This window comes from Paenibacillus sp. Soil787 (assembly GCF_001429545.1).
In the GTDB taxonomy this organism is placed as follows: Bacteria; Bacillota; Bacilli; order Paenibacillales; family NBRC-103111; genus Paenibacillus_E.
In genome coordinates this window covers 1-57,671 of the sequence record NZ_LMSP01000019.1, presented here as the reverse complement: position 1 = coordinate 57,671, position 57,671 = coordinate 1, and the positions used below count along the sequence as shown (strand labels likewise).

The window sequence follows — 57,671 nt, the reverse complement described above, 5'->3', positions numbered from 1 at the left end:
TATGGCGATGCAGATCGCAAAAACGACCAGAATGGGACCGATTTGAATGGAGGCATCGGCCATCCAGGCTAAAGGACGGAGCCATTCCGAAAGCAGCAGGAAGAGCAGCAGTGAGATTAGACTGTCTCGGAAAAAGGTGTTGGTGATTGGCGATGATGTCTGCGCGTTAGTGATGGCGCTTGAATGGAAGATTGGACTTGATGGGATAGCGGAATTAGCTCCCGTAAGTGATGACGAATTAGAAGAAAGAGACTTCAAGCGCGACGAGTCTGCGTTTGTGCGTAAAGTGCGAGACTTCAAGCGCGACGAGTTTGCGCTTGTGAATAAAGGGCGTGAAAGAGCACGCGGTGCGTGGCGAGGTTCAAGCGGTTGCATCCGCGACACCTCCTTGCTTTGGCCACTGGCCCCGCGGATGCGGCACTTCCGTGAAGCTGCAGCCTACGGCCTGCAGCTGAGAAGCCCCCTCTCGCTCCGCGACCGAGAGGGAGGGCCGCGCGTGCACGTAGATCACGTGCACGGACCGGCGCTTGGTGCGCGCATCCGCGATCGCGCGCACCAGCGCTAGGTCCAACGTCGATGTGATGCACAGCATCGACGCATCCAGCGGCAAGGCCGCCGCCTCTTTCCTGACGAGGTCAGGAAAGGAAAGGGCGGGCTTGCCGCCCACGCTCGCGAGTACTTCGTACGCGAGCGTGAGATCAGGGCGAATCGTCGGCGCGATTCGCCTTGCACCCGAGCTGCTGGCGAAGCCGCAGCTCTCGCGCCCGCCAGCGGCGGCTTCGAAGAAGCCCGCCGCGAGGGCGACGCCCTTCTCCAGCAGCGGCTGCGCCGCCTCCGCTGGACCCGCCGCAGGCGCCGCGTCGAGCAACAGCATCCGCTTCGCGGAGGATGCTTGCTCGGGGTCCTTGGTCATCAGCCGGCTCAGCCTGGCTGTGGATTTCCAATGAATGCGGTGGTAGGGATCACCGCTGACATAATCGCGAACACCGCTGATCAGCGGTGTGTCGGCTTTTGGGCCACGGATGGCAGACACATCTCCATCCTCCGATTGAAATGTCATGCCAGATCCTGTCAAGGAATCTGGTCTCGGATAGACAACACACCGATGAAGATCATCGCGGTAAGCTTTTCGAACAGCAAAGCCAAATAAATCACCGGTCACCGCCTCAAAGCCTGCGAACCGATAAACACCTCGCATAAGATCCGTCATTTTATAATGGAGGATGAAGGCTGATCGAAACCCCGGGAAAAGCAGCTTGTTGTAGCGCAGCTTCACTCCGCTTCCTTCATGAATCCATGTTTCCTTAATAATCATCCAAGGCAATGGTAAAAACGTACGATGCCCAACCTGCAAAGTGATGGCAACGTCATCACCAGATACGAAAACTTCGCCTGACAACTGCCGGCTAACGGTTAGTCCTTTTAATGCGAATACATAAAATAATCCAGCTTGAATCCAAATTAATGTCAAACAAATCCCTAAATACCAAGCGGCAAATCCACCTTGCCAATACGCCAAAACGATTGACAGCACACATCCCACAACCAACAGCGACGTTTTACCCCAGCTTCTCATCACAGGCCTACTTCCCCGAGACGTAACGAAGAACAGGAGTTTGTAGGGAGGCTAGTAAGTCTGTCAAAATCGACTCTGCGGACTTGCCCGTCATTCGTGCTTCGGAAGTCAGAATAAGCCGGTGTGTCCAGATCGGCAGCGCCAAATCCTTAATGTCATCCGGTACCACGAAACTTCTGCCCTTCATATAGGCATACGTTTGCGAAGCGCGCATCAAGGCGTAGGACGCTCTTGGACTTGCACCCAAGTACAAATCAGCATGCTCCCTAGTTGCCAAGGCCAGACGAACAATGAAATCTTTTAACGTATTATCGACATGAATCATAGCTGCTTCCCGTTGCAATTGCACAAACTCATCCTGTACGATAACAGGCTTCAAGTGATCCAGTGGCTGGCGATCTTGCAGGCGATCCAGCATCAGAATTTCTTGCTCAGGCGTCGGATAACCAAGTGACAACTTCATCATAAAACGATCCATCTGCGCCTCCGGCAGCGCATACGTACCTTCATAGTCCACAGGATTTTGCGTAGCTAATAAGACGAAGGGTTTAGGCAACTCATAACTCACCCCGTCAATCGTAACCCGCTTCTCTTCCATTGCCTCTAAGAAAGCAGATTGTGTCTTCGGTGAGGTACGGTTGACTTCGTCTGCCAACACGATTGGAGTCATTAAAGGTCCAGGGCGAAACTCAAAATCATTCGTCTTCACATTAAATACAGAGACGCCGGTTACATCAGACGGCAATAAATCAGGCGTGCACTGAATTCTCTTAAACTCACAACCAATCGTCCTAGCCAAGGCACGTACAAGCATCGTCTTCCCAACACCGGGTACGTCTTCTAGCAAAAGATGGCCGCCGCTCAGCATAGCAACGAACGCTTTCTCTATCGTCTCTCTCTTTCCAACTATCACTTTCTCTACGTTCATGATCATCCGTTCCACGAGAGGCTGCGGCTGATCGAATATTCGTGTTTTCGACTGCATAGACAAGAAGCCTCCTTTATAAGGGTATGCTTCTAGTTTTTCCAGCCCTCTACTATTTTAGACATTACCCTCCCATGGCAAATAGAGAGTTTTTCAGAAGACTATCATTCTCTTTAAATATATAAAAAGGCCGTAATGCCACAGACACCTCTCGCTTATTAGATTCTATGACCGTATCTGTAATTCGCCCGCCTAGTAAATCTATGGTTTTTCTTAAAGGAACGATGATACTACCGTCTTTGAAATCCATATCCGCTAATGAATAGGTAGCTACGCTATTACCTAGGGTATAAAGCCTGATGCTTCTAGTGGACAAATCATATTCCAAATCATAAACACCAAAATGTGCATTCGCCGTCTTCTTATCAGCCAGCCATTCTACTTGTCCGCCCATTTTCTCTACGAGAAAGCGCATAGGCAGTTCAATCCGGTTAGCACGCAGCTGGTACTTTGCAGGTTCAATTGTAAAACTGCTGCCTCCGGCCACATGTACTTGCAGCGGCAACACCGCTTGCGCCGATAGAATTTGTGCCGTTTCTTCTCTGGCTACTATCGTTTGCTGGGCAAAATGCTGTTCAGCATCCTTCTGATCTGGATCCGTCTGAATATGCGCTAAAGCATATTGCTGAGTTTCTTTCATTAGCTCTTGGAAATGGGCCAAACTCATGTTTCTCGACCACTTCGATTTACCCACTGGGAATTGTTTGGGCTTAACCTGAGTCGTAAGGGGAGCGAACGCGTAACCTAATTTTTTGTAATAGCTGATGACTTGGGGCAATACCTCTACCGTTGACTCATGCCCGCTGCCATCATGAAACAGGATGTTGATCTCGTGTTCGAGCGGTGATTCCTTAATCGTTTGCCAAATTTCATTCACAGGTACATGCGCTCTTTTGGAATCACCGCTGTCAACATTCCAGTCAGTAACGATATAACCTGCTTGATCCATCAAATAGTAGTAGTACGAATCAAAATTTGTATATGTACCTCCAGGGGCACGCACCAATTGCGGTCTGGTATCAGCCAAACTGGCGAATATGTCCTCACTACGTTGGATTTGGTCCCAAAAGGTTTGGAAATCGCTATACAGCTCTTTATATACATGATTATAGGAATGATTGCCTAATGTATGCCCGTCTTGCACGATTCTTTTCACCAATTCAGGGTGTGCCTGAGCTTGCTCGCCAAGTGCGAAAAAAGTAGCTTTCACATTCTCTTTATCTAAAATATCCAGCACTTGACTCGTCAGCTTGCTAGGACCGTCATCAAAGGTTAAGTAAACGGTTGGCTGTTCCGGTGTTTCATACGTCTTCACGCTCTGCGGGCGCTTGCCTGTTTTGAGTTTTTGATAAAGGTCTTGTCCTGCTTGTGCTTCTGCTTGTGCTTGTGCGGAGTTTCCATCGCTCTCTGTTGCCTTGGCCGGAACGCACAAGAAAAATAGAGAAACTAGTAAAAGGACTACTACTGAAAATTGAACTCTTTTCTGTCTGTTGGTCGCACGTTGTACCCGAAAGCGCATCCGATGATCCCTCCGCTTGTTCTATCATTTTGCTAACTGATAGATTATATGGGAGAACCCTCAAGAGTATGTCTCTATGACAAAAACTACCCCTCTCGGAGTGAGAAGGATAGTTTTTAGTGGAAGGACCTAAGTTGCTTTGGTTCAAATTATTGCTAAATTTCTTGCGGTACAGCCTCATTTTTCGCTTGTGTTGTCACGTTAAACAAGGGCCTGCTGCCAATAAGACCAATGAAACTAACAACTAATAAGACTCCGAGCAAAAGAATGGCCGTCCTAGCGCCTTGAAAAGAAACAATTTGCGTACAGACGCCAATGAGCAGAACTCGCATCCCCATCCCTACGGTGTTGAAAAAGCTATTTACACGACCGATCAAATGATTTGGAACCATTTCCATCAAAATCGTATTGCGCGCTACGCGACTCCCTGCATTTCCCCATCCGTTCAACGTTTTGAATAGGAGAAAAATAGAGACTAGTGGGAATACGTAAAAGAAGACAATCGACAGACTAAAAATGACAAACGAAAGAATCGTCGTATAGTAAGAGCCCAAACGCTGCATGAGCAGCGGGACCGTTAAACCGGCCAAGACAGCTCCGATGGCGAAAATCATATCGGCTGCCCCGAGCACACTGGCCCCTCCATGGAGGACACTTGTAATATAGACGGGGTAAAGATAATTACCAACCATAACAAACAGAAACGGCATCAGCGCGCAAAGGAAAAACATGACCAACAGCGGTCTCGTTTTCAAATAGGCGAAGCCTTCTCTGATATTTGACCACATGGAAACGGCGCCGTTTGCCGCGACAGACCTGTTCTTGATATAGGGAATAAGCAAAAATAGACCAAAGCCTAAGAAGTAAGTCATCGCGTCCGCTAATAGAATCCAGGCAAAATCGATATGATCAATCAGTAGACTCGCCAAGCCTCCCGCGATCATCGATGTGGATTGATTTTGGACCTCGAGGATGGAATTTAGCGTCTTGTACTGTTCCTTCGAGAAGATCTCCTGTGTAAAAGCGAACTGGGTTGGAAAGTGAACGTTATAATACAGAGAACCGCTAAAATAAATGACGATCAGCTGCCATGTTTCGAAGTGACCGGTACTTAGTCCCCAAAGAGCAAACAGCAGTGTGACCGATCCTCCGATCACTTCACTGCCCAGCAGCATTTTCTTTCGGGAAATGCGGTCAATATATACGCCGATGTGCGGCGATAGGAAGAAAAGTATGATGGTTGATGCTAGTGTTGCATAACCAAAGATCTCACTCCCCCCTGCTCGATTCACTAACAGCCACGGCACGCCGATCATCGTTATTCCTGAGCCGATCGAGGATAAGATGTTGGCTATCATGAGAAACGTCATTCTTCGGTCTTTGAGCATCGTCCACATGTGAGAAAGTCCTTTCAAGAACAATGAATATATTTTTATTACAGCATAATTTTAACACAAAATTAGTATCAGAAATGATTCAGAAGAAAAAACCACAAGCGAGATTAGCTTCTCGGTTTGTGGTTTTCATAATTGATATTTTTAGGGTTACTTCTGTCTTTTATCAATTACACTCTGATGTTGATGCTTTAGAGCCTCAATGTAGCATGTATGCTTATCTGGCGATAATGAATAGTAGATCTTGTACTTATCATGTCTCGCAAGCTTTTCCTTGCGGTCGATATCACCTAATTTACCCTATAGCAGCTTCAATCTCCCCAAGGACCATGATTTTACCCGTTCTGGCATCAATATACACAACCATTTTGTTCCCTGCCGGATAGACCGCTTCTACGACCCACCCGTCATAGATGATCCTGTTCGTGTTGTCATGAAGCACCAGCCCCTTCTTGAAGGTTGCTTTCCATTCGGCTTCAGAATCAGGGTCCTTTTCTTTGGCTATTTGCAATGCCGTCTTCTCATCAATTAGCAAAGGGGTATCGTTCAATGTCTCCCTTAAGCTTGCACGGATAGCAAGAGCAGCCGCCTCAGCATAGGTTAGGTAACCGTGGACGCCGAAGCTTTGACCGTTCCGTCCCTCCAAAAGGCCATCTCCGTAAGCAACAGCGATTTTATCGGAGTCAAAAGCATCGCGATAATCTGCAAACGCTTCTTCTGCTTTCATTTTTTCCTCCGCCGTTGCGCTTCTTGGATTTTTCCCCAGCTTAGTTATTCCGACTACCGCTCTGTCCCGTAGTATTCCACCATCCTTGTCATAGGCAAGCGTATACATAAACGCTTTCTCCTTCAAATAAGCAGGCACCGGCAGCCCTGAAATGAGCATTTCATGCCACAAACCAACAGGAATATTGCGTTCGGCGTTCATCGGATCTTGAAAAGCACGACGCAGTACCTTAAGCATCGGCTTAGGAAGCTTGCTGTTTTGGTAGGCAGTCCCCAGCTCTTCGCTGAGCCAATGGTTTGCCGGCAGATCCGGCTTGGCATACGCCAATTCCCCCATTACCTTAAACATCATAGAAATGGCCTCGGCATTCGTCAGCTTATCGTTCGGCCTAAACTTTTCTTTCACCGAATCATCCAAAATGCCATGTACATACGCGATCTCAATCAGACCTCGCTGCTTATCGCTAATATCCTGGAGATCCAGCAGCGCTTTTGCTGACTTTACTTCTTCCGCAGACCAGCTTCCCTTAAAGTAAGAACCGATTAACAGCTTTACCATCCCACCGACAGCATTTTCACGGGTAATCTCCGTCCCTTGCCCCAGCCCGTGAACATACATGCTGATCCAGGCATCACGATTTTTTGCCGGCAAATCCGCCGCCATTTTAAGAGCCGTCGCCCAATCATCGAGCAGTATGGGTTTATCCAGCTTGCCAGAGTCCAGCACATTTCGCTGAAATGAATCCCACTCTTTCTGCGTGATCGTACCTTGTGTCGAAGCGTTGTCCCTATAAGGCACGATATATTGCTTGTAATCCTTGAGCTCCTTTATCACCCAATGGGTTTCCTCCACAGCCCCGTACGCGGTACTTCCGTAAGCCACGAAAATAGATAATATCGAAACAATCAGCTTCTTTTTCATCGCTATCCCCTTTTCACAAATTTTCTCCCCTGCAATGGATTAGACGAATAATTTGTAAAAAAGTTCCATCGTTCTTTGCTGCATATTAGCAACTATCGTTTAATTTTTATGTATTTGTATTCAATGCCATTACAGCATCCAAAACCGACTGAACGTGATTCTTAACCCTCACTTTACTCCATTCCTTGACGATATATCCCTCTTCATCTATCAGGAAAGTGGAACGAATTATTCCCATATACTCACGGCCGTACAGCTTCTTGAGTGCCCATACACCAAACTTTTCAGCTACCTGATGATCAGGGTCTGAGAGCAATAGAAACGGCAGTTCATACTTCTCAATGAACTTATCGTGGGCTTTCAGCTCATCTGGGCTAATTCCGATCACTTTTACACCGAGCTTTGCAAACTTACCATTATAGTCGCGAAAATCACACGATTGCTGGGTACAGGTTGGCGTGTTGTCTTGTGGGTAAAAGTAAATGACCAGCTTCTTCCCTTTGAAATCCTTTAAGGATACTTTTTTCCCGTTGGATGCAGGAAGTGTAAATGCTGGTGCCAAACGCTTGGCTGTCTCTGTCTCTATCTGTATCTTTTTGCTCATCTATGTTCTCTCCTCTATTTAACACTCTTAGGTATATCCATTATGCGCCATTTGAGGTTGGAACATCAAACCTCCATTTCCAAAACTCCGGTTGAAGAGTTCATTGCCCTTAAACCTGATTTAGTTATCATTGATATTCAACTGCCCAAATTTGACGGGTTTCAAATAAAAAGGTGATCCGAAAAGCGCTTTGAGAAAGAAAAAAGCTGCTACGAGTCCTGAAGACTTCGTAAGCAGATTTATATCACTGTATGCCACCTAAGAGATTTGGAATACTTGCTCTTCCAAGTGCTACGATGTAGTCATTTAGTTCGGTTGTGACTGCATTTTGTTTATATTTAATGTTATCAAACCTTAGACTAGTGCCATACTGAAACTTGTTATCCCCAATGGTTAGTTCCATCTCGTACAGAAACCCAATCCAGGTTCGTTGATCATTGGCTCGGACAAGCTCAATTCTTTTCAATTTTGATGAAATATCCTCCAGAGACTTTGAATCTGTAATGGCCAGCTTATTACCATCGCCGAATCTGACATCAATTTGTTTAATGCCATTAAAATCTGTCTTCATTAATGCTGAAAGTGCAACTGGTGTCTCATCCTCAGGCTCCACCACCTCAATATCAAGTGCTGTGTATTGCACAGGATAGCTTTGCAATATGGCTCCTGTCGTCCATACGTGCAGCCAATCTCCTAGTTTTAGATCCTCAAACTTACTTGAAGCGTTACTGTCATTCGTTACGATGATGGCATCTTTTTCGAGACTCACCCAAAACTTCTCTTTTTTCTTGCATTCTTTATCAGAACAGGCTTCAGGATTGACAAGGAGCATCTTTTGTCCCTCCTTATCCAATTCGGATATATACCCAACCAACTCCTCTTCTTTCGATATAACCAAAGTTGTAATATCAAGCGAGAAACGTGATCCTATGGCCTTATAGATGGCATCTTTAATCTGACTTTTCTCCTGCAAGCTCAATTCCTCACGGTGATTTCCTAGCTTAAGAAGCTGAAGATGAAAGGCACCATTGGGGTTTTCACCCTCAGACTTATAAATACTCATTGGCTTAACAGAAAATTGCTTATACACATTTTCTAAATGATATATTCGATCCTGCAAGTTTTCAGGTAGCGGAGCTGTAGGATTAGGGGATGGGAGCTCATAAACCCTTTTCACCTCAGCTGGGGGAACAGCAACTTCTTCTTGGTTCCCGACATTAGACAAACCAAATGCAATAAGAGTATGGACTTCATTGGTCTACTGCACCTCAATCTTTAGATTCTTTACAAGTTAGACGCGATAAATTTCCAATTGTTGCATAAAAAACCTTTTTACTCAAAATCCATGAGGTATTCCTTACAGAGGCTTGGTGCTTGGCGTAACTGAAAGTTGGTGCCACTGAATTTCAAGGAGCCAACTCTAGAGGTATGGGAGCACACTTTCTGCATTAAATGTATTTCGTACAGTTAATTATCGCCATAACGACCTATTGGAGAGATTTAGCTGCATTTTGTGCAGGTAATCTTACGTGAATGGGTCCAAACCCTCATTCCAGACACAATTAGATGTAGGAAATGCAGCAACTGCGCTCAAAAATGCGGATGTTGTGAAATTTGATGTATTTTTTGCAGCTAATGTTATTCCCCCTGGAACTGTTTGGCGCTAGATAAGATTGGCACAGCCAATTTAGGAGTAATAAATCCGTTAGAGAGTGCACAAAAAACCTTCCTCCGCATAATCCCTGAGAGATCACGTGAAAGAAGGTTCGGCAGGAGCTATTTTATAAATGCCTCAACTTGTCAGGATTAACTACGAGATAGACAGCAGCAATCTGACCATTAACAACATGGAAGGAAGTCACATTATACGGTTGGTCATCATCGTAAGCCACAATGCCCAATTCTCCATTCACAGTTGTTAATGAATACCTGAAGCCAGGCGGCACTTTGGAGAGAACCCCAGAAAAGAACATGGCGATACGTTCCGCCCCCATTATAGGCCTAACAGCGGCTTTCACCTTACCTCCACCGTCAGAGTAAAGGACAGCATCCGCTTTGACGATGTTCAATAACTGACCCATATTGCCAGATACTAATGCCTGCACGAATTGTTCCACGACGGCTGAATTTTGTTCCATTACAGGCTGCTTATGCTGTTCCTTAGGATCATCTTCGCGATCCGGAAAGCTGCTAATGGCGCTTTTGGCCCTACGGAAAATTTGCCGGCAATTCGTGCTGCTTTTCCCAGCAATCTCGGCAATTTCGTCGTACTCGTATTGGAGTACCTCTCTCAATAAGAATACCGCCCTCTCTACCCACGACAACTGCTGCAGCAGCAATAGGTATGCGGTTGAAAGGGACTCTTTTTGCGAGTAATAGAGATCAGGTTCTGTCTGATTGTCACCACTCGTTATAAGCGGCTCCGGCAGCCACGGACCTACGTAGACCTCGCGCTTTTTGCTGGCGGAACGCAGCTTATCGATACACCGATTGGTCACGATTTTGCATAAATACGCTTTAGGATTGTGGACATGCGCCGGATTCGTCTCATTCACATACAGAAATGCCTCCTGCACGACATCCTCCGCATCCATGACACTCCCAAGCATTCGATAAGCTAATGAGAACAAGAGCGGTTTATACGATGTATACACCTGCTCAGAAGATCCGGCTAACTCCATACCGCACAGCTCCTTACTATATTTAGATGATATGGCAATTTTACGCTAGGTGGCTTACTTTTAAAATAGCCTCTGCCGCTCGTTTGGCGCTTGCCGCTGATGCGTCTGCGAGCATTTCACCATGACTGACCCAGTCCCCAGCCACATAGAGGCCGCGAATTCCCTGAACAGACGGACCTGTAAACCTATCTGACTTACCTATATGCATATAGTCGTGGACAACCGTAATATCAGGCAGGAACTGTCTTGCGACAACCTCATGTTCCCAGCCTGGATGAAGTGCATTCATGGCAGCGGTTAGCACTTGCTCGTCTGTCTTTGGATCACTTTCTCCAGGTCCGTTATACTTCACCATATGCACAACTAAGGTACCATTATCGCTTAGTTTGGCATGAACGGTGTGATGGGAGAAAAAAATGGGCTGATCCAGCGCAATAGCAACATCCCGTCCACGGACGGGCAGCTTCTTCAATCCTAAATCAAGGCATGCCGCTTTCGATGGACGGGCCTCATCCTTCCACCGTTTCAGTACCGTGAGATCGGCATCACGAACAAGCTTGTAGGTCTCAGAAGCGGAAGCGGTGCTGATCACGTTTGAGATTTCTAAATATTCCTCATCAGCAAGCTTAAGCTTTTGAACTTTGCCATCCTCATGTATGATCTCCTTCACATCTTTGCCTCTAATGATATGCACCCCCGCTTGAACTGCTTTATCATGCAGCTGATCCACGATCGTTTGCCAGCCGCCATGGAGGTATAGAACTCCCTTAAGTGAACGCTGTACTTGTGCCAGTACGGGACCCGCCAGCTGGTAATCTGGATCGTGCGTATATGTGGCGGTTCTGCACAGCGCATAGAAAATATGACGCACCATCGGATCAGGAATCTCACCTTCAGCCCAATCCCTCAAGGTTGCATCTCTTAATGTGGTTGTATCGAATTTGTTTAATTTCATAACCAGTCGCAGGAGAGTCATTTTACCAGACCAAGATAGAAGCTTAGATGTTAACATACTGATCGGACTCGCTGGCATCGGAAGAATTTGATTGTTCCAGATGGCGTTCACTTTGGATGAAGGCGTTCCCCCCTCTATACGAACTCCAAGCTCTTGTAAAATCGAATACGCCTTCCCAGCGCGGTATAACGCATGCCCGCCTAAGTTAAAGAAAACACCATTTTTCTTATTCGTAATGGCTCTGCCGCCTAAGCGCCCCGATTTCTCCAAAATCACCACTTTATTTCCACCCTTAGCTAATTCGATGGCCGCAATTAATCCGGCTAAGCCTCCGCCAATAATTGCTGTGTCGTATTTGTTCATGTTTATCACCCTCCGTTTTCGCTTTTCATTTATAAGGCGAAATAGGACGGTGTTTTGTGACAGATACGGTTTCAAAATTAAAATTTACTTGTGGATATCTCGATCTGTGGATATGTTGACACTATGCATGAAAGTTATACACAATGGGACTTTTCACCCTGTGGAATTGTGGATAAGAATGTGGATAGAATGATCAAGTTGTACTTCGTACATCAGGCAAACTAATCCACGTTTTCCACGCCAATGTTGCAAGTGATGTAACATTTCCAGCCAAAAGTAGCTCCATAGCCATATAATAGCTTAAATTGTTGCACAACCTAGACTGCCGAAATTTAGTTCTACATCGTCTTATAGGCTCGTATGAGGTGCCAGATGAATGAAGTCTCTTCTCTGTCGAATGATGTTGTAAAAAGTGCAACATTTCCAGCCCAGATCCCGCCAATATCCCCTCGTTGTTGCATAATGTACAACAATTTGGCCCTAATCTGGCCTTTTCGTAAGAAATGGGCCCAAAATGTTGTACACTGCAACTTCAAGCTGCAAAACAGCCTTTGGGCTTGTGAATTGTTGTAGAACATACAACATTAGCTGCCGAATGGCTCATAAATCGAATCTTGGAGTTATACCTGCCAGTTGTGAGAATGAATCTACGGTCTCCAACATACAGAATTTTGGGCTCGTCCCGAAGAAATCAAGGAGATTGCTCCTCGCTTTGCAACTCGCCTTCCCAATTCCCACTTTGTGTGTGTGTGTGTATGGGTGGGTGTGCCCCCCTTTCAAAAGAGTAACAAATAGTCACAAATTTTCATTCATCAATGGTACCGCAACGCGGCATGGAAGTCTTATCTACCAAGGATTCAACGAAGCGCAAATCAGCTTTTTAGAATGGCTGCATTTATACATCCTTTTTACCTCTTATTTAGTTCGGTAAATAAAATGCCTGCAAAAATACACTTTTTTGCAGCTACTTCTCAGGTACAAGCAGAAACGCTGCAATAATACTGTATATTTGCAGGAATTCCTCCCTAATCGTCGGATTCGATTGAAAAGCCTGCACTTATGCAGGCTTTTTCAGTAGATAAAGAAGTATAACCTCTTTTATACTTTCTACTAATAAAAAAGCCCAGCTCCTGCTTTTAAGCAAGAACTAGGCTTTTCTGTTTACTATTAAGATCCCGCGCCGCGGTACCGTTTCACACCTATATTCCAAACCGTAATCCCAAAAATGCTGAAACCAATACCAACAACCGGTGTCAGTAAGGCGAACCACTTCCAATTCTCTGGATCGATGAAATAAGCAGCCGGATAGAAACCGACGAATGCGAAAGGCAGAATCCACGTCAAGATCGTTCGGAGCAATTTATTGTAAATCGTAGCTGGGTATCGCCCATAGTTCTGGATGTTCCAAATCAGCGGCAGAATCCCTGTCGGCGCATCAGAGAAAAAGGCCAGCGATGTCAGCGAGATGTATACTCCTGCATAAATGAGAATCGATCCAATCACCAGTACGATAAAGACCAGTGGATCATGCCAATGAAATGGGATACCGAGCTTAGCCCAAGAATAAATCATAACAATTAAACCTGCTAATGCGCTAAAGAGTGAAGATGGACTCAGGTTTTCGAGCATCAATTGCCATAGATTGTAGGCGGGACGCGTCAGGATGCGGTCCATCTCCCCTTTGACAATATAACGTTCACTAAAGCCCCATAAGTTAAAAAAAGTGATGAATATGCCGTATGGAATCATAAAATAACCGTAAATGAACAAAATTTGTTCTTGATTCCAGCCGCCAAGCGATTTTGTTTGCAAAAATACGACGAGAATGAAGAATAGATTCAAACCGTTGAACATCAAATCGGAAAGAACCTCAATCCAGAAATCGGATCGGTAGGTGAGACGTGTTTTCATGTAATTCTTCAAATATTCCACAACTAGGGAGACATAAAAACTCATGTGTTAACCCCCCTGTACGAATAAACGCGTTTTAGATTTAACCCATAGGACATAGATCGGAATAAGTAAGACCAGGAACCACAGCACTTGGACACCAAGGTTTTGGAATATCGCAGAGCCTGTAATTTTTCCTGTGAAAACAGCGCTCGGCAAGTAAGTAATCGCTTGAAAAGGCAGCCACTCTAAGACCGATTTGGACCATCCCGGGAAAAAGGAGATCGGAATAATTAAACCGGAGAACAGGTCGACGGCAACGCGCTTCATGCGCATAAGACCTTCGTTATTTTCCAAGAAAAAAGCAAATAATCCCGTAATAATATTGAGCTGCGTATTAATCAGAAAGCTGAAAAACAGCATCACGAAGTAGATAATCCATAGGCTTGGATCGGTTGGGAACTGAATGGGCAAGAGCAGCCATATGAAGATCATTCCAGGTGTCGTGAAGAGAAGAAGACGGAATACACCTTCTCCCAGTCCTTGCATCATTTTCACAAAAACGTAGTTATAAGGACGAATGAATTGGATGGCTACACTGCCGTCACGAATTTCGTTGGCGATCTCGCGATCTAAGTTATTGAAGTAAAAAGCGCGCCCCATCCAAGAAATGGCCACATAAGTCGTCATCTGACCTAGCGTCAGGCCGCCAATTATAGCTTGCTCACCATAAATTGCTTTATATACAAAATAATAAGAACCAATATTGAGTGCATAGATCAAAATGCCGCTGTAGTAATTAACGCGATAAGCGAGCATCATGAGAAATCGCATGCGAATAACTTCTAAATAAGCACTAAACATGGGACGCCACTCCCTCTGGCTGCGGCACTTCCTCTTGACGTTTCACATCGGCTGAGCCGGCTTTATAAATTTCACGGACGATATCATCCGTATTCGTTTCATTGATTTTGATATCTTGGATTTGCAAGACGCCGACTACGCGGCTAAGCACCTCAGAAACATTGGCTCGTTCGTGCGGAATGAACACTTTGGCGGACAGCTCATTTTCAAGCTGCCAAGCAACATCTAGGCCTCGCGTAAGCTCTTGAAGACGAGCCAGTGTTGTAGGATGCTCAAATTGCAGCACGACTTCTTTGCCTTTGCCCCATTTCACCTTCAGCTCTTCGAGTCCGCCATCATAAATAATACGGCCATCATCGAGCATGATAACACGGGAACACAATGCTTCAATATCCTGAAGGTCATGCGTTGTAAGCAAGATCGTCGTTTCGTAACGCTGATTAAGCGATTTGAGAAATTCGCGAATTTCTGTTTTCACCACGATATCTAGACCAATGGTCGGTTCATCGAGGAACAGAATCGCTGGATTATGAATAAGGGAAGCGGCTAACTCACATCGCATCCGCTGACCTAGACTTAGCTTACGAACGGGACGTGATAATAAATCGGATAATTGCAGACGATCGACGAGCTCGTCGAGACGCTTTTTGTAATCAGCTTCCGATACCCGGTATACCTTTTTCAATAGTTGAAAAGATTCGACAACACCGATATCCCACCAGAGCTGACTGCGTTGACCGAAAACAACACCGATTCCGGCTACGAATTTCTCACGCTCTTTAAATGGTACGAAACCATTGACCTTGATATGTCCTGATGTAGGTACTAGAATACCCGTCAGCATTTTGATGGTAGTCGACTTTCCGGCTCCATTTTCACCGATATATCCACAAATTTCGCCCTTAGGAATTTGAAAGCTGATGTCTTTCACAGCTGTAATTTGCTTATATTCTCTTTGGAATAAATCTTGAAATGCGCCCTTTAAACCCCTGCGGCTCTGCTGAACTTGAAATTCCTTGCGCAGATCTTGAACATCAATCGCTAACATAAACTTACCCCCTGTCTGTGTAGACTCGGCTACATATAATGGCGAAAAACGCCGTAACTTGCTATCGAAGTTTCATAACATCTATAATATGGATCATAAAGATGAATTGTACAACACACTCATGATACATGAATTCTGTAAGAAAAAAAAGTACAGATTACCTCTACCTACGAAAGGAGCGCTGAACCTTTGAGAATTATAAAACGAACTCTGCTCCTGATCGGCTTGCTGCTTATGGTGGTAGCTGGTTATTATTCATATTCTTTCTATAATTTCGCGAACAATATCTCCCATAAATCGGACAAACCACAAGGCAGTGGTACTATGATTGCCCAGAATATTAAAGATAAAGGGGATAAATTTATCCCACCCAAATGGGAAGGCAAACAGCGAGTCAACATTTTGCTTCTAGGCGGAGATTCGCGTGGGATGACGAAGAATGAGCTGCCCCGCTCAGACAGTATAATGCTCGCTTCGATTGATCCCGTGACCAAGAAGGCCCACCTTTTCTCTATTCTTCGAGATACCTATGTGAAGATCCCAGGTGAAGGTGAGGATCGTATCAATACAGCCATTACATCAGGCGGTCCGAATTTAGCGATGAAAACGGTCAGCGATTTGCTCGGCATCCCTATTCAGTACTATGTTTATACCGACTTTAAAGGGTTCATTGCACTTATTGATGCCGTTGGCGGGATTGATATTGACGTCGAGAAAGATATGAAATATTCGGACTCAGAAGATGATCATGTGTATGATATTAATCTGAAAAAAGGGCCTCAGCATCTCGATGGCAAAACAGCTTTGCAGTATGTACGCTTTCGACATGATGCTTTGTCCGACTTCTCGCGTACGGAACGTCAGAGAAAGTTCCTAACAGCGGTCGCTCAAAAAATGCAAGCAACCTCTTCCTTAATTAAGCTGCCAAGAATTCTAAATGCCATCGATCCTTATATCGATACGAACCTGAGTGTGACGGATATGCTGAAGCTCGGTACTCTTGGTTATGAGGCGAAAGCTGACGGAATCGTAAGCTCCCAATTGCCGCCAACTGATCTGCTGATCGAGAAAAACGTCCGCGGCGCCGCTGTCATTACGGCGAATAAAGAGAAGCTGCAGCTATATGTGAAGGATCTTTTTGCAGGGAAGGCTGAGGCTGATTCTGGTCCTACGAAGCCATCGCCATCGCCTTCGTCCTCACCGAAGTCTTCGGTGAAGACGACGAAGTGACGTGGCGTTGCAGGACGATATGAAGTGATTAGGCGTTGTAGGACAGTACGAAGTGATTAATTAATTGAGATTTTATGCCTCTACTTGGCTATAGGGCTTAGCGCCCTTCGAGTAGGGGCTTTTTGTAAGACGATAAACGACTACATAAATAAGAGACTATACGACTACTTTACGTAAAGGAATGATACTTATTATGGAACGCAAACTATCCGAGCAGTTATATCAAGAAGCACTGAAACATATCGTTGGCGGGGTCAACAGCCCTTCCCGCTCATTCAAAGCCGTCGGCGGCGGCGCGCCCGTCTTCATGAAGCGTGCGCAAGGCGCACACTTCTGGGATGTAGACGGGAATCGCTTCATTGACTACCTCGCCGCCTATGGCCCTATCATTACCGGTCACGCGCATCCGCACGTGACCGAGGCGATTTGCCGCGCCGCACAGAATGGCACGCTGTACGGCACCCCAACCGAACTCGAGATCGAGTTCGCCAAGATGCTGAAGTCGGCGATTCCTTCGCTCGACAAAGTACGCTTCGTCAACTCCGGCACAGAGGCCGTGATGACGACAATTCGCGTGGCGCGCGCCTTCACGAAGCGCACCAAGATCATTAAGTTTGCCGGATGCTACCACGGCCACTCGGATCTCGTGCTTGTGGCGGCCGGCTCCGGGCCGTCCACATTAGGCACGCCGGACAGCGCGGGCGTGCCTGCGAGCATCGCGCAAGAGGTCATTACGGTGCCGTTCAACGACATTCCGGCACTCGAGGCCGCGCTTGCGCGATGGGGTGAAGAGATTGCCGCGGTGATGGTGGAGCCCATCGTCGGCAATTTCGGCATGGTCATGCCCCATGCCGGCTACCTCGAGCAGCTCTGCGCAGCTGCTCGCAGACATGGTGCCCTCGTCATCTACGACGAGGTCATTACGGCGTTCCGCTTCCATTACGGAGCGGCACAGACCTACCCCGGCCTCCCACTCATGGAGGGCGGCACTTCCGAGGCGGCGGCGCGCTTCGCCGCCGTGGAGCCGGACCTTACGGCCCTCGGCAAAGTGATCGGCGGCGGGCTGCCGATCGGTGCCTACGGGGGCCGCAAGGCCGTGATGGAGCAGGTCGCTCCGCTCGGACCTGCTTATCAAGCCGGCACGATGGCGGGGAACCCCGCCTCCATCTCGGCCGGCATCGCCTGCTTGGAGGTGCTCCAGCAGGCCGGTGTCTACGCCAAGCTCGAGCAGCTTGGCGCAACACTTGCCGGCGGCATCGCCGAATCCGCCGCAAGGCACGGCATCGCCTTGACGCTCAATCGCATCGGCGGCGCCTTCTCTACCCACTTCTGTGACCATCCCGTCACAAACTATGACGAAGCACAGGATACCGACGGCGAACGCTTCGCTGATTTCTTCCGACTTATGCTGGAGCAAGGCATTAACCTCGCTCCGTCCAAATATGAGGCGTGGTTTATGACCATCGCCCACACCGAAGACGACATCGCGCAAACGCTCGATGCCGTTGATCAAGCTTTCAAAACCATGAAAATGCGTTAAAATGGCTCCTCGTGTATTATCTGTTGCGGGTTTGGGTTACTGGTTAGCTGTATTAGTGATTAGATTATTAGGTGTTAGATGTATCAGTGGTTAGTGGTTAGTGACTGGTGACTGGTGGCTAGTTGCTAGTGGCTGGTCTGGTGACTGGTGGCTAGTGGCTAGTGGCTAGTGGTAATGGCTAGTGGCTGGTGGCTGGTGGCTGGTGGTTAAGTGTTATGGGTTGATAGCCCAGGTTTGGCATTACGAGATTCCATTGGACAAAATACAATGAAATCAACTTAAATACCCTAAAATTCATACTTTCATTGGAAAATATCCAATGAAATCTGATTTCCCCCATTTTTTAGGGCACTTTCATTGGATTTTATCCAATGGAACCATTTTATCCCCATGACCAATAATACTCTAGCTCTCCAACTCCGGGGCTGGGGCTGAGGCTGAGGCTGCCTCTCGCTCTTGCTTTTGCTTTTGCTCTTGCTCTTGCTCTCGCCCTTGCTCTCGCTCTCACTCTTGCTCTTGCTCTTGCTCTCGCTCTCGCTCTCGCCCTCGCCCTTGCTCTCTCTCGTTCTCGTTCTCGCCCTCTGCTCTCTCTCTCACTCTTGCTCTTGCTCTTGCTCTTGCTCTTGCCCTTGCTCTTGCTCTTGCTCTTGCTCTTGCTCTCGCCCTTGCTCTCGCTCTCACCCTTGCTCTTGCTCTTGCTCTCGCCCTTGCTCTCGCTCTCACTCTTGCTCTCTCTCGTTCTCGTTCTCGCCCTTGCTCTCGCTCTCACCCTTGCTCTTGCTCTTGCTCTCGCCCTTGCTCTCGCTCTCACTCTTGCTCTTGCTCTCGCTCTTGCTCTTGCTCTTCCTCTCGCCCTCTGCTCTCTCTCTCTCTCACTCTCGCTCTTGCTCTCGCCCTTGCTCTCGCTCTCACCCTTGCTCTTGCTCTTGCTCTTGCTCTCGCCCTTGCTCTCGCTCTCACTCTTGCTCTCGCTCTTGCCCTTGCTCTCGCTCTTGCTCTTGCTCTCGCTCTTGCTCTTGCTCTTGCTCTTGCTCTTGCCCTTGCTCTTGCCCTTGCTCTTGCTCTTGCTCTTGCTCTCGCTCTCGCTCTTGCCCTTGCTCTTGCCCATTCTCTCGCCCTTGCCCTTACACTTGGATCATCCACACAATCACAACAACCTCCCTAGTAGCCCCAACTTCTCCCTCTACATGTCCCAGAAACGAACTATGATCCTATATGGATTGTAGTTCGTTCGTATTTCAAGAGTACCCCAAGCCATGAGAAATATGGTTTTATTCACCAGTATGCAAAAAAGGTAACGCTTACATTTGTGATTTCGATCTGCAACTATTGTCGGATGAAGTTTTTCATGCTATTCTAAGATTACTTTTACCCTTTTCGCGAAATGTCTTGTTTTCATAGTATTTTCCTAGAAAGTTAGGGCATGATTTACAAATTCTTTGCCGATTTTTGTGTGTAATGCCTTACTTTAATACAGGTCGATTAGAGCCTCATTTTGAGGGGATTATTTCCTTGGAATTGGTATGCTATTCAATAATATTGCATTTTTATTCACATTCTTGCATATTTCGGTTTTGACCCTTTTGTGGGTAATTCCTTGAAAATGCTAGGGTTGCGGGCTCATCAATGCCAGAATGCAAGAAGCGTAGTGCAAGAGGAGTTTAAATATGTATGGGAGGTGACGGTCAGGCAACTGACCAGAGCAATGAATGAATTGATGCGTAATGAAGGCCGTTTTCAAGATCTACTAGGAACCGAACACGACAGCTGCGGTATTATTTGTATTATTGAAAAGAATGGTCACCCTTCCCGTGATAACATCCAAAAAACGATTGAAGCTCTTGTAAAAATGGAGCATCGTTCGGGTTTTATCAACGGTGAAGGCGATGGCTGCGGTATTTTAACGGATATTCCACGTGCTCTTTGGGAAAAGAAATTAACAGATGCGGGTCAGGACGGCAAGCTTGCCTACGACAACCGTTTCTCTGTTGGACATATCTTTGTTCCACGCAAGCTTGACCTGACCGTTACCGAAATCCAGAATGGCATTCGCGAGCTCTTTGCTTCCCATGATGTATCCATCATTCTTGAGCAAGAGAATCAAGTCGATAGCAGCGTCTTAGGCCCTAACGGCCTAAACGATGAGCCTACTTTCTGGCAAATCGCAGCGATTAGCAACAAAACAGAAGGCCAGGTAGCTGATCACCTTTATGAACTGCATATCGCAATCGAAGATAAATACAACGTTCACGTAGCAACTCTAAGTAATGTAACATCCGCTTACAAAGTGCTTGGAGCAGCAAGTATCCTTCCTAAATACTTCAAAGATACGTGTGATTCTTTATTTGCTTCCCAAGTTACAATCGGTCACAACCGTTATTCCACAAACACCTTGTCCAGCTTCTTCCGTGTACAACCGTTCTCGCTGCTCGGGCACAATGGTGAAATCAACACGATTAAGAAACTTCGTATTGAAGCAGACATGGTTGGTGTACCGCTAGTTAGCGGCGGTTCTGACTCCCAAGACATGAACAGAACGATTGAAACGTTCATTCACCGTTTTGGATTGTCCCTTTTCGAAGCGATGGAAATGGTATTCCCTCCTATTATTAATGAAATGAAACAGTTCCGTCCGGAACTTCAAGATTTATATGTGTACTACCGTCAAGTATGGGGCCATTTCGCACAAGGTCCTGCTGGTATCGTTTCTCGTTATGGCAACGAATGTATTTTCAGCGTGGATGCGCTTGGTCTTCGTCCGGTATGGATGGTTGAGAGCGATACTTCCTTATACTTCTCCTCGGAGCAAGGTGTTATTACGGTTGGCGAAATGGTTGCTGATCCGAAACCAATTGCACCAGGTGAAAAAGTGGGCGTTGTGCTCACACCAGGTGAACACGTTCAAGTTATTCCTTACCATGAAGTGCAAACTTTAGTGTACGAGCGCGCTAGCAAACGTCTGAATATTGGCGGACTTCGGAAATATCTGAATCCTGTCAAAACCGATGCTCAAGCTGAGCTTAATGAGAACATTGTAGCGACAGACCAATTGTACAGTGCTTTTGGTTGGGATCGTGACGGTATTCAACACATCGAAACGATGTCTGAAACAGGTGCAGAACCTATCCGCTCCCTGGGTCACGATTCACCTCACGCTGCTCTTGCTTGGGAACGCCAGAACGTGCCTGACTTCATTAAAGAAAGCGTAGCGGTTGTTACGAATCCTGCGATTGACCGTGACCGTGAGATGGAGCATTTCTCCACACGCATCATTGCCGGTACTCGTACTCCTGTTTATGCGCAAGTAGATAACAACCTGCGTCTTGAGCTTCTAGCTCCACTTGTACTCGAAGGTACGAATGGCGTAGATAGCGAAGAGCACTTGTCACAACCTTCTTATGAGCAATTGTTAGCCCTGTTCCGTGCACAAGGAGATAACGCTGTAGCCGTGCTTTCCGCTACTTTCGCTAGAGGAACTTCTCTAAGTGATGGTTTGGACGCTCTAGCTGCTGCTGCTATCGCTGCTGCTCGTGGTGGCGCTGCTCTGATCGTTCTTGACGATGCAGATGCTCACCAAAATGACCGTTTGTGGCTTGAGCCGCATCTTGCCGTTTCCAAAATCGATATCGCACTTCGTGCTGAGAAGCTAGGTTTCGGCGACAACCTGCGCCGCCATGTTACTTTGATCTTGCGTTCCGCTGCGATTCGCAGCTTGCATGATATCGCTGTAGCTTGCGGTCTTGGCGCAGACGTAATCTCACCTTACTTGTTGTTCTCAACGGCTTCCGATAAAGAAGGCAATGCCGCAGCAGCTCGTAAAGTGTATGCAGCACTGACGAAAGGTCTGGAGAAAGTTATCTCCACGATCGGTACTCATGAGCTTCGCGGTTACACACGTTTCTTCTCCTCCATCGGCTTCCATCCGGAAGTTGCTGAAGTGTTAGATATCGTGAACTACCTCGGCAGTGAAAAAGCGGGAACTGGCTTTGCCCAGCTCGAAGCTGATGCTGAATTACGTTACACAGACTTTACAAATCCAAAAGCAAAAGCAGCGAAAAACTTCCGTTTCTTCCAACGTATGTGGAAAGCATTAGGCGACGCCGCTTCAGGCGCTGCTCCTTATAGCGACTACCGCGACAAGCTGCGTGAAGAAGAGAAGAAGAACCCGATTTCCATTCGTCACATTGCTGGATTCAACATTGACAAAGCACTGAGCGAAGGCCGTAAGGCACTCGATCCGTCGCAAGTTGATATCTCCATTGGCGGTCATTCCTTGCCGATGCTGATTTCTTCGATGTCATTCGGTTCACAAAATGAAACAGCTTTCCGTGCCTACGCTGAAGCCGGCGAACGCCTGAACATGGTTACCATGAACGGCGAGGGCGGAGAGATTAAAGATATGCTTGGCCGTTACAAAAAAACGCGCGGTGCGCAAGTCGCATCCGGACGTTTCGGTGTTAACGTAGAATTAGCTAACGCGGTCGCTTTCCTTGAGATCAAAATCGGTCAAGGGGCTAAACCGGGTGAAGGCGGTCACTTGCCAGGTTCCAAAGTAACAGCGAAAATCGCTGCTGCTCGTAACGCAACCATTGGTTCTGACCTGATCTCTCCTTCTAACAACCATGACATCTACTCGATCGAGGATTTGGCGCAAATCATTTCCGAGCTCAAAGAAGGTAGCGGTCGTAAAGCGAAAATTATCGTTAAAATCCCGGTTGTACCAGGTATCGGTACGATTGCGGTTGGTGTAGCGAAAGCAGGCGCTGACGTTATCACACTTTCCGGTTTTGACGGCGGTACAGGCGCGGCTCGTATTCACTCCTTGACTCACGTAGGTCTTCCTACGGAAATCGGTACAAAACTTGCTCACGTTGCTTTGATTGAGGCTGGTCTTCGTCACCGCGTTGAGCTGTGGTCCGATGGCGGTCTGAAATCAGGTTCTGACGTTGTTAAAATGGTTATGCTCGGTGCGAACCGTGCAGGTTTCGGTAGTATCGCTATGCAATCGATCGGCTGTACAACTTGCCGCGGCTGTCATTTAGATACTTGTCACGTTGGTATTGCTACACAAATCGATTCCATGGAAGAAGCAGAAGAAAAAGGTCTTCGCCGTTTCGTACCTCGTCAATTCGACGTAGCTGTAGACAGCTTGGTTCGTTTGTTTGGCGGTATTGGTGAAGAAGTACGTGAAGTCGTTGCTTCCCTTGGTTTCAAAAGCTTGCAAGAACTCGTTGGCCGTTCCGATCTATTGGAACAAATCAGCCACGTAGATCGTATTGATCTGTCCGATATCCTTCGTCCGGCTCCGCTTCAGTTCATCTCTGATGCTGAAAGAGCAATGGAAGAAGCTGCTGTATCATCCGATATCCGTATCGCTGCAGGTGCAGAAGGTCTAGAATTCTTCCCAGAATCCTTGGCTCTTGATGCTCCAATCGTGCGCAACTGGTCCAAAGTGGATGCTGAGTCCCGTATTCTCGGAGCTCGCTATTCCAGCCATCGCGTAAGAGATCGTTTCGACGGCAGCTACGATGAATTACCGCCAGTAGCGCTGAACTTTATCGACGGTTCTGTACCAGGAAACGGTTTGGCTGCATTCAATGCTCGCGGCGTAGACATTACTGTTCACGGCGGCGCTGAGGATGGTCTTGGTAAAATGGCCTTCGGTGGTAAAGTTGCTATTGTTAAATCACTTAGCAAAAACAACACCTTCATCAACGGCAGCGTTGGTAAATCGTTCGGTTACGGCGCACAAAAAGGCTTGTTCTTGATCCAAGGCAGTGCAGATACACGTGCATGTATCCGTTTCTCGGGTGCAGACGTTGTATTCGGTGGTGAGATCACAACCCCACTTCGTGATGAGCTTGGCGGACTTGCCGCTCGCGCGAACCTCAAAGGCTTCGCGTTCGAGTACATGACAAACGGCCGTGCCGTGGTTATGGGCGATCCAGGTCCGTGGATTTGCGCAGGTATGACAGGCGGCGTGATCTACCAACGTCTCGTGCCAGAAATGGGTCTAGATCAAGCAGCTATAGAACGTCGTATCGCTAAAGGCGCGAAAGTTAAACTTGAGACCATAGGCGTACAAAGCAAAAAAGATCTTACAGAGTTGCTCACAGCCTACCACGCTGAGCTTGCTAAATCCGATCAATCCGATGCAGCAGCAAAAATCGAAGGTTTGCTAAGCAATCTTGAAGCTAACTTCATCCGTATCTCCCCGGTCAACATGCAAGCTGACCAATCCGTTGCTACGGAATAGATCATCCAAAAAGCTCCACAGGACCTTAACAGGTCTTGTGGAGCTTTTTGATGGGAAGAATTTGCATCGCGTGCATAAAATATATCCAACCATCGCATTTTATTAATGCAGCACCCATCCGCATACCATAGGAGGTTTTTAGCTATGAGCCACTCGAAACGCCGCGATGAAGCAGCATGGAAAAGCCGCAAACAAGCTCACAATCCACATGGTAAGGTGAAGTCTCTGGAGGAATTCGCCAGTGAATATGAAGCGGAACAAAAGAAGTAAGTAACTCCCCCCTCACCCGTCGAAAGAGGGACCAACACAAAGAACCCGGTAATTCGTTTCTAGTGAAACGCGGTTATCGGGCTCTTTGGTATCCATACACTAAGTCCTAAGCAGGCATTTAATGTGACAAGCGAATGAGTACGGTTTTAATTTCAAACGACGTAAAGGAAAGCTGGTAGTGGCCGTCTTCGCCTCTCAGCGTCTCTAATGGGTTTTCCATCAAATCGGCTAGCACTGCCTCTCTGTGAGGAACATGAACCGAAAGCTTGATATCGCCATCAGATACACCTGCAGTCTTCGTTCGCTTAACGTAAAAAATTCGATTTTAGAGTCATTCAGCTTTCGGAGGGTAGATGGGCATTAGTAGTTACCAGTGTTGTATTTTTTACAACAATTCACACGTCAAAAGGCGATTTCGCAACATGAAGTTGCATTTCGTACAACATTTTGAGCCTATTTATTGCGAAATGGCCTGTATTGGACCAAATTGTTGTACATAATACAACAAAGAAGGGAGAGAGGCGAGATTTTGGCAGCAATTGTTGCATTTTTTACAACATGTTACGGATGATTGAGTGGATACTTGAACTTATATGATAGTGGGTGAAGCACCTTGTATATACCAAACAAGCCGATACCTGTTGAACACTGAAACCAGCTTGCAGTATATGGAGCTTGTGCTCTTGGGTTTTTCTGCATTGTTATAGCATGCCGTAACCGTAACCGAAATCAAAAGCCATGAAGTTCACGAATCCGCTCCACAGCTCGGACATGATGCCTAGCATGCCCTGCCATCATTTTGAGCAATCTAGCAACAGACTCTTCGCGATTATTTGTGGTAATAACTGTCCGATCAAGCGCGCTGGGCAGATATTCACACAATCCAAGGATATGCTGTCTCAAACTACGAAATAGCTGCACTTCGTATGTTATTGGCCGCGTCGAGTAATGAAGACTGATCCTCCAATCGTCCTGCGAAAAAGGATTTCCTTGGTAGGTACGCCCCGACTCCGCTAGGGCAAATTTCACTTTGTGGATGGTGACTAATTCCAAATCAATCAGATGCAAGACTTGTTCACGAATCGACCATTTACCCGGCGCTTCCGTTACATTGAGCTGTTCCTCAGACAAGCCATCTACGGCACATTCCAACTCGTCAATTCCATCAGCGTACATCTTCATAATTTCATCATCCGAAGCAAAAAGTTCCTCCCAGAAAACGAAGATATACCCATCAACGGCGGGAACAAACAGCTTATGAATATGCCCCGTTTCTTCTTCTTTTCTCAGCTCATTCCATCCGTTTTCTTGCAAGCTTTTTTCCACTTCGTTAACGGAACTAACCCCTATATAAACGAGATCCCCCGCTTGCGGGGTAGAGGTCTTAGGCTGCAACCAACGAGTTAGGCAAGCCTCTTGCAATTCATGCTCCTGCTTGGTTAGCTGAACTCTCTGTAGCAATACAACTTCATCGTTCAACCAAACGCGAAGCAATGCTGCATGACCTTCTGGCGCTGCCTCCACCAATTCCCAACCAAGCTGTTTTGTATAAAAAGTCACCGACTCCTGAAGATTATCGACCTGCAGCAGCAGCCTCGCTTTGCCTTGACTCATAGATTCTTTTCCTTTCATCAAAAAAAAATACGCTCCGTCATCATTTCGACGGAGCGTACGTATTTCCTACTTCTTGGCCGCTTTGTAGGCCTCGATATATTGAGCTGCCTTGTCAGCAACAAGGCTGTAGTTACGGGTTTTGACGGCTTCGCTAGTCAAATCGGAACCGATGCCGACGGCAACGGCGCCGGCCTGGATCCACTCGCCGAGGTTGCTCAGCGAGACGCCGCCGGTCGGCATGATGTTCGCCTGCGGCAGCGGACCTTTAATGGCCTTAATCATCGCGGGCGAATAGAGATTGCCCGGGAAGAGCTTGACGATATCGACGCCGAGCTCAAGCGCCGTCTGAATCTCTTGAATCGTCATGCATCCTGGCATGACGGGAACTCTATAACGGTTGCATAGCTCAACCGTTTTCGGGTTAAGCGATGGGCCGACGACGAACTCGGCCCCGCTGAGGATCGCGGCACGCGCCGTCTCGGGGTCAAGGGCTGTGCCCACCCCGATGATCGCGTACTTGGCCGCGTCCTGCGCTGTGCTCGAGTAGCGCTTCGCGAGCTCCTCGATAGCACGCAGCGCGAAAGGCACGGTCATTGTGACCTCGATGACCTTAATACCGCCGGCAATGGCTTGATCGGCCATTTCCACGACTTCTTCTGGCGTATCGCCACGTAGAACGGCAACGACACCTTCACTTGATATTTGTTGGATAAGTTTAATTTTTTTCATTAGAATCTACACCTTTCTATTTCAAGCATTTAACGTTCAATATGTTTAACATCGTTAAGTACAGCATCCACTTGTTCCCAAGTCGGAGCACCTTCCCAGTCACCTTCGGTCTGAACGATCAAGGATCCCACGAGGTTACCGATACGCACAGCAGCCGCATAGTCGTACTCTTTTAACAAGCCAACCAAAAAGCCCGCACAAAAACCATCACCCGCTCCAACCGTGTCAATCACATACTCCGCTTTGAAATAAGGAACTGCAGTAACGCTATCTGAGGTTACGACGTACGTCTCATTTTCTCCACCTTTGACGATGGATATCGCGGATAATTCACGCAGCTTGCTCACGATAACATCCCAGTCCTCTGTCTGGTAGAGCAGCTTCAGTTCATCTAAACCAGGCAAGAAAATATCAGACAGCTTAGCCAGTTCTAACAGCACGGGACGCGCCTCTTCTATACTCCAAAGCTTCAAACGCAAATTAGGATCAAAGCTAATCTTGACGCCATGCTTACGAGCTATGCGAACTGCTTCGAAAGCCGCCTCTTTACAAGACTCGCTCAAGGCAGGAGTGATGCCTGTGATATGCAGGATTTTGGCCCCAGCGATATAAGCTTCATCCAAATGCTTCGCACCCATCTGACTAGCTGCTGAATTTTTACGATAATAGTAGACAGACGTTTTGCCCATAAGAACTTCACGCATCATGAGCCCCGTAGGAGCTTCTGCAGTTAACTCAGCACGTGAAACATCGACGCCTTCACCACGGATTTTTTTGAAAATCATACGGCCTAATGGATCTTTGCCTAACCGTCCGAACCAGCCGACCTTGCCACCAAGACGCGATATTCCAATCGCTACATTGCTTTCTGCACCACCAAATAGGCTGTGAAGCTCAGATGAATATTCCAAACCCTTGCCACCGGAGGGCATGAGCAGTGCCATCGTTTCCCCAAATGTGATGATATCCGGGCCAGATCCTGAATGCGATTGTGTATTTGCCGTCATAGAAGCTCTCCATCCATTTCCCGATCACGCTTGTGCGTGTTCAATTAATTGAAACGTTTAAATAAATGATATACCTCATATTATAGAGCATATTGAGTGTTTAGACCAGACTTGACTTACAGCCAAGGATAAACGACTCCGTCGTCCTTCAGAGACGAGCGCGTTTGTCAAGGCAGATGCGAAGCAAAAGTATAAAACTTATACTTTTTTATCTACGAACGATAGCCTCCTCAAGCACGAGGAGGCTTTTTTTTCATATTATTTTCTGCGCTGGGCTAGGGGATAATTCTCCTTGCTTCTCTTTTAGTTTTCCTGACAGTTGCTGAGAGGTCTTCTTCAGACGTCTCAGGAAACTTTCGCTCCATTGAGGCCCCCGAGACGATCCTTTTTACCTTCTCAGGCTGCAAATCCGCTAACTCGCCTTCTCTCAGCAACTGAGAGGTCCTTTTCAGACGTCTCACGCCACATTAACTGCATTCGTGCCCCGAGACAGCCTTTTCTGCCTTCTCAGGATTCAACATGCTACTTTACTTAGAGTATCTGAAAAGTACATTTTTGACCTCTCACTTCGCTTTAGCGCCATTCTCACACTTTAGTGATGAATACATCCGTTTCCGAGGCATCCCAATAAATAAGGGGTAAGCGCGCCCAGTGATGTCGTTTCAAGTACGTGAGGGCGATCGACAGCTGCGTCTAAAAGGTTTGCCTGGAACTGCATCAGGAAGTTGTTGGCCACTGCGCCTCCGTCAACCGCCAGCTTTTGTAATTGGATGCCCGAATCCGCTTCCATGGCTTCCAGCACATCTCTCGTTTGGTAAGCCAAGGATTCTACGGCTGCACGTATAAAATGGTCCTGCGTCGTTCCACGCGTCAATCAAAAGATTGCGCCACGAGCTTCCATATCCCAGTAAGGTGCGCCTATTCCTATAAAAGCAGGCGCGAGATAGACGCCTTCCGTGCTAGCTACGGCAGCTGCATGCCTTGATCTAATGACATGGTCATCAACCTCCGAAAGTATGAAAAAGAAAACAGCAAGCTATCCCAAATGCACGCATGGTTACGTACAATTTGAAATAAACTTGCTGTTCTCCTAGGCTCCGCAGCTAAATTAAATTATAGTTTTATAATACTTAAATAGCTGGATTGTCAACATCAGGTAAGCTGCTCAAGCTTACAAACCCGTCGCTCCCGCTCCAGCCAACTCCTGCTGAAGTTCGTCATGGATATGACCATTGGTAGCAAGCACGTTCCGCACGGAAAGCCGGTATGGATTCCCAGCTGTATCGCTCACATTACCGCCGGATTCTTGAATCAACAATGAGCCTGCAGCAACATCCCATGCGCTAAGACCAATCTCCCAGAACCCGCTTAATCGTCCAGCTGCGACGTAAGCCATATGCAGCGCTGCTGACCCACCCGAGCGAAGATTCCTTACCTTTGGCGCTAAAGCCAATGTCCCTTTAAGATTGATCGGGAGCGCGCCGTCACGGTCCGCAGGGAAGCCGGTTGCTACCAAGCTCTCAGATAGCTTGCTATCGAGCGAAACCGCCGTCTTATTGCCGTGCATATAGGCGCCTTTCCCTTTTTCAGCGACGAACAACTCGTCACGCGAAGGGTCATAAACGACACCTACAATGATCTCACCTTTATGTGCCAGAGCAATCGAAACGGAGTAGAATGGAAAGCCGTGAACAAAGTTCGTCGTTCCATCAATCGGATCCACGATCCAGAGATATTCCTCATCGCTCATCGCTTGAAGTGCTTTGGCCGATGCCTCTGGCCCAGGCTCCACGCCTTCTTCACCAAGAATGGAGTGATCCGGGAAATGAGTCATAATCAAATTACGAATGAGCTTCTCCGAACCTTTATCCACCTCAGTGACCAAATCTTGCGAGGAGTACTTCGTATCCACGCGATTAATGTCCCCCAGCTTGCTCTTAATCCATTGCCCAGCCTTGGCTGCCGTATTAATAGCCACCGCTGTAAAGCTCTTACTGCCCACCACGAAAGGCTCCACCTTACTATCAACCATTTATATCAACTCTTTCTTTTCATTAATTTAATCGGTAATTCCAGTATAGTAAATTATACGTTTTAAATACTAGTACGTTTCATCCCAAAATATTCGTATAATTTTACATTTCAACTAGAAAACAGCCTGTTTTTTGCGTAAAAAAACCGTATCACCCTTAAGGCAATACGGAATTTCTTAGTATGCAGGATTAAATGCCAACGATATGATATCCGCCATCTACATAGATCACTTCACCCGTGATACCACGGGAAAGGTTACTCATCAAGAACATCGCTGTGTCGCCTACTTCAGCCGTATCCGTTGTTTTGCGCAGGGGCGCTTTCTCTTCTACTTGGCGCAAGATGGAGTTAAAGTCTTTAATGCCTTTGGCAGCCAAGGTACGAATCGGGCCAGCGGAGATACCGTTCACGCGAATGCCAAATTGGCCGAGGTCATTCGCTAGGTAGCGCACGCTAGCTTCCAGCGCTGCTTTGGCAACGCCCATGACGTTGTAGTTCTTCATCGCGCGCTCAGCGCCGAGGTAGGTCATCGTCATGATGCTGCCGCCCTCTGTCATCAGCGGGTAAATCCGTTTGGATACCGCTACAAGGGAGTAAGCGCTGATGTCATGCGCTAATGCAAAACCATCACGCGATGTGTCAACGAATAGCCCGTCCAGCTCTTCGGTTTTAGCAAAAGCAATACTATGTACGAGACCGTGAAGCACACCGAACTTCTCTTTGAGTGTAGAGGCAAGTGTTTCGATCTCAGCATCTACAGTTACGTTGCAAGGCATCAAGGTTGAGCCTGGAATCGTATCTGCGAGCTTGCGAACGCGTTCCTCAACACGCTCATTTTCAAACGTAAAAACAAGATTTGCTCCTTGTGCCGCTAAGGATTGAGCAATAGCCCAAGCGATGCTGCGGTCGTTGGCAACACCCATTACAAGTATATTTTTTCCAGTTAACAATTGACTCATGGTATTAAGAAGCCCCTCTCACAATGGATTGTGCGTCGTTCATTCCCACTCTCCAAAGTACCCCATTTTGTCCAACAATTCAAGAATTAAATCTGAATAGTTATAGCTGGATTGAGGCTTGATCGAGAACTGAAACTCCCTCTTGCATTTTGAGGTCTTCCATAAGGCGAAATAACGCTTCATCTTTCATCTTCGCTTCAATCATAATATCGAGATTTGGCGTGGTTGGCGTAATTGCACGCAGGAATGTGAAAAGAGGACCTACCTCCACGTAATCGGCATGACTTCTTGGATCCGTTTCACTTTTTGGACTTGAAACATGGATTTTCGGCGGGAGTAAGATTGCAGCCTGTTCTGACTGCTCACTCTCCTGTCTCGACCACGTTTGTCGGATCCGCGGCCAGAGATCTACCGCATCCTCTCCGTTGTTATTGACCGCATGATGATGAATATCCAACACCATGGCTGCTCCTACCTTTTCTGCAATATCCAGTGTTTCATCCGCTGTAAAGGTCTTATCATCATTCTCAAGGGTGATCCGCCTCTGAATTTCAGGGCGCAGCGTGGAAAAATTCTGAATAAATCGCTTCGCCGCTTTCTCTTTATCGCCGTAGGAACCACCTACATGAATATTGCACATGGCTTCCATACCCAGCCCCATCGCGTTCAGCATAGCCGTATGCCGCTCAAGATCCTCCACTGATTTCTTCAGCACATCTTCCTTTGGCGTACTCAGCACAGTGAAATGATCCGGATGAAAGCTTACGCGCATGCCAGATTGCTTAGCGTAGCTGCCGAGCTCTTGGAATTCCGCTGAAAGCGTGGTAATGGGGTCCCAGTCACCTAACATTTCATGCCCAATGAGTGGGATCAGCCTGGAGGAAAAACGAAAAACCATGATGTCATGCGCACGATTGTGCCTGAGCAATCTAAGCGTATTATGCAGATTTTCCGCGCCAAGTCGCTCTAGCTTCCGAATGGCCGCATCTCGGTCCAGAAGCTTGCTGAAGTTCGTGACGGTCATCGTTTTGGACGGGGATGCGTTCTTGACTACCGTCGACATAGCCACATATCCAAGGCGAATAATCATGAAAGGCTAACCTCCAAGAAGAGTATGCAAGGATAAACGGCTTATATCATCCTTATGGACGAATGCATTTGTTAAGTTGATGCAAAAATTCCTTTCATAGGGTACCCTCTGGTGCAGTCGCACATACACAACTCATCTATATTAGGACTAAATGGCTACCATGATTTTGAAGCTGATAAAAGACGAAATCGCCAGCGGCAGCAGACTTAATGCTAGCATACCGTACTTGGTGCCTCGATCTTCTTTTCGCAAACTGAGATAGTTTCCGATAAACCAAACTAACAAGTAAACGCAAAGTACCCCAGCAGCCATATACCGGTCATGGATCGCTGGAGGCGACATAAAGCCATAAAATCCAAAGATCATATAAATGAGTGCATATGGGGTTGGTATGCCTAACCCAATATTGAAAAGCCAGTAGGCAATAAATTTTCTGTCCGTCAAAAACGTTTGTCTCATCCTTTTCACGCTCCAATCTGAATATCTACTAGGTACATTGTAGTTCTTCGAGCGAGATAGAATAAGTACTAAGTTCTTGTAGTACCTATGGTGGGAGAGACCTTTTGCATGGAGGTACTTTTCCGCCTCGCGCATACTTTAGCGATGAAAAACATCACTACGGAGCGGAAAATGGACTATTTCGGCTGCAGCCTCATCATGTAAGCATGTTTTTCATCGCTATGGAGGTACTTTTCCGCCTCGCGCATACTTTAGTGATGAATAACATCATTATGGTGCAGAAAATGGACTATTCCGGCTGCAGCCTCATCATGTAAGCATGTTTTTCGTCGCTATGGAGGTACTTTTCCGCCTCGCGCATACTTTAGTGATGAAAATCATCCTTACAGAATGTAAGACGGACTATTTTGGAACTTCAAGATTACTCCAACAGTGAAAATAGCCCAAGGATAAACGACTCTATCGTCCTTCTAGGACGAGCGCTGTTTATCAAGGTAGATGCGAAAAGTTATACTTCTTTATCTACTGAAAAAGCCTGCATAAATGCAGTCTTTTCAATCGAGTCCGACGATTAGGGAGGAATTCCTGCAAATATACAGTATTATTGCAGCATTTCTGCTTGTACCTGAAAAGTAGCTGCGAAAAAGTGTATTTTTGCAGGCATTATCTTTACTGAGCTAAAGAAGAGGTAAAAAGGATGTATAAATGCAGCCATTCTACAAAAGCTGATTTGCGCTTCGTTGAAGCTCGTATCGCACGACGTTTTTGCCTGCTGCCCCTGTGATAGCAGAAAACCAACCCACCGTACAGAGCGACTGTAGCGTTCGAACGGCAGTTCTGTGATTGACCCCTAAATGAGTCATTACATCAATAGAATACAGCGGACGAGCGAGTCTGCATAGGCGGACCCAGTCGAGACGAGACGAACGGTTTCCCCCTCTCCGACACGCTGCTCGAAGCAGTCTTTATTTTGTCCCCTAATCGACTTTCATCGTTAGGCGAATTGATGAAGCTGACAAGTACAAACGACTTCGTCGTCCTTCAGGGACGAGCGCGTTTGTTCATGGTAGATGCGAAGCAAAAGTATAAAACTTATACTTTCCGGCGCAAAAAGACACCGCCCCTATCAGACGATGCCTTCTACTTTACGCTATGCGGCTATGCTTGCTCACCAAAAAACATCTCAAAAGCAAGTGAGGTCTGAATCCGAGACTCTTCCTCCGTCAAACGGCGAATGAGCTCCATCTCCACCTGCGTGACTTCATCACCTTGGAAATTGATTTCCGCGATGGACGCAACGATTCGGACAATGGCAATCGCCTGATTCTCAGGTGTGTAAGCAATGACCTTCTGACCGGTTGGGAAGACGCGGAAGCCGCTCTTCACCATTTTGCCGCGGCCGTACTCTAGAAGCTCATAGAGCTCCTGCGCGGACTTAAACTTGCAAACTGAATTGAACTCCGTTTGAAATCCCATTTGCATCTACTCCACATCAAAAGAATATTGGATACTCTGCTTCGCTGTATGCCGTTCGATAGCCAGACGAATAAGATCGTCCAGCAGCTCTGTGTATGGTTTACCGGTTTCTTTCCATAGCAGCGGGTACATGCTGAATGGTGTGAAGCCCGGCATCGTATTGATTTCGTTGATATAGATTTTCTGATCGATTTTGCCTAAGAAAAAATCAACACGCGATAAGCCGCTGCCATCCACTGCCAAGAAGGCTTGAAGCGCCAGCTGCCTGATCTGTTCGGCTGTTTCGGCGGGGATGTCTGCAGGAATAACCATCGCTGATTTGCCGTCCATATATTTCGCTTTGTAATCGTAAAATTCGTTTGAGGACACGATTTCACCAGCAACAGAAGCGATAGGTTCATCATTGCCCAAAACGGCCACTTCGATCTCGCGGGCATCGATATTCTCTTCAATAATAACTTTACGATCATATTGAAAAGCGAAATTGACTGCTTTAATTAATTCTACTTGATTTCTTGCTTTGGAAATACCGACACTCGAGCCTAGATTAGCCGGCTTCACGAAACACGGATAACCGATAGCCGTTTCGAGTTCGATCAGGTGATATGCACGGTTCTTTTCCCACTCGGTACAAGTGAAATGGCGGAAAACACATTGAGGAAGCCCTTCTTGTGCGAAGACCTTTTTCATCATGACTTTATCCATCCCGACAGCTGATGCAAGCACGCCTGCACCTACATATGGAATGTTCGCCATTTCAAGCAGTCCTTGAATGGTCCCATCTTCACCGAATGTTCCGTGTAAAAGCGGGAAAATGACATCTAAGCCTGTGTCCTTCGTGCCAGCTGTACTAGTTGCAGCAATAGCCACATCACCTTTTGTCTGAATAGCCCCGAATATGGGTGCCAAAGCATTGGAAGCAGGTACGGCTGCAGCGGTTTCTCCACTGCTAAATGTCAGTACTTCCTTGGATTCAGCCGGACCTAATAGGGGTGCACCGCTTCGCCATTCGCCTTTTTTGGAAATATAGAACGGTGTGATCTCGTATTTATTGAAGTCCACAGCTTTCATAACCGCCAGTGCTGTTTGCAAGGACACGTCATGCTCTCCGGATTTCCCCCCATAAATTAGTCCAATTCGTATTTTGCCGCTCATTACGTACCTCCGTCTAGTATTTGCGTTTTCTCTTCCTATTACATCTGATCAGCGACCCGAACGAAAACGTACCTCGTCCTCTCTGTCCAAGCAGGTGAATCCTTATAAGCCCAATAGCGATTACGGCTATTATATGTATGCGCATTAACCAGCGGCATCCCGTTAGCATCTTTGCCTATCACAATCGTATTGTGCTGATAGCGGCCATCGCCATCCCAGTCGTAGCTAATTGTATCTCCCGGTTGAAGCTCGCTCGGATCATCCACCGCATGCCCTTGCAGACCTCTGCGGCTATGGGAAAGGAATGTTTGCAGACTGTTGGCAACAGCCCAACTAAAGCTCCAAAGCTCTTGATTGCCTTTTTTGCCAGCATACCACCAGCCCAAATCCCTTTTCCCAGTATAGTCCATTGGAGCCCCGCCTGCAAAGAGGCATTGCGATACAAAATTCGTACAGTCGACTTCAAATTCCTCGTATTTCGGATTCGGGGTTTGCCACCAAGTTTCTGCATAGAGGGCCGCTTTGGCACGATTATAAATGATTTTGCGAGGAGCTGATTCCTGAGCACCGCTGTTGAGTATACTATGATTGATATAAGGAAGTGAGGGCGCTCTGCGGAGCTCATCCATAGACGCTTCAGGATCAGACAAAAAGAGGCCTCGGCGCTTGCTCGGAAGCGACTTTTCTCCGTGAAGTGGCTCTGTGGATCTAACCTGCCAGCGGTTCGCCGCGCTATCAATGAATACACGTTCAGGTTCAATACGTTCCTCTAGATGTTCGATGGACCCAATCCGGTAATTTAGAAATCGATGTAATTGGATATCCGCGATAATCATTTGGGACGATTCTTTAACACCAGTAAGACGCAGCTTCGTTTCTCCACGCAGCAATTTGGCATCACGGTCACGGTAGCTATTAAGGAGCCTTCGTACCTTGACATCCTGTTTCCGTACATAAGCGCTGTCTGAGACATAAGCTTCCAACGGTGCAGCAGAGCCTTCAATCTCTGCCTGGTTCTTAGCGTGAACGTAGTTATAGAGCGCTGTTTTCCAGGACATCTTGGTATCCTCCTTAGGACGAGCCCGAATTGCTTTGAATTGATTCAATATATGACATTTTGACGGTAAAAATGATTGAAATTAATCTTTACTCATACACAGCGAAACGCTATACTTGGAGTAGAGGGATTTATGAAATTGAGTTTCACTAGATGAAACCAATGTCAATATTATTGAGGAGGAATTACCATGTCCAAAAAGGACTCTTTTTCTGTGCGTAAGCAGTTAACTGTGGGAACCAAATCGTTCCAGTATTACAGCCTTCCTGACTTTGAAAATCAAGGCCACGGAACCGTTAGCAATCTGCCTGTCTCCATTCGCGTTTTGCTCGAGGCGGCTATTCGTCAATTCGACGGTCGTGCCATTACGAGTGAACACGTTAAACAAATCGCTGGTTGGGCTGAAGGCCGCGATGAGAACAAAGAAATTCCTTTCATTCCTGCCCGTATCGTTCTTCAGGATTTCACAGGCGTTCCCGTCGTCGTTGACCTTGCGGCAATGCGTGCGACGATGGCTCGTGAAGGCGGAGATCCAAAACGGATCAACCCACTCGTTCCTGTAGACCTTGTTATTGACCACTCTGTTATGGTCGATGCTTTCGGAACCCCGGATGCACTGGACTATAACATTAACCTAGAGTTCGAAAGAAACGAAGAGCGTTACCGTTTCCTACGTTGGGCACAAACGGCATTCGATAACTTCCGTGCAGTTCCACCTTCAACTGGGATCGTTCACCAAGTTAACTTAGAGTACCTGGCTTCCGTAGCAGCTACGAAAACGGTCGATGGCGAAACGGTTGTTTACCCTGATTCCCTCGTAGGTACAGATTCCCATACGACAATGATCAATGGACTTGGTGTTGTAGGTTGGGGCGTAGGCGGTATTGAAGCTGAGGCTGGTATGCTTGGACAACCGCTTTACTTCGTAGCTCCAGACGTTGTTGGTTTCAAATTGACAGGTCATCTGTCAGAAGGCGCTACAGCAACTGACTTGGCTCTGACTGTTACACAAATTTTGCGTAAAAAAGGCGTTGTTGGTAAATTCGTTGAGTTCTTCGGTCCTGGTCTGAGCAACATCTCCTTGGCTGACCGTGCAACCGTAGCGAACATGGCTCCTGAGTACGGCGCAACAATCGGTTTCTTCCCAGTCGACAACGAAACGTTGAACTACCTGAGAAGTACAGGTCGTGACGCAGATCAAATCGCACTCGTAGAAGCTTACTACAAAGCACAAGGTATGTTCCGTACAGACAGCACACCAGATCCTCAGTTCACTGATGTAATTGAACTTGATCTTGGCGCAGTAGTACCAAGCTTAGCTGGTCCTAAACGTCCGCAAGACCGTGTTGAGCTTACGAACATGAAGGAGTCTTTCAACTCCATCATCCGTACACCTATCGACAAAGGCGGCTATGGCCTTACCGATGAGAAAATCGAAGAAGTCGTTGATGTTGTTTATCCAAACGGCGAAACTGTCAAAATGGGCACAGGTTCAGTTGTCATCGCGGCAATCACTTCCTGTACAAACACATCGAACCCGAGCGTTATGCTAGGTGCCGGACTTGTGGCGAAAAAAGCGGTAGCTCGCGGTTTAAGAAAACCAGCTTTCGTTAAGAGCTCATTGACACCAGGCTCCCTGGTTGTTACCGAGTACCTGATTAAAGCAGGCTTGCTTGAGTCCCTTGAAGCTCTTGGTTTCCACGTTGCAGGTTACGGCTGCGCAACTTGTATCGGTAACTCCGGTCCGCTTCCAGAAGAAGTAAGCAAAGCCATCATCGACAACGATATGACTGTAGCTGCCGTTATCTCCGGTAACCGTAACTTCGAAGGCCGCGTACATGCTCAAGTGAAAGCAAACTACCTGGGATCACCTCCGCTTGTTGTTGCCTATGCACTTGCAGGAACAGTGAACATTGATTTGGCTAACGATCCTATCGGCTACGACCAAAGCAATCAACCTGTTTACCTCAAAGACATTTGGCCTACAAACCAAGAGATTCAAGAAGCTCTTGGGATTGCAATGAGTGCAGACATGTTCCGCGATAAATACAGCAACGTATTCCGTGCGAATGAGCGCTTCAATCAAATCGCAATTCCGGAAGGCGATCTGTACGAGTTCGACAACAAATCCACCTACATTCAAGAGCCTCCGTTCTTCACAGATCTGGGTACGGTTCTGGATGATATCGCAGATATTCGCAATGCCAAAACATTAGCACTCTTGGAAGATTCCGTTACAACGGACCATATCTCCCCTGCCGGTAACATCAAAGTTGACAGCCCTGGAGGCCAATACCTGATTAACCATGGTGTGAAAAAAGAAGACTTCAACTCCTACGGTTCCCGTCGTGGTAACCACGAAGTGATGATGCGCGGAACGTTCGCGAACATCCGTATTCGTAACCAAGTGGCACCAGGAACAGAAGGCGGCGTAACGACTTACCTGCCAACTGGCGAAGTTGAATCCATCTACGATGCTTCCATGAAGTATCAAGCTGAAGGCCAAAACCTCGTAGTTATCGCGGGTAAAGAGTACGGAACTGGAAGCTCCCGTGACTGGGCGGCAAAAGGTACATTCCTACTTGGCGTCAAAGCCGTTATCGCGGAAAGCTTCGAGCGTATTCACCGCAGTAACCTTGTTGGTATGGGTGTTCTTCCTCTTCAATTCCTTGAAGGGAATGGTTGGAAAACACTAGGTATCACAGGTCGTGAAACTTTCGATATCACTGGTTTGAGCAACGATGTACAACCAGGTTCCACTGTAAAAGTAACTGCTACTCGTGAAGATGGCACAAGCTTCGAATTCACCGCACTCGTGCGTTTGGATAGCTTGGTTGACGTAGACTACTATCGCAATGGCGGTATTCTGCAAACCGTTCTTCGTTCGATCCTTGCTGAGAAAAACTAATACAGCAAAATACATTTTAAACACAGCAAAAGTCCGGGATTGCCTTTATGGCGGTCTCGGGCTTTTTATTTTATTTGAGTCAAAATCAGCTGTAGTTAGGCCCATCTCGCAAATGAAAATCTCTTACGGCGCCAATGATTTGACTTACATTTCCAATAACTGTGGGTTGAGCCTCCCCTCCTCGGCACCTATACTGATAGAACGAAAGGGGAGATGAAGATGAAGTTGATCAAAAAACTCGTCCTTGTCGTGCTGTTTGCTTCGATTGGCCTAGGTTTTAACGTAAGTGCATTGAGCCAACCGACATCTGCGGCAGAGGCTACATTGAAGCAAGGCAGTCAAAACGGTGACGTCTGGGACGCTCAGTTCCGACTCGAGACTTTAGGCTATTATCAGCAATCAATGGATGGCAAATATGGTCCGATTACGGCCGCTGCTGTTCGCAATTTTCAATATAATTATGGTCTAACCGTTGACGGCATGATTGGAGCGAAAACATGGGAGGCTTTACGCAACTATTCGGTGAATCAAGCTGAATTGGACATGTTGGCGAAAGTGATTTACAGCGAGGCGCGCGGTGAATCCTATGAAGGACAAGTGGCCGTTGGGGCCGTTGTCATGAATCGTCTGCAATCGAGTAAGTTCCCGACTTCCATTCAAGGCATTATATTTGAACCTGGGGCCTTTACAGCCGTTAGTGACGGGCAGTACTGGCTGAAGCCCGATAAGACGGCCTACATGGCCGCGCAGGACGCTGTTCGGGGCTGGGACCCTACCAAGGGTGCCCTGTATTATTTTAATCCTGATACGGCAACGAGCGCTTGGATCTGGTCACGTCCGCAGACTGTGCGGATTGGGCATCATATTTTTGCTAGGTAAGAAAAAGATGCAAGGATAAACGACTCCGTCGTCCTTCAGGGACGAGCGCGTTTGTCAAGGTAGATACGAAGCAAAAGTATAAAACTTAGTACGCTTATCTACTAAAAACAGTAAACACCTCTACCGAAAGCAGCTCCATAGTGAGCAACCTCGCGTAGAGGTGTTTTTCATTTTGATGTAAAATGTACATCAATTTATGAGTTAATTGAATGATTCACGATCACTACCTGCAGAAAGTACATCAAATTAGACCACAATGGGCAAAATGATCACTTTTCCCGCAAATTAGATGTAGGAAATACAGTTCGTTATCAAATCATTGCTCTCTTTAAGAAATTTGATGTACAAAATGCATGATAGCTCTTCATGACGCCCCTTTGGTGGCTTAAGAGTTATGTAGACTCCTCATACCAAGGATTCAAATGAACCAGCACCTCATCCACATCACTATGCGATTCTTTGATCTTTTGCTTAATAAGGCGGCTAATGTCATGGCCTTCTTGAATGGTTAATTTGCCTGAAACAGCAAGTCTGGCGTCAACTAGTATGTAATGTCCGTGCTCGCGGGCGCGCAGACGGTCGATCCGTTTGACCTCTGGGACAGATCGGATCAATGCCGCGTATTGTTCAATGTACGCCGTGCTTACACTGCGCTCCATGAGAATGTCGAAAGATTCGCTGCCCATTTCATACGCCAATTTCAGCACTAAAAAAGAAACGATGATACCAGCTACAGGGTCGCCATAAGCCAATATGCTATAGCCGTAGTGATCCCCGATTAAGGCCAAACCTATGCCGATCGAAGCTGCAATCGAAGCATATACATCGGCTAAATGATCATAAGCAGTAGCTATTAATCCTTTGCTGTTGACCTTTTGGCCGATACGCTTCGTGTAGACATAAAGAATTTGCTTCCAAACTAGCGAGATAATCGCCGCGATAAATGCAATGACATGCGCCTCCCCCGCTGGCGCAAATAACGCATGAATAGAGTGGTAGCTCATGTAAATGGCTGCTCCACCCAAGATGATAGCGACAATGAAAGCTCCGAGCACCTCGGCTTTGCCATGCCCGTAAGGATGATCAACATCCGCTGGTTTGGAGGAAACGCGCATCGAGCTATAAGCCGTTGCGGTCGCAATGACATCTCCCGCGTTATGGATGCCGTCGGCGATAAGCACTTGGCTTTTGAAATTGAGGCCGACGATGATTTTGATGGCGGTCAGCACGATATTGCTGGCAAGACTGATCCAGATCGCCAGCATCGAGGCTGTCTTATTCATCACTTGCCACTTCCTTTCCCTCTTCTAGTATGACCTCCTAGAAGCAAAGCATCCGTCATCCTGACGACGGATGACGGGTAGGCCTCGGCTTCGCGTCAGCACGAAGCCGAATAAATGGGCGAACGAGCATACGAGCAAGGGGGACAAACGATCCAAAACCACGCGAAAGGGAACAACGATTCGATATAATGTCTAAAAGTCGCTAAAAGGCTACCTCGGCGGAACGTCGATGTCTTATTCCCTCTTTGAAGGCTGTATTTCACCCAAAAATGGCAAAATAGCGCACCCATATTCCCCCAATTCTCAAAAAGAAAGGTATTTCGATGAATAGCGCATCGTAGTTCCTCTTCGCTCATATTCAACCAAAGATAAACGACTCCGTCGTCCTTCTGGGACGAGCTTGTTTGTCAAGACTGATGACGCGAAGTGTAATAAACCTTATACTTTCTGCCCTGAAAATTAAAAATTTTTATTCATCAGTGGTGCCGCAACCCGGCATGGATGTCTTATCTACGAACAAAACAACGATGCGCTAACGCAGCATCGTTCCCATACGCCGCGCCGCCTCTACAATGAGCGGCGCCTGCTCTTGCATCAGCTCCAGCGTAAGCCGGTTCGCTGGACCCGAGACCGCGAGGGCGGCCACGAGCCGGCCGCCGCGGTCCAGAACCGGTGCGGACACAGCCGCCGCACCGGGTTCGCGCTCTTCGACGCTCGTGGCGAAGCCAGCGCGTCGGGTGTCGCTGAGCTGCTGCAGGAACGCAGTCTGATCTAGCCCAGTCGGCCAATCGGCCGAGGCTAGAAGCTGCTCCTGCAGCGCTGGCTCAGCGAAGGCGACGAGCACCTTGCTCGAGGCGCCGACGTATAAGGGCATTCGTGCCCCAACGGGGGCAACGCGGCGAATGGCATGGTTGCTCTGTACGGCTTGGACGCGCACGCGTACCAGGCCGTCCTGAACGTACAGCGAGATGGTCTCGCCGAGTTGATCGCGCAGCCGTTCCATTTCCGGCAGCAGAATGATGCCGGGGTCTCCCTCTTTGGAGAGATTAGCGGACAACTCCCATAGCCGATAACCGAGTCTATATTTATCCGTCGAGCCATCGCGCATGATGAATCCTTTGCCTTCAAGGGATGCCAGAAGGCGGTGCACCGTGCTTTTATGAAGCTGGGCACGACTTGCTATTTCGGTCAGCGTCAATTCCGATGCCCCGGTGAAACAAAGCATAATATCTAAAGCGCGCTCTACAGCACGCACCGTCAACTTGCCATCTTCCATCGTTTCCACCACTTTCATCCGTGTGAAAAAAAGTTTCACTATATGAAACACAGTTATATTCAGTATAACGAAACTCTTTTAACCCGTAAAGGAGAGACTTTGCTCTTGACCAAAGATCCCTATAAAGGAGAGACTTTGCTCTTGGTCAAAGATCTGTTTTCTCATTGTTACAGGACGATTACAAAGGGCTTACAATTAGCGCAACCTCATTGACTTGAAAGCGCATTCAGAATACTATTAAGTTAACGGAATACTTATCTGAATATTTAAATAATTTATATTCTCCCTTTAACCTCTAACCCACAGAAGCATAATCTCACTAATTTAATTGAGGGAGGGTACTACGATGTCAACAACATCTCTAACCCCTGGAACTGGTTCACTACAACCCACACTGGATCAAGTGGTCACCCGACCGCTTTTACGCAAAAAAAGGCTGGTTTTCACCATCCTCATTTCATTTCTAATCCTATGTACTTCTTTACTTCTAGGTTTTCACGCCTATATTGCTTGGACACTGGCTAGACCGCATATTGACCCGCTTCATTCGGATCCGATGAGGGCCGCTCAGCTTCCTTACAACAATGTAACCTTTCCCAGTCTAAATGGCACGTCAAACCTAGACGGTTGGTTCATACCTGGCAAGTCCGACAAAACTGTTATTTTCTCCCATGGTTACGGCGGTAATCGCGAAGAACTTTGGGTTCCCATTTACAATTTAGCCCGCGAGCTTCATTTGCAAAACTACAATGTTCTCATGTTCGACTATGGCTATGTGCACCCTAACAGTAAACGAATTATGACTGGCGGCATTCAAGAATCGCAAGAGCTGCTTGGCGCCATCCATTATATCAAGCAGGTTTCCAGCGGTCCTATCTACATTTGGGGCTTCTCTATGGGAGCAGGAACAGCATTACAGGCTGCTCTTCAAAGTGGCAACGATATTTCGGGGATGATTCTGGACAGCACTTTTTTGCTCAATCCAGACACACTCTATCACAATATGAAGCAAGTCGTTAACGTGCCTAAATTTCCATCTCTACCGCTTGTACGCCTATTCTTCCCTTTGCTCAATGGCGTAAGCTTGCAGGAAGTGCCTTACAACAAGGTAACTTCAACAGCTTATCCGATGCCGATTTTCTTCATCCACGGTACGGAAGATTACAAAGCACCCTATGGTATGGTAGAGGATATGTTCAAGCAGCAAAAAGACCCCGAATCCAAGCTATGGATTATCCCGAAAGCGCAGCATGAGCTGCTGTACCGAGCAGAGCCCAAAACGTATATGCGCCGAACGATGAATTTCCTTAACGGTATCACGACAACTCCGATGCAAGCTAACCTTGGTATTCCCTCCTCCCTATAAAATCGGCCCCTCGCGGGTCGATATTTTTTTTGCCTATAAAAAGCGTGTTTCTGGCGGCGTATGTTCAGCACCTGACTGGGTCTACAAATCACATCATGCAAAAAGTGCAGCAAATTATCGTCTAATCTTCATTTCGAGGTAGCCATGATGCATTTTGTACATCAAATACTTACATCCTAGCCAAAAACGGGCCGGATAGGTCGATTTAGATGTACTTTTTGCAACTTGTTCTCTCAAAATCGTCGATATAGACTAAATTTGCTGCACTTTTTACATCTTCCATAACTTTGAACATGGCGAGAATCCCATGCAATACTCGCACCTACACGTTTCTAGCTCATTTCCGCATCGTTCACCCAAATTAATCCATCTCATAAATCGAGCCGGATTTGCTAGCGAACAATTCGGCGTAGACCTTCTCCGCGTAGGCGTCGGTCATACCGGAAATGTAATCCGCGACGAAACGCGGCCAGCTCCAGGCGGCATTACGGCGCTCGTAGCTATCAATCCAGTCTGGAGGCATGATCCACTGCCCTTTGTCCTTGTCGATGAAGCTGTCCCATAGGCGCTCGACGATGATCTCGCTGCGTTTTTGCAGGCGCAGCACGCGGAAGTCTTTGATCAGCGTAACCCACGCGAGCTTCTTGAGAATTTCCATCGTGCGCAGCAGACGCATATCTTCGGCTCCGTCTTTCACGAGCGCAACCTTTTTCCAGGCTCGGTCAGGATCATCCAGAATGTCCAGACTACTCGCGAAAGAGCTCACCCAGCGAGCTTTCATCTCTCTGCGCGTACGCGATTCTTCCCCGTTGCACTCTGCGAAAATTTGCTCCCATTGCTCCAGGTAGTCCGACAGAACTTGCCTGACCATTTGCTCGATATCGACTTGCTCCCAGCCGAATTTATGGTTGTTGGGATCATTCAATATTTCCATGACCAGATGGCGAATCAATCTTTGATCTTCAAAAAAGGTCGCATTCATTTGAATTTTTCCAGCACGAATACCATCTTCAATATCATGGGTGGAGTACGCGATATCGTCGCATAAATCCATCATTTGTGCTTCCAAGGTCGAGCAGCCCTCCGGCATGTTCCATTGCGAGCGAAGATCTTGAATGATTTCCCACTCCGAGGCATAGACACCCTTAAGTCGGCCCTCTTCCTCAATCAAAAATGGATACTTATTAATGCCAAGAAGCACCGCGGCTGTAAGATCCAGGCCGCTTTCACTGCCTGCTCTTTTTTCGAGAAACATGAGGATACGGAAATTTTGGGCGTTGCCTTCATATTTTAAGCCATGATCCCTCATCAGAATATGATTCAGAACTTCTTCCCCTTTATGCCCGAAAGGCGGATGACCGAAGTCGTGAGCGATCGACGCACACTCAACGACGGTAGGATCAATGATCAAGCCAGGATGCTCTCTTTTGCTCAAAAAAGGATTCGTCCGTTCTAACCGCTTCGCCACTTCTCTGGCGATTTGGGCAACTTCGAGCGAATGGGTCAGACGTGTTCGATAGTAATCACCTGATCCTGCGCCGAACACCTGCGACTTCCCTTGCAGCCGACGAAAGGTCGGAGATTGGATTAACCTCGCATAATCCCGCTCAAACTCATCCCGTTCTTCACTCAATTTAGAGGAACCAGCCTCACCTGGCCGATATTTTCGTATGTTGTTCATAAGCTTGCCTCCTCTAGTGCTGTTGCCGGACCCCGAAAATCTCAAAAATTTCTTATGTGGTAAAATAATACTATATCGTCTACCTCGCAACAAGTCATCACGGGCTTCCTGTACAAAAAAAGGGATACTGCACAAGACTATTGTCTCCATGCACATCCCTCGTACGCACTACTTATTTTAACAAAGATAGAAATTCGGCACGAAGTGTCGAGTCCGAGCGGAATGAACCGCGAACAGCCGAGGTAATCGTTTGACTGCCGTATTTCTTCACGCCTCTTGAGCACATGCACATATGTTCTCCCTCAACAACAACCATCACGCCGTGCGGCTTCAGCACATCATCTAGAATGTCGGCGATTTCTGAAGTAATTCGCTCCTGCACCTGCAGCTTACGGGTGATCACATCAACCAGACGAGCAAATTTGCTAAGTCCAGCCACTTTTCCGCTAGGCAAGTAACCTACATGCACTTTCCCGAAAAAGGGTGCCATATGATGCTCGCATTGACTGTAATAGATAATATCTTTAATAATAACCAACTCTTCGTGCTGTTCATCAAAAGTTACACCCATTACATCGCGCGGATTCGCCTCATAGCCCGAAAAAATTTCTTCATACATCCGGGTTACGCGAGCAGGTGTGTCTAACAAACCTTCCCGATCTACATCTTCGCCAATTAGCCGTAAAATCTCGCGGACATGCTGTTCAATCAGCTCCCGATTCTCAGCAACTCTTGTATTTTTGTAGTCAATAGACGCCATCTTATTATCACTCCTCTTTCTTATCCTCTACCCCATACAAACGGTCAAAACTTTGATACTGTCGCGCATCGCTCTGCTGTCTTTGTGCGTTTTGGTAAGCAGCATCCCACCCTGTAGAAGGGACACGATCGGGCTCGCCAGCTCCATTGGGGTTAACCCCTGCAGCAGCAGCTCGCCTCGTCTCTTACCTTCCTGCAAACAGGATTCCACCTCAGCCGTAAGCTCACTGAAAAAGCGGCTCAACGGCTTACGCAGCTCCTCAGAGCTATCACTCAGCTCCAAGGCCAGATTACCGAAGAAGCAGCCTCTGCGGCATTCATGCTCCTCACAAAAGGTCAGCATGCTTTCAAACAAGGCCAGCACCCGCTGCTTCGGCGTTAATTTCGCATTACCCAAACTAGGCTCCATCACAGATTGCCGCATCTCCTGCACCTTGCGCTCAATCACTTTCAAACCCAGTTCTTCCTTACTTTTAAAATGGTAATAAAAATTGCTCTTGCATACTCCGCTGCTCGTCAATATATCTTCCAGACCCGTTCCCTGAAAACCATGATCGCGAAATAAATCCATGGCTGCTTCCATGATGCGGTCTTTGTTGCTAGCCATCGCTTGAGCCACCTCTGAATAGTACTGGTATGTCCTACTTTGAGCTACACTCACATTAGGAAAGACTTTGAGCTGCACTCAAAGATCCCTATATTATATATGAGGAAGGGCTCTTACTGCCACCGTTCGTACGGTTAGACAGCAAAGCCCTTTTGAAGGGTTATACGAACCCTACGTCTTATTTCCATTTTTGGTTTTTCATCATTTGCTGCGCTTTGTTTAACTGCTGCTTATTCATGTTGTAGCCCATTTGCTTGGCCATTTTTGCAAGCATTTCCGGATTGTTCTGCATGGATTCCAGCTGTCTTTTTAAATAGAATACGCCGATAAAGAATCCGCCGACTAAGCCAACAATTAACGTGAGAATGGGAATCAGATAACTCCACATATTTTATGCCCCCTGCATGTACAAATTGGTATCGATTGCTTGCCTTATCATATCATTTCTGGCCGTCTTTTTACAAATGACAAACCTTAATTACAGAACTTGTTCGATGAAAAGGGTCGTATGCTTGGCCAGATCAATTTCTTTGATATCCAATGCCTTGTCCATCGTATCTTGCTTTACGATTCGCACAATCGGACGGCTTGGCAGCCCTCTATGCTGTCCGACCACGACACCCGTTTCCCGATTGGATAAACGAACGGAAGCCCCCGTCGGATAGATCGAGACAATCTTCAGGAACTGGATCAAAACATCCCGATCAAGCTTGGTCTCCGCTAGTGCCATCATATGCTCGCAAGCCTCATGCGGCAGCATACGCCGCCCTAAGGAGACATCAAAGAGCAGATTATCGTACATATTCGCTACTGCCGTAATTTTCGCATAAATATGAATCTCTTCACTCATAAGTCCTCGCGGAACCCCTTGGCCGTTAAGCGTTTCATGATGCTGGAAGGCCACATGGGCAATGAGCAGGCTGAATTCCCGCTTGTTCTTCAGAAGCTCGAAGCCGCGCCAAGTATGGTGCTTCTTCATGTCGGGCGACTCATCATCGCAAACAAGCTCCACCTTACCGACATCATGCAGAAGCGCACCAATGGCAAGCTCCTTCAATTGGGTTCCATTGAATCCCATATTAATCCCAATGAGTACGGCCATCATACAAACATTCGTTGCATGGACATACATCTTATTATCCTCCGTACGAATATCCGTCAACTGCACGAGTACATCACGATTCTTCATGATTTCATCCAGCAGTGTATTAATCGAAATACTCATAGCACGTGAGTTAAATTCCTTGCCTGACTGGATAGCCGCGAACGTTTGACCCATTTGCTGCATAACGATACGTTTGGTTTCATCCGAAAGGATTTCCGGAATTTCCACACCCTCTAGATTCGGGTCTTTGATGTAAATCATAGTGACTCCAATTCGGTTAAGCGTGTTAATCATAAACACCGTTAAATGCACATCTTCTGAAAGCAAAACTGTTCCATTGCTGGCAAATATCGTTCGGCCCAAAATTTGACCCGGCTCAACAGAATCCAAATGCACATATTTCATAGGATTCACTCCACGTTTTATTTATTAGTAATTATCGTATAGCATTAGAATGGCTTATAACGTCGAGTGCCTTCTCGATATCCTGCATAACAGCAGATTCCTGCTCGGCTGCTCGGGCTTTATCAAGAGCGGCCGCCGCGTCTTCGCCGCCAATCCGCCCTAATGCCCACGCTGCCGTAGCCCGGATCTCAGGCCGCGGATCGGTCAGCAGCAGCTCACTTAGGACGGGCACAGCTGACCGGTCCTTGAAATTTCCGAGCGCGATAATCGCATTGCGCTGGATTGGCTTCTTGCCTCTCCAGGACGCGGCGATGCGCCCGTACTGTTCTTTAAAGTCCTTGTTTGACATGGTCAGCAAGGGAATTAATAGAGGCTTGACCTTCTCGGGGTCAGGCTCCAGCTCTGGGTGGTGTGTCCAGTTCATGCCCTTGTTCTTCGGACAGACGATCTGGCACGTATCACAGCCGTAGAGGCGATTGCCGATTTTGAGCTTAAACTCGTCATCGACATAGCCTTTGGTCTGTGTGATGAAGGAGATGCAGCGGCTTGAGTTCAGCTGCCCTGGTCCGACCAGCGCCCCCGTAGGGCAAGCATCGATGCAAATCGTGCAGTCTCCGCACTGATCCATAATAGATGTATCGGATGTAAACGGTATATTCGTTATCATTTCGCCCAAATAAACCCACGATCCCCACTCGGGGGTGATGACGGCGCAGTTTTTGCCAGTCCAGCCGATCCCAGCCCGCTCGGCTACGGCGCGGTCGACCAGCGCACCAGTATCGACCATGCTTTGCAGTCTCGCGTCAGGCACGCGCTGCGCGATGAAAGCCTCCAGCTTCGCGAGCCGATCGCGAAGCACGTCGTGGTAGTCGCTCCCCCACGAGGAGCGTGAGATAATCCCCCGATAAGCCCCAGGCTCGGATCGAGGAGGGTTTGGCAGTTTCGACGGGTACGCAACAGCGATAGAAATGATCGACTGCGGCGCATCGAAGCTTAAGCCTGGATGTACCCGCTTCTCGATATCCGGCTCCTCGAAGCCGGATTCAAACCCCTTCTCCCTGTGGCGGAGAAGGATCTCTTTCAGTTCTGTGAACGGCTCCGCTGACGTGAAGCCGATTTTATCAATACCGAGGGACGGCGCGGCCTCCACGATCTCTTGTTGTAGCTTGCGCCAGTCCGCATCTGTTCCTGCTGCTATGGAAACCGCCAACCCTCTCACCTCTCTTTTCTTTCGCGTCCGTTTACTTAAAGCTTCGCGGCCATTGCGAATGGCCACAGTACATATTCGGCCCGTCCTTGGATCTGGCCGATCGGAACAGCCCCGAACCTGCGGCTGTCGCCACTAGCGGCCGCATGGCGGTTATCGCCCATCACGAAGACGTGGCCTTGACCGACGCGTGTCGGTCCAAAGTCTCCGTCCTCGATGAGCGTATCCGTATACGGCTCCTCTATCTTGTCGCCGTTTACATAAAGAAAACCGGCTCGGCCCTGCACCTCGTCGCCCGCAATCGCGACAATCCTTTTAACAAGGAAAGGATGCTGCACCGTAGCAAAATCCTCAGACTCTTTGAGAATGACAATCTCTCCGCGTTTGGGCGCCTTCAGGTACGTAATGGCTTTGTTCACGAACAACCACTCCCCCTCCTGCAAGGTAGGCTGCATCGAGTGACCCCGAACCGTGGACAGATTGAATCCGAATTGGTGTACGAGAATAACGACAAGAAGAGCTACAAGAATGGATTTCGTCCAATCCCATAGCTCATGGGTTAGGCTTTTAGCCTCATAATAGTTCTTAGGCTGAGAAGCTGTTTTATTCGATTCACTGCGTCCTACAAAGAAGCTCATTTATGCTCCTCCGTTCTTATACTTTTCCCACTGCTCGTAATAATACATGACCATATCATCTTGAAACGGCGGCTTGTCCTCGTTCACCAGCGCAAGCAAAGCTGCAAGACCTTCCTTTACCTTCGTTTCCACAAGTGAAGAATAGTGATAATTCAGTTTATGGCGTTCATATTCATCTTGATCTACGATATGCACGGAACGATCCGGCATACGAATAACATCAAGGTCGTAGTCAATATAAGTCAGTACTTGCTGAGTCACATACAGTGGAGATGCAACATTACAGTAGTATCTAACACCTGTTTCTTCTATAAGTGCAACAATATTAAACCACTTTTTGGGAATAAAAAAAGATACCCCTGGTATTCGGCTAACCCATTCCTTGCCGTCAGCTTCCTGAATCTTGGTCTGGCTGTTAATAAACACCATCATGTCTTGCTGCTGATGATCGGCATGTAGGATGTGCTGCGGTACTCGCCAATTCGTTAGCCACATCCGGTGAAGATGTCCATCATGTTTGAAGCTTTTTATCACATACGGCGCGAAGTTATCCATGTCCAAAGCTCCTCTATTCATAGCTGCCGAAAAGTTCCCATATTATATAGAAAAGCATATCTGACCCCCAATTGCAATGGCGGCACAGATATGCTTCCCTCGTTCCAAATCTATTCATTTCATGGACATCCTAAAGATCCATTAAACACTGACTTTCTTCACTATGCTAAGACGATGTGCGGTACGGGAAAAGTCCGATGTGCTGTAACCAGCAGACTCGTACACGGGCAGCACCATTTCATTATGGACATCCACCGTCACCATAATCTTCTTCACGTTTCGTTGAACGAACCTTTGCTTCATTGCTTCGATCAAAGCTTTACCGATACCTTTACGTTGATACTCTGTTGCAACTGCGATCCGATAGTAGTAGCCATTGTTGTTATCAATCGTACCGATAATCAGGCCTACAACTTGCTCTTCTTCTTGAGCGATTAAAACAAGCTCTGTATCCCATGATAGCTGACGTGCGAATGCTTCAATCGTTTCCTCATAGCAAGTTTCCGATAAAACATCCTGCAGAAGTGTCTTCACTGAAGTGGTATCTCCAAGCTGAAATGAACGAACGTGCATACGGTTCTCTCCCAATTCCACTTTTATTTGTTTGGAATAATTTTTTGGTAAAGTAGTAAATACGACAAAAAAGTGCGGAATCCTGCTAAAAATGTGTCAAAATTCACAAAAAACTTTGTTTTTTTCGTAAATCCTCCTGAAAGCGCTTAAATGCAAGCGTTTTCATCAAATTGTTTCAAATTTTTAACTTTTTATATTGTCTAAATGTTATCACCCGATGTATAAAAATCGTGATAACGTCGGATTTTATAGAAGGATGTGCAAACAATGGGAGGTGAATCCATGTCGAACAAAGATGATTCCACGGCGCCATACCCACGAAATATTCGTGATTTCCAGGAATTGAGCTCTAAGAAGCCCAGTGAATGGACGGAAGTCGAACTCCGCTATAACCACAGAGCTATGAGTGACTTGTCCCCTTGGCTTAATGAACAAGGAACCCATATTCACAGTCAAATCATCCAGGAAATTGAGCGCCGCGGCGTCTGACTTAGTAAACATACATGTTGCTTTATTATCGAAATTCCTTCATAATGAAGTTGAAACTACATAATTTTAGGAGGTATTTATACAATGGCACATCAATTACCAGCTCTTCCGTACGCGAACAACGCACTTGAGCCACACATCGATGCAAAAACGATGGAAATTCACCACGATCGTCACCATAACGCCTATGTTACCAACCTGAATGCAGCTCTGGACAAACACCCTGCTCTGCATGACAAATCCTTAAACGACCTGATCGCTGACCTGAACAGCCTTCCTGAAGATATCCGTACAGCCGTTCGTAACAATGGTGGCGGACACGCGAACCACTCCCTTTTCTGGGAAACAATCGGACCAGAAGCTGGCGGAGCACCTACTGGCGCTTTAGCAGCAGCTATCGAGAGCGAGCTTGGCGGCTTTGACAAATTCAAAGCAGATTTTGCTGCAGCAGCTACAACACGTTTTGGCTCTGGCTGGGCTTTCCTAGCTGTTGACAAAGCTGGCAAATTGAAAGTTTACAGCTTGCCTAACCAAGACAGCCCGATCATGGAAGGCGAAACGCCGGTCCTTGGTCTTGATGTATGGGAGCATGCTTACTACCTGAACTACCAAAACAAACGCCCTGATTACATTGCGGCTTTCTGGAACGTTGTGAACTGGAACGAAGTTGGCAAACGTTACGACGCTGCGAAGTAATAGCTATGCATAGATAAAGCGACCCCGCGGGGTCGCTTTTTTTGCATGATACGGAACACTATTAGCACAAGTGTGGCCGGCCATACATTCATGAGTTATTGAGGCGCAAACTGGATCTCTCAAGCTCCGAGGTATCTGAATCTATTGGAGAAAATCCAATGAATACACCTATTTGGTCTTGGATATCCGACTTTCATTGGAGAAAATCCAATGGAAACCAACATTTTCCATGTAAATTAGCATTTCGAGGCAGTTCGATTGGAAATAATCCAATGGTAGATGTCATTGTTAGGCCTGAATGGGAAAGACATTGGATAACATCCAATGGTTCAATAGTCCAATAGTCCAATGCTTTATTTTCCATCCAGCCATTCACTTTGCTTTGTATAACAAAAAATCGTTCTTCCCTCACTATGAATGACCCAATAAGCACGTTCTTGTGGACTCTTCCCACCCTCTTTACCGCCTCCTGCCATATTGCCTACTTAATAGTGTTGATGTTGCAGCTACTGCGTCAAACGTGAGACCACCAAGCCGTTTTAAAAGAACAAAAAAGCGAAAAACGCGCTTAATCGCGCTGCCTCGAACAAATAAGTGCGGAAAACGCGCTTAATCGCGCAGCCTCAAACAAATAAGCGCGAAAAACGCGCTTTCAGCGAGAGTTCCGCGAGCCGAAGCTCGTCAACTATGTCTGAGAGGTCGGATATCGACTTCTCAGCTGACCGTTCTGCGCGTCCGCACTGTATAAGCGCGGAAAACGCTCTTAATCACGCAGCTTCTGGAACGACGTCACTCATCTGGTGTTGAAGCATAACCACTTATTCCCAAATTCATGCACATCTTATCCACAGACTACGAAATCATAATTTCCTTCACAATCAAAAAAGCGACCTCGCGAGGTCGCTTTTTGATTGGTTCTATTTTATAAACAAGTGTGAATTATTGAGGAGCCTTGGTTTGAAGCAGCTTTAATCCCATTCCAATAAAAATAATGCCCGTTATTTTGTTTAAAATCGCGCCAATCTTTGCGCTTCCTCTTACTTTTTTTGTAATATGCGAAGAAAAATAGGCAATAAAGAGACACCAAAGCAACCCGGTGAACGTAAATGTAAGCCCCAGAATGATAAATGGGATAGGCCCTGAAGCCTTTTTGTCAATAAATTGCGGGAGAAAGGCAATGAAAAATAAAGAAACCTTTGGGTTCGTAAGGCTGGTCAAAAGCCCTTGTGTGTATATTTTGCTTATTTTTTGTTTATTAGACTCGGAAGCAGCACTAAAGTTGACATTTGTTTTATCAAGCAACATTTTAATTCCAAGATAAACTAAATAAATGACTCCAACTATTTTTATGATATTGAATAGGAGAAGTGACTTCGTAAGTATGATTGATAAACCAAAAGCAACTAATAAGGTATGGATTAACGAGCCACTAATAATACCATAAACCGAGTAAATACCCGCATTTCTCCCTTGGGAAATACTTCTTCCTATCACATACATGGTGTCTGCACCCGGAATAAGATTCAGGAGAATTCCCGTTAGCAAAAATACCTCATAATTAATTATTCCATACATAGTGGCACCACCCGTTTTTTTACGATTTTATCACATTAACGCAAGTTGTATATAGAAAGATTTTTTCGACCGCTAAGCCTTCCTCGCACATCACATACTGGAAGTTCTTTACGCAAACACCGGAAAGCTGTACGATATAGACATGGTCAAGCTGTTCCATTGGCAACGTCACGATATCCCCCTAGACCAGAACAACTGGTCATTTAATATGGCCGAAATGAGATGAATACCTGATGAAAACAATCGTTTCTTCACTCCAAAATGTCCCCTTATTTCAAGAGCTTTCGGAAGAAGATTTACAGGAAATTGCCCCTTTATTCACAGAAAAAAAAGCAAAAAAGGGCGGAATTCTTTTTCTCGAGGGTGATGCTGGTGACGAATTATTTCTAATTAAATCAGGTGTCGTGAAAATATATCGCTTGGATGAAGCCAAGGAAATTATTCTAGCTTTGTTTCGTGATGGAGATTTTTTTGGAGAAATGTCCTTGATAGGCAGCGGTCATACTCGGTCAGCAACTGCCGCAACGATGGAGACTTGTACTCTATATGTTCTTAAACGTACGGTATTCGCTCAGTTCATGGAGAAGAGCCCTAAGCTATGCTTAAAGCTCCTGGAAACCACGATGGGACGACTGCGTCGTGCCAATGATCAAATCTACGACCTTACGTTCTTAGGGGTTCGCTCTCGTATCATGAAGACCATTATCCGTCTATCCGAGCAGCATGGTGAACCTACACCGGAAGGTCTTCTGATAAATGTAAAACTTACTCATCAGCAGCTAGCTAATATGGTTGGCACTGTGCGAGAGTCCGTAACCAAGGTGCTGCAAGAGCTCCTCGATGACGAGCTTATACAAATTGATAAAAAGTTAATCACATTAAGAAATGTGGATGCCATTAAGAGTGAGATTCGATGAAAAAAAGAGAAAGCGGAGGAAATTACTCCTCGTTTCTCTCCTGCCACTCTTTCATAATCCGTATAAAAACGTTCGGGAAAGCGTATTGATCGAGCTCTTCCGGGCCTACCCAGCGATAATGAAAAGGAACCCATTCTCCCCCAGTACTAGGGCGGTTAGCGTTGCTTAGCTTGGCGCGGTATACTTTCATTTTCCAAACGATATGACTAAAAATATGCTCTGTATCCATGAACCACTCGCCAGGCCCAATACCGATTTGTTCCTGATCCACAAGGGCTTGACGGAGCTCACTCTGATTATCCTCATCCGTATTCCATCCCTCAGACTTCCAGGCCACATGCGGCAGCTCCCACATACGAGCGAGCAATCCCTCTTGCGGACGCTGCCTGATCAACCATTTCCCTTCGTTCTCACCCGTACCTTCTATCAAAGCCACTGCACGCAGTTCTGGACGCGGTGGTTTGGCTTTCTTTTTGATAGGCAGGACTTCTTCCATACCAGCTTCCCGAGCCGAGCAATGCGCCATAACAGGGCACGTCAAACAGTGCGGTGAACGAGGCGTACATACCATAGCCCCAAGTTCCATCAACGCTTGATTGAAGTCACTTGCCGTACCTTCTAGGATGAGTTCGCGCGCCAGCTTCTCCATTTTGGTCCGAGTTGCAGGCTTCATAATATCTTCTTCAATTAGAAAATAGCGTGATAGGACTCGCATTACATTGCCATCCACGGCCGGTTCAGGCTTATTATAGGCGATGCTGAGGATCGCTCCTGATGTATAGGGGCCGACGCCTTTGAGCGAGGATATCTCCTCTTTATTTTGGGGGACGATACCGTCATAGCGCTCGTGAACTTCTCTGACTGCCGTTTGAAGGTTTCTTGCGCGCGAGTAATAGCCGAGCCCTTCCCAAGCTTTGAGCACGTTCTCCTCTGGAGCAGTCGCCAGTGATTCAACTGTTGGAAATTGATCGACGAAGCGATGGAAATACGGAATCACCGTATCCACCCGGGTTTGCTGCAGCATGACTTCGGAAATCCATATATAATAAGGGTTTTTGCTTCTTCGCCATGGTAAATCCCGTTTATGTGTTTGGTACCAATCCAATAGATTTCTGGAAAAATAAACCTTCTGTTCTTCGCTGTACATGAGCTCTCCTTCTCTATGGGACACGTTCCAGTTATAATGAATGAATGGACATGTTTCCATTATACGAGAAGTGTGGAACATAAAACTAGAGGTGAAAGTATGCAAAACTCAAAACAAACGAATTTGGCAAATACGAATCGGCAGGACTTGGAGGATAACAAGCGGCAGAAACTGGAGAACAACAGACAGCAGGACTTGGATGATAAAAGAAAAGCCTGGATCGGTCAAGCTAACGCATTAATCCCGCTTCTGTTCATTTGGGGCGCGGAATGGATGTTCAGCGCGCTTATCGATGTTGCGATCTATTGGCGCGACTTGGATTGGTTGAAGCAGGCGGCTTTTATCACAGCGGTCGTGGCTAGCTTGATTCAGATATGGAGCCTGCGTAAGGAGTTTAGGACTGAGTCAGGTGAAGACGCGCGTGAAAGAACACATTCTGCTGCCTCCGGTGCAGGAGCAAGATCAAGTGAGCGCAGCGGCTGGGGACATCCAGCGCTTCTAGTGCTGCCTGGAGCGATGCTCATTGCAGCCGTTGCTCTGCTCGAGGCCATTGGCGCTGTTAGCCCGCTCTTCGCGCCGGTGCTGCGAACATTCATTCTAGCCATCGGATTCGTGCAGGTCGGACTCCTGCTAGGTAGACCACTTGTTTACCTTGGCTTGTGGCTGTTCGCCTTGTCTGCTCTGATGGGCGTGTGGTATTTGGGATACTCTGGTGTTGTATTAGAAGGAATGGGCGGCATAAGCCTTATTCTAAGCGGGTATATGCTGCGTGTTTGGGGACGGTAGTGGGGAGAGGAAGAGTAAGAGTAAGAGGAAGAGGATTAGTTGTATAAGTTGCTTAAGTGGCAGCTTGCGTAGGAGTTTAATTTCTTGGAGTAGCTAGCTCTTTGCACCCGATCTGGAGTCTGGAAGATACATATCTGGAACACGAAGTGAGCCGGAATGCGCTGATAGGCAGGAATGCAGAAAATATGTAAAAAGCACAGCAAATTCAGGCTTACAGCTCCCGTTTCAGAAGAGATCATGCAAAAAGAGTCTCTGGAGACTCCCTCTGGGGCCAACGTTTTTCTCTCATATACTCGCTCATTCGTAAGATTTCAACCTCTTGATCAGAAGATGACATATTCAGTTAGACAGGCGGAAGTCCCTGGGCGGCTTGAAGGGCATGCAGGAATAAAAGGAAGTATAAAATTTCCCGTTAT

At 47.0% G+C, this 57,671-nt stretch carries 51 protein-coding genes and 1 pseudogene (1 of these 52 running past the window's edge); 12 read left to right on the top strand and 40 right to left on the bottom strand.

What is annotated here, in order from left to right:
* The 13 genes from ASG93_RS18360 to ASG93_RS18300 form a co-directional block, all read right to left on the bottom strand.
* A protein-coding gene (locus tag ASG93_RS18360) for a transglutaminase domain-containing protein (protein WP_056834032.1) crosses the window boundary here: on the bottom strand, window positions 1-375 show its start. The gene continues 2,058 nt to the left of window position 1, outside the view; 375 of the gene's 2,433 nt are visible here — the first part of the coding sequence; it begins with the start codon at window positions 373-375; its stop codon lies beyond the left edge, outside the window.
* Window positions 362-1,576, bottom strand: coding sequence for a DUF58 domain-containing protein (locus ASG93_RS18355; RefSeq protein ID WP_056834030.1), 1,215 nt, complete (start codon window positions 1,574-1,576; stop codon window positions 362-364). Before ASG93_RS18355 ends, ASG93_RS18360 begins: the two co-directional genes overlap by 14 nt.
* Window positions 1,577-1,583: 7 nt before the next feature.
* Window positions 1,584-2,561 carry an AAA family ATPase gene (locus tag ASG93_RS18350; protein ID WP_056834028.1) on the bottom strand — a complete coding sequence of 326 codons (978 nt, stop codon included), beginning with the start codon at window positions 2,559-2,561 and terminating at the stop codon, window positions 1,584-1,586.
* Window positions 2,562-2,625: 64 nt separating this feature from the next.
* The gene (locus tag ASG93_RS18345; protein WP_056834026.1) at window positions 2,626-4,080 is read right to left on the bottom strand and encodes a polysaccharide deacetylase; all 1,455 of its coding nucleotides are present in this window, start codon (window positions 4,078-4,080) and stop codon (window positions 2,626-2,628) included.
* Between the two features lie 155 nt (window positions 4,081-4,235).
* Window positions 4,236-5,477, bottom strand: a complete 1,242-nt coding sequence (locus tag ASG93_RS18340) for an MFS transporter (protein WP_056834024.1) — start codon at window positions 5,475-5,477, stop codon at window positions 4,236-4,238.
* A gap of 292 nt (window positions 5,478-5,769) precedes the next feature.
* Window positions 5,770-7,122 carry a PepSY domain-containing protein gene (locus ASG93_RS18335; RefSeq protein ID WP_056834021.1) on the bottom strand — a complete coding sequence of 451 codons (1,353 nt, stop codon included), beginning with the start codon at window positions 7,120-7,122 and terminating at the stop codon, window positions 5,770-5,772.
* A 106-nt stretch (window positions 7,123-7,228) separates the two neighbouring features.
* On the bottom strand, window positions 7,229-7,726 hold the full coding sequence (bcp, locus tag ASG93_RS18330; RefSeq protein WP_056834019.1) for a thioredoxin-dependent thiol peroxidase: 498 nt from the start codon (window positions 7,724-7,726) through the stop codon (window positions 7,229-7,231).
* A 244-nt stretch (window positions 7,727-7,970) separates the two neighbouring features.
* Entirely contained in the window at window positions 7,971-8,699 is a 729-nt protein-coding gene (locus tag ASG93_RS18325) for a DUF3221 domain-containing protein (protein ID WP_162262863.1), read from the bottom strand.
* An 808-nt stretch (window positions 8,700-9,507) separates the two neighbouring features.
* A complete protein-coding gene (locus ASG93_RS18320; protein ID WP_056834016.1) occupies window positions 9,508-10,407 on the bottom strand; it encodes an RNA polymerase sigma-70 factor in 900 nt (299 codons plus the stop codon).
* Between the two features lie 40 nt (window positions 10,408-10,447).
* Window positions 10,448-11,725: a phytoene desaturase family protein gene (locus tag ASG93_RS18315; RefSeq protein WP_056834014.1), complete on the bottom strand. Its 1,278-nt coding sequence runs from the start codon at window positions 11,723-11,725 to the stop codon at window positions 10,448-10,450.
* A 1,167-nt stretch (window positions 11,726-12,892) separates the two neighbouring features.
* Window positions 12,893-13,681, bottom strand: coding sequence for an ABC transporter permease (locus ASG93_RS18310; RefSeq protein WP_056834012.1), 789 nt, complete (start codon window positions 13,679-13,681; stop codon window positions 12,893-12,895).
* A gap of 3 nt (window positions 13,682-13,684) precedes the next feature.
* A complete protein-coding gene (locus tag ASG93_RS18305) occupies window positions 13,685-14,479 on the bottom strand; it encodes an ABC transporter permease (RefSeq protein WP_056834010.1) in 795 nt (264 codons plus the stop codon).
* Window positions 14,472-15,527, bottom strand: a complete 1,056-nt coding sequence (locus ASG93_RS18300; RefSeq protein WP_056834008.1) for an ATP-binding cassette domain-containing protein — start codon at window positions 15,525-15,527, stop codon at window positions 14,472-14,474. Before ASG93_RS18300 ends, ASG93_RS18305 begins: the two co-directional genes overlap by 8 nt.
* A 234-nt stretch (window positions 15,528-15,761) precedes the next feature.
* Here ASG93_RS18300 and ASG93_RS18295 point away from each other — a divergent pair, with 234 nt between their 5' ends.
* Window positions 15,762-16,757 carry an LCP family protein gene (locus tag ASG93_RS18295; protein WP_056834038.1) on the top strand — a complete coding sequence of 332 codons (996 nt, stop codon included), beginning with the start codon at window positions 15,762-15,764 and terminating at the stop codon, window positions 16,755-16,757.
* Window positions 16,758-16,950: 193 nt separating this feature from the next.
* Window positions 16,951-18,297 (top strand): glutamate-1-semialdehyde 2,1-aminomutase, encoded by a 1,347-nt coding sequence (locus ASG93_RS18290; RefSeq protein WP_056834006.1) that lies wholly within the window; start codon window positions 16,951-16,953, stop codon window positions 18,295-18,297.
* Window positions 18,298-18,679: 382 nt separating this feature from the next.
* Here the strand turns inward: ASG93_RS18290 and ASG93_RS35175 are convergent, their stop codons facing one another.
* Window positions 18,680-19,405, bottom strand: coding sequence for a hypothetical protein (locus tag ASG93_RS35175; RefSeq protein WP_056834004.1), 726 nt, complete (start codon window positions 19,403-19,405; stop codon window positions 18,680-18,682).
* A 609-nt stretch (window positions 19,406-20,014) separates the two neighbouring features.
* Here ASG93_RS35175 and ASG93_RS18280 point away from each other — a divergent pair.
* Complete coding sequence (locus tag ASG93_RS18280) at window positions 20,015-24,553, top strand: glutamate synthase-related protein (protein ID WP_082614955.1); 4,539 nt, start codon at window positions 20,015-20,017, stop codon at window positions 24,551-24,553.
* A gap of 144 nt (window positions 24,554-24,697) precedes the next feature.
* Window positions 24,698-24,823 carry a DUF6254 family protein gene (locus ASG93_RS36415; protein WP_235550886.1) on the top strand — a complete coding sequence of 42 codons (126 nt, stop codon included), beginning with the start codon at window positions 24,698-24,700 and terminating at the stop codon, window positions 24,821-24,823.
* Between the two features lie 118 nt (window positions 24,824-24,941).
* Here the strand turns inward: ASG93_RS36415 and ASG93_RS37200 are convergent, their stop codons facing one another.
* The 9 genes and pseudogenes from ASG93_RS37200 to ASG93_RS18240 form a co-directional block, all read right to left on the bottom strand.
* On the bottom strand, window positions 24,942-25,094 hold the full coding sequence (locus ASG93_RS37200) for a hypothetical protein (RefSeq protein WP_414858876.1): 153 nt from the start codon (window positions 25,092-25,094) through the stop codon (window positions 24,942-24,944).
* Window positions 25,095-25,552: 458 nt separating this feature from the next.
* Window positions 25,553-26,437: a DinB family protein gene (locus ASG93_RS18275; RefSeq protein ID WP_056834001.1), complete on the bottom strand. Its 885-nt coding sequence runs from the start codon at window positions 26,435-26,437 to the stop codon at window positions 25,553-25,555.
* Between the two features lie 66 nt (window positions 26,438-26,503).
* On the bottom strand, window positions 26,504-27,166 hold the full coding sequence (locus tag ASG93_RS18270) for a bifunctional 2-keto-4-hydroxyglutarate aldolase/2-keto-3-deoxy-6-phosphogluconate aldolase (protein ID WP_056833998.1): 663 nt from the start codon (window positions 27,164-27,166) through the stop codon (window positions 26,504-26,506).
* Between the two features lie 29 nt (window positions 27,167-27,195).
* Window positions 27,196-28,173, bottom strand: a complete 978-nt coding sequence (locus tag ASG93_RS18265) for a sugar kinase (RefSeq protein ID WP_056833996.1) — start codon at window positions 28,171-28,173, stop codon at window positions 27,196-27,198.
* A gap of 622 nt (window positions 28,174-28,795) precedes the next feature.
* Window positions 28,796-29,152 (bottom strand): annotated as a pseudogene (locus tag ASG93_RS18260) (FGGY-family carbohydrate kinase); the annotation flags it as partial.
* 192 nt (window positions 29,153-29,344) lie between these two features.
* The gene (locus ASG93_RS18255) at window positions 29,345-30,205 is read right to left on the bottom strand and encodes an inositol monophosphatase family protein (protein WP_056833993.1); all 861 of its coding nucleotides are present in this window, start codon (window positions 30,203-30,205) and stop codon (window positions 29,345-29,347) included.
* Window positions 30,206-30,395: 190 nt separating this feature from the next.
* Entirely contained in the window at window positions 30,396-31,166 is a 771-nt protein-coding gene (gene fabI / locus ASG93_RS18250; RefSeq protein WP_029194483.1) for an enoyl-ACP reductase FabI, read from the bottom strand.
* A gap of 100 nt (window positions 31,167-31,266) precedes the next feature.
* On the bottom strand, window positions 31,267-32,256 hold the full coding sequence (uvsE, locus tag ASG93_RS18245; protein WP_056833991.1) for a UV DNA damage repair endonuclease UvsE: 990 nt from the start codon (window positions 32,254-32,256) through the stop codon (window positions 31,267-31,269).
* A gap of 147 nt (window positions 32,257-32,403) precedes the next feature.
* Window positions 32,404-32,715, bottom strand: a complete 312-nt coding sequence (locus ASG93_RS18240; protein WP_056833988.1) for a hypothetical protein — start codon at window positions 32,713-32,715, stop codon at window positions 32,404-32,406.
* A gap of 104 nt (window positions 32,716-32,819) precedes the next feature.
* On the opposite strand from ASG93_RS18240, the gene ASG93_RS18235 reads away from it, so the two are divergent.
* Complete coding sequence (locus ASG93_RS18235) at window positions 32,820-33,032, top strand: hypothetical protein (protein WP_056833986.1); 213 nt, start codon at window positions 32,820-32,822, stop codon at window positions 33,030-33,032.
* Between the two features lie 841 nt (window positions 33,033-33,873).
* Here ASG93_RS18235 and ASG93_RS18230 read toward each other — a convergent pair.
* From ASG93_RS18230 to ASG93_RS18220, 3 genes are read right to left on the bottom strand one after another with little or no spacing between them, the layout of a single operon-like run.
* Window positions 33,874-34,191 (bottom strand): hypothetical protein, encoded by a 318-nt coding sequence (locus tag ASG93_RS18230; protein ID WP_029194487.1) that lies wholly within the window; start codon window positions 34,189-34,191, stop codon window positions 33,874-33,876.
* A 6-nt stretch (window positions 34,192-34,197) separates the two neighbouring features.
* Complete coding sequence (locus tag ASG93_RS18225; RefSeq protein WP_056833985.1) at window positions 34,198-35,346, bottom strand: D-alanine--D-alanine ligase; 1,149 nt, start codon at window positions 35,344-35,346, stop codon at window positions 34,198-34,200.
* A gap of 38 nt (window positions 35,347-35,384) precedes the next feature.
* Window positions 35,385-36,404 carry an amidase domain-containing protein gene (locus ASG93_RS18220; RefSeq protein ID WP_056833983.1) on the bottom strand — a complete coding sequence of 340 codons (1,020 nt, stop codon included), beginning with the start codon at window positions 36,402-36,404 and terminating at the stop codon, window positions 35,385-35,387.
* Between the two features lie 189 nt (window positions 36,405-36,593).
* Between ASG93_RS18220 and acnA the strand changes: the two genes are divergently transcribed.
* The gene (acnA, locus tag ASG93_RS18215; RefSeq protein ID WP_056833981.1) at window positions 36,594-39,311 is read left to right on the top strand and encodes an aconitate hydratase AcnA; all 2,718 of its coding nucleotides are present in this window, start codon (window positions 36,594-36,596) and stop codon (window positions 39,309-39,311) included.
* A 219-nt stretch (window positions 39,312-39,530) separates the two neighbouring features.
* Window positions 39,531-40,190, top strand: a complete 660-nt coding sequence (gene sleB, locus ASG93_RS18210) for a spore cortex-lytic enzyme (RefSeq protein ID WP_056833979.1) — start codon at window positions 39,531-39,533, stop codon at window positions 40,188-40,190.
* Window positions 40,191-40,582: 392 nt separating this feature from the next.
* Here the strand turns inward: sleB and ASG93_RS18205 are convergent, their stop codons facing one another.
* A complete protein-coding gene (locus tag ASG93_RS18205; RefSeq protein ID WP_056833978.1) occupies window positions 40,583-41,473 on the bottom strand; it encodes a cation diffusion facilitator family transporter in 891 nt (296 codons plus the stop codon).
* A gap of 532 nt (window positions 41,474-42,005) precedes the next feature.
* The gene (locus ASG93_RS18200) at window positions 42,006-42,749 is read right to left on the bottom strand and encodes an IclR family transcriptional regulator (protein WP_056833975.1); all 744 of its coding nucleotides are present in this window, start codon (window positions 42,747-42,749) and stop codon (window positions 42,006-42,008) included.
* A 346-nt stretch (window positions 42,750-43,095) separates the two neighbouring features.
* On the opposite strand from ASG93_RS18200, the gene ASG93_RS18195 reads away from it, so the two are divergent.
* Window positions 43,096-44,115 (top strand): alpha/beta hydrolase, encoded by a 1,020-nt coding sequence (locus ASG93_RS18195; RefSeq protein WP_056833973.1) that lies wholly within the window; start codon window positions 43,096-43,098, stop codon window positions 44,113-44,115.
* Window positions 44,116-44,476: 361 nt separating this feature from the next.
* Here ASG93_RS18195 and ASG93_RS18190 read toward each other — a convergent pair whose 3' ends face one another.
* The 9 genes from ASG93_RS18190 to ASG93_RS18150 form a co-directional block, all read right to left on the bottom strand.
* On the bottom strand, window positions 44,477-45,796 hold the full coding sequence (locus ASG93_RS18190; protein ID WP_056833972.1) for a deoxyguanosinetriphosphate triphosphohydrolase family protein: 1,320 nt from the start codon (window positions 45,794-45,796) through the stop codon (window positions 44,477-44,479).
* A gap of 172 nt (window positions 45,797-45,968) precedes the next feature.
* Window positions 45,969-46,556 (bottom strand): GTP cyclohydrolase I FolE, encoded by a 588-nt coding sequence (gene folE, locus ASG93_RS18185; protein ID WP_056833970.1) that lies wholly within the window; start codon window positions 46,554-46,556, stop codon window positions 45,969-45,971.
* Between the two features lie 27 nt (window positions 46,557-46,583).
* Window positions 46,584-47,162, bottom strand: coding sequence for a TetR/AcrR family transcriptional regulator (locus ASG93_RS18180; RefSeq protein WP_056833966.1), 579 nt, complete (start codon window positions 47,160-47,162; stop codon window positions 46,584-46,586).
* Between the two features lie 178 nt (window positions 47,163-47,340).
* Window positions 47,341-47,550, bottom strand: coding sequence for a YneF family protein (locus tag ASG93_RS18175; protein ID WP_047687552.1), 210 nt, complete (start codon window positions 47,548-47,550; stop codon window positions 47,341-47,343).
* 90 nt (window positions 47,551-47,640) lie between these two features.
* A complete protein-coding gene (locus tag ASG93_RS18170) occupies window positions 47,641-48,672 on the bottom strand; it encodes an HD-GYP domain-containing protein (RefSeq protein ID WP_056833964.1) in 1,032 nt (343 codons plus the stop codon).
* A 31-nt stretch (window positions 48,673-48,703) separates the two neighbouring features.
* On the bottom strand, window positions 48,704-49,882 hold the full coding sequence (gene queG / locus ASG93_RS18165) for a tRNA epoxyqueuosine(34) reductase QueG (protein WP_056833962.1): 1,179 nt from the start codon (window positions 49,880-49,882) through the stop codon (window positions 48,704-48,706).
* 35 nt (window positions 49,883-49,917) lie between these two features.
* Window positions 49,918-50,517, bottom strand: coding sequence for a signal peptidase I (lepB, locus tag ASG93_RS18160; RefSeq protein ID WP_056833960.1), 600 nt, complete (start codon window positions 50,515-50,517; stop codon window positions 49,918-49,920).
* The gene (locus tag ASG93_RS18155) at window positions 50,518-51,072 is read right to left on the bottom strand and encodes a DUF402 domain-containing protein (protein WP_056833958.1); all 555 of its coding nucleotides are present in this window, start codon (window positions 51,070-51,072) and stop codon (window positions 50,518-50,520) included.
* Between the two features lie 141 nt (window positions 51,073-51,213).
* On the bottom strand, window positions 51,214-51,645 hold the full coding sequence (locus ASG93_RS18150; RefSeq protein WP_056833957.1) for a GNAT family N-acetyltransferase: 432 nt from the start codon (window positions 51,643-51,645) through the stop codon (window positions 51,214-51,216).
* A gap of 282 nt (window positions 51,646-51,927) precedes the next feature.
* On the opposite strand from ASG93_RS18150, the gene ASG93_RS18145 reads away from it, so the two are divergent.
* The gene (locus ASG93_RS18145; protein ID WP_056833956.1) at window positions 51,928-52,134 is read left to right on the top strand and encodes a hypothetical protein; all 207 of its coding nucleotides are present in this window, start codon (window positions 51,928-51,930) and stop codon (window positions 52,132-52,134) included.
* A gap of 84 nt (window positions 52,135-52,218) precedes the next feature.
* The gene (locus ASG93_RS18140) at window positions 52,219-52,830 is read left to right on the top strand and encodes a superoxide dismutase (RefSeq protein WP_029194504.1); all 612 of its coding nucleotides are present in this window, start codon (window positions 52,219-52,221) and stop codon (window positions 52,828-52,830) included.
* A gap of 939 nt (window positions 52,831-53,769) precedes the next feature.
* Here the strand turns inward: ASG93_RS18140 and ASG93_RS18130 are convergent.
* Window positions 53,770-54,405: a LysE family translocator gene (locus ASG93_RS18130; protein WP_056833954.1), complete on the bottom strand. Its 636-nt coding sequence runs from the start codon at window positions 54,403-54,405 to the stop codon at window positions 53,770-53,772.
* 19 nt (window positions 54,406-54,424) lie between these two features.
* Window positions 54,425-54,577: a hypothetical protein gene (locus tag ASG93_RS35170; RefSeq protein WP_156410949.1), complete on the bottom strand. Its 153-nt coding sequence runs from the start codon at window positions 54,575-54,577 to the stop codon at window positions 54,425-54,427.
* 61 nt (window positions 54,578-54,638) lie between these two features.
* Between ASG93_RS35170 and ASG93_RS18125 the strand changes: the two genes are divergently transcribed.
* The gene (locus ASG93_RS18125; protein ID WP_056833953.1) at window positions 54,639-55,322 is read left to right on the top strand and encodes a Crp/Fnr family transcriptional regulator; all 684 of its coding nucleotides are present in this window, start codon (window positions 54,639-54,641) and stop codon (window positions 55,320-55,322) included.
* A 22-nt stretch (window positions 55,323-55,344) separates the two neighbouring features.
* Here the strand turns inward: ASG93_RS18125 and mutY are convergent, their stop codons facing one another.
* A complete protein-coding gene (mutY, locus tag ASG93_RS18120; RefSeq protein WP_056833952.1) occupies window positions 55,345-56,469 on the bottom strand; it encodes an A/G-specific adenine glycosylase in 1,125 nt (374 codons plus the stop codon).
* Window positions 56,470-56,568: 99 nt separating this feature from the next.
* On the opposite strand from mutY, the gene ASG93_RS18115 reads away from it, so the two are divergent.
* Window positions 56,569-57,255 carry a hypothetical protein gene (locus ASG93_RS18115; protein WP_056833951.1) on the top strand — a complete coding sequence of 229 codons (687 nt, stop codon included), beginning with the start codon at window positions 56,569-56,571 and terminating at the stop codon, window positions 57,253-57,255.
* Window positions 57,256-57,671 lie beyond the last annotated feature (416 nt).

What these genes read in the sequence shown, in the direction of transcription:
- ASG93_RS18125 (WP_056833953.1), top strand. Translation starts at nt 54,639, where the DNA reads ATGAAAACAATCGTTTCTTCACTCCAAAATGTCCCCTTATTTCAAGAG.
- ASG93_RS18205 (WP_056833978.1), bottom strand. Translation starts at nt 41,473, where the DNA reads ATGAATAAGACAGCCTCGATGCTGGCGATCTGGATCAGTCTTGCCAGC.
- ASG93_RS18300 (WP_056834008.1), bottom strand. Translation starts at nt 15,527, where the DNA reads ATGTTAGCGATTGATGTTCAAGATCTGCGCAAGGAATTTCAAGTTCAG.
- ASG93_RS18305 (WP_056834010.1), bottom strand. Translation starts at nt 14,479, where the DNA reads ATGTTTAGTGCTTATTTAGAAGTTATTCGCATGCGATTTCTCATGATG.
- ASG93_RS18175 (WP_047687552.1), bottom strand. Translation starts at nt 47,550, where the DNA reads ATGTGGAGTTATCTGATTCCCATTCTCACGTTAATTGTTGGCTTAGTC.
- fabI (WP_029194483.1), bottom strand. Translation starts at nt 31,166, where the DNA reads ATGAGTCAATTGTTAACTGGAAAAAATATACTTGTAATGGGTGTTGCC.
- ASG93_RS18350 (WP_056834028.1), bottom strand. Translation starts at nt 2,561, where the DNA reads ATGCAGTCGAAAACACGAATATTCGATCAGCCGCAGCCTCTCGTGGAA.
- ASG93_RS18220 (WP_056833983.1), bottom strand. Translation starts at nt 36,404, where the DNA reads ATGTCCTGGAAAACAGCGCTCTATAACTACGTTCACGCTAAGAACCAG.
- ASG93_RS18240 (WP_056833988.1), bottom strand. Translation starts at nt 32,715, where the DNA reads ATGAGACAAACGTTTTTGACGGACAGAAAATTTATTGCCTACTGGCTT.
- acnA (WP_056833981.1), top strand. Translation starts at nt 36,594, where the DNA reads ATGTCCAAAAAGGACTCTTTTTCTGTGCGTAAGCAGTTAACTGTGGGA.
- ASG93_RS18200 (WP_056833975.1), bottom strand. Translation starts at nt 42,749, where the DNA reads ATGGAAGATGGCAAGTTGACGGTGCGTGCTGTAGAGCGCGCTTTAGAT.
- sleB (WP_056833979.1), top strand. Translation starts at nt 39,531, where the DNA reads ATGAAGTTGATCAAAAAACTCGTCCTTGTCGTGCTGTTTGCTTCGATT.
- ASG93_RS18320 (WP_056834016.1), bottom strand. Translation starts at nt 10,407, where the DNA reads ATGGAGTTAGCCGGATCTTCTGAGCAGGTGTATACATCGTATAAACCG.
- folE (WP_056833970.1), bottom strand. Translation starts at nt 46,556, where the DNA reads ATGGCGTCTATTGACTACAAAAATACAAGAGTTGCTGAGAATCGGGAG.
- ASG93_RS18275 (WP_056834001.1), bottom strand. Translation starts at nt 26,437, where the DNA reads ATGAGTCAAGGCAAAGCGAGGCTGCTGCTGCAGGTCGATAATCTTCAG.
- ASG93_RS18265 (WP_056833996.1), bottom strand. Translation starts at nt 28,173, where the DNA reads ATGACGGCAAATACACAATCGCATTCAGGATCTGGCCCGGATATCATC.
- ASG93_RS18225 (WP_056833985.1), bottom strand. Translation starts at nt 35,346, where the DNA reads ATGAGCGGCAAAATACGAATTGGACTAATTTATGGGGGGAAATCCGGA.
- mutY (WP_056833952.1), bottom strand. Translation starts at nt 56,469, where the DNA reads ATGTACAGCGAAGAACAGAAGGTTTATTTTTCCAGAAATCTATTGGAT.
- ASG93_RS18180 (WP_056833966.1), bottom strand. Translation starts at nt 47,162, where the DNA reads ATGGCTAGCAACAAAGACCGCATCATGGAAGCAGCCATGGATTTATTT.
- bcp (WP_056834019.1), bottom strand. Translation starts at nt 7,726, where the DNA reads ATGAGCAAAAAGATACAGATAGAGACAGAGACAGCCAAGCGTTTGGCA.
- ASG93_RS18140 (WP_029194504.1), top strand. Translation starts at nt 52,219, where the DNA reads ATGGCACATCAATTACCAGCTCTTCCGTACGCGAACAACGCACTTGAG.
- ASG93_RS18270 (WP_056833998.1), bottom strand. Translation starts at nt 27,166, where the DNA reads ATGAAAAAAATTAAACTTATCCAACAAATATCAAGTGAAGGTGTCGTT.
- ASG93_RS36415 (WP_235550886.1), top strand. Translation starts at nt 24,698, where the DNA reads ATGAGCCACTCGAAACGCCGCGATGAAGCAGCATGGAAAAGCCGCAAA.
- ASG93_RS18255 (WP_056833993.1), bottom strand. Translation starts at nt 30,205, where the DNA reads ATGGTTGATAGTAAGGTGGAGCCTTTCGTGGTGGGCAGTAAGAGCTTT.
- ASG93_RS18190 (WP_056833972.1), bottom strand. Translation starts at nt 45,796, where the DNA reads ATGAACAACATACGAAAATATCGGCCAGGTGAGGCTGGTTCCTCTAAA.
- uvsE (WP_056833991.1), bottom strand. Translation starts at nt 32,256, where the DNA reads ATGATTATTCGCCTTGGATATGTGGCTATGTCGACGGTAGTCAAGAAC.
- ASG93_RS18195 (WP_056833973.1), top strand. Translation starts at nt 43,096, where the DNA reads ATGTCAACAACATCTCTAACCCCTGGAACTGGTTCACTACAACCCACA.
- ASG93_RS18155 (WP_056833958.1), bottom strand. Translation starts at nt 51,072, where the DNA reads ATGGATAACTTCGCGCCGTATGTGATAAAAAGCTTCAAACATGATGGA.
- ASG93_RS18335 (WP_056834021.1), bottom strand. Translation starts at nt 7,122, where the DNA reads ATGAAAAAGAAGCTGATTGTTTCGATATTATCTATTTTCGTGGCTTAC.
- ASG93_RS18145 (WP_056833956.1), top strand. Translation starts at nt 51,928, where the DNA reads ATGTCGAACAAAGATGATTCCACGGCGCCATACCCACGAAATATTCGT.
- ASG93_RS18310 (WP_056834012.1), bottom strand. Translation starts at nt 13,681, where the DNA reads ATGAGTTTTTATGTCTCCCTAGTTGTGGAATATTTGAAGAATTACATG.
- ASG93_RS18280 (WP_082614955.1), top strand. Translation starts at nt 20,015, where the DNA reads ATGCGTAATGAAGGCCGTTTTCAAGATCTACTAGGAACCGAACACGAC.
- ASG93_RS18130 (WP_056833954.1), bottom strand. Translation starts at nt 54,405, where the DNA reads ATGTATGGAATAATTAATTATGAGGTATTTTTGCTAACGGGAATTCTC.
- ASG93_RS18340 (WP_056834024.1), bottom strand. Translation starts at nt 5,477, where the DNA reads ATGTGGACGATGCTCAAAGACCGAAGAATGACGTTTCTCATGATAGCC.
- ASG93_RS18315 (WP_056834014.1), bottom strand. Translation starts at nt 11,725, where the DNA reads ATGAACAAATACGACACAGCAATTATTGGCGGAGGCTTAGCCGGATTA.
- ASG93_RS18345 (WP_056834026.1), bottom strand. Translation starts at nt 4,080, where the DNA reads ATGCGCTTTCGGGTACAACGTGCGACCAACAGACAGAAAAGAGTTCAA.
- ASG93_RS18170 (WP_056833964.1), bottom strand. Translation starts at nt 48,672, where the DNA reads ATGAAATATGTGCATTTGGATTCTGTTGAGCCGGGTCAAATTTTGGGC.
- ASG93_RS18230 (WP_029194487.1), bottom strand. Translation starts at nt 34,191, where the DNA reads ATGGGATTTCAAACGGAGTTCAATTCAGTTTGCAAGTTTAAGTCCGCG.
- ASG93_RS18290 (WP_056834006.1), top strand. Translation starts at nt 16,951, where the DNA reads ATGGAACGCAAACTATCCGAGCAGTTATATCAAGAAGCACTGAAACAT.
- ASG93_RS18150 (WP_056833957.1), bottom strand. Translation starts at nt 51,645, where the DNA reads ATGCACGTTCGTTCATTTCAGCTTGGAGATACCACTTCAGTGAAGACA.
- ASG93_RS18115 (WP_056833951.1), top strand. Translation starts at nt 56,569, where the DNA reads ATGCAAAACTCAAAACAAACGAATTTGGCAAATACGAATCGGCAGGAC.
- ASG93_RS18295 (WP_056834038.1), top strand. Translation starts at nt 15,762, where the DNA reads ATGGTGGTAGCTGGTTATTATTCATATTCTTTCTATAATTTCGCGAAC.
- lepB (WP_056833960.1), bottom strand. Translation starts at nt 50,517, where the DNA reads ATGAGCTTCTTTGTAGGACGCAGTGAATCGAATAAAACAGCTTCTCAG.
- ASG93_RS18355 (WP_056834030.1), bottom strand. Translation starts at nt 1,576, where the DNA reads ATGAGAAGCTGGGGTAAAACGTCGCTGTTGGTTGTGGGATGTGTGCTG.
- ASG93_RS35175 (WP_056834004.1), bottom strand. Translation starts at nt 19,405, where the DNA reads ATGGGCAAGAGCAAGGGCAAGAGCGAGAGCGAGAGCAAGAGCAAGAGC.